Source organism: Povalibacter sp. (assembly GCF_036735925.1).
GTDB lineage: Bacteria > Pseudomonadota > Gammaproteobacteria > Steroidobacterales > Steroidobacteraceae > Steroidobacter.
In genome coordinates, this window is the sequence record NZ_DAINNK010000011.1 from 1 (window position 1) to 55,437 (window position 55,437).

Here is a 55,437-nt window from a genome sequence, read left to right on the forward strand (position 1 = left end):
GCATGTCGACTTCCTATCGGCGCCATATCGATGATCTCTCCCTCGATCAGTTCGACCCGCGCGTCGTGCGCGAGCAGGCCCACCTCCGCCATGCGGTAGTACTCCTCCACCGTCAGGCGATGCGGCCGCGGCCAGGTGTCCGTGTTGGCGTTCATGTCCGTCATGGTGGGTCGAATGCTTGCGTCGATGGGGCGGATATTTGCGCAAATCGCCGCAATTGGCGAATGCGAAGATGGGCCCCCGCCTGCGCGGGGGTGACAGAGAAAAAAAGAGACCTTTTCCTACCCCGTCGGAATCGTCAGCAGCGGCAGCGCGCGATCGGGGCCCTGATCGGTCAGCGTGAACAGCAGCATGATGATGGCGAAGCCGCCCTTCGAACGCAGGTCGCGATCGTCGATCCAGAACCACGTACCGCGATAGCGGACGCTGACGTAGGCGTCCTGCGGTTCTTCGACCGAGCTGTGGATCCGGAACGTGCCGGTCGCGCCGGGGGCCGCGGTCGACAATCCGAAAGTGGCCCGTCCTTCGCTCAGGTCTGTGGCGGGAACTTCGACGCGTTGTCCGAGCGATGACATCACGTGCAGCAGCGAACGCGTATGCACGGCGATCTCGCGATCGTTCGAGGCGATGTCGCCGTACACCAGCGTGAACTCCGTCGCGTCCTGCGCCAGTCCCAGCAGCGAACGCAGTTCGCGGATCTGTGCGAGCGTGTCCGTCGACGTACCGGGCGCGCGCAGCACGACGATAGTGGACTTTTCATTGCCCGGACCCTTGCGCAGCCGCAGGCCGACCGAGCCGGAGATCTGGATCTGCCGCAGCAGCTCCGCCACACGCAGGAAGCGCGGATCGGCCTCCTGGTCGCGATCCCGGCTCGCGTTCTTCAGTCCGTTGATGGCGCCGACGCCCAGCGTCAGGATCACGTCCGCCGCCCAGCCCGACTGGATGGAATAGAACATCGCGTCCGGCGGAATCGGCATGATCAGGCCGCTCATGAACTTGGTGCCCGTCATGGGCACGTACGTGATCGTCGGCCGGTCGGTGAAGCGGCCCGAACCGCCGAGGGTGGCGCTGTTGCCTTGCACGGCATTCCCGGACGACACCTGTCCGCCGACCGTCATGCCGGTCTCCAGGGTGTAGCCGCTCACGATCTGGCCGACGTCGACGAACACCGGCGGATCGAGATAGCGCAGCTTCACGATGTTCAGCAGGTTCTGCCGCTTCCACGATTCGGTGATGGATTCGCTGTAGTCGAGCCGGTCGCGCGGCACGGTGCCCGGGCCTACCGACACGCAGCCCGCGAAGGCCCCGCAGAGCGCGGCGGCGGCGATGCAGATCGCAATGCGCATGGATGCACGCTGATCGAATGGCGGGCCGGCATTGTCGCGACACCAGCGGCTGCAGCGCGATAAGCACAAGGGGCAGACCGCTTCGGGTGCGCCGCGGCTAAGCTCGATGCACAAGAACCAGAAGGTTTCCACGGGGGACACGGGGAACACGGGGACAAGAAATGCTTCTTCTTTTCCGTCCCGTGCTCCCCGTGTCCCCCGTGGAAACTCCTCTCCTCCGGAGGATCTGATGCGAATACGTCGGCTGACTGCCGTAGCGATGCTGGCGACTGTCGCACTGCCGGGCTGCATGTTCGGCAAGCTGCGCGAACAGCAACAGCAGATCGATGCGCTGTGCGTGGTTTCCGGCACGGTCAGCGGCGATCCGGCCAATCGCAATCCGCGCGTGATCCTGCTGCTGCAGCCGACGCCGACCGGTTCGCCGGCGTGGCGGCTCGCCGATCATTTCGTGTCCGAAGGCGACGGCCGCTGGCTGATGGTGGCCCAGCCCGGCGACTATGCACTCGCCGCGTTCGAGGACCGCAGTCGCGATCTCGTCTATCAGCCGGGCGAACCGGTGCTCAATGTCGCCGACGACTCGCGCGTGCACTGCGCAGCAGGCAGCCGCATCGCGGATCGCGATCTGCGTATCCCTGCGCAAGGCGGGCGCGCCTACATTCGCGAAGTCGACATCGCCGCGCTGCGCACGCACACGCCCGAGGAACAGCTCGGCATCAGCCTGGCGGCGCGAACTGCCGCCGGCACCGTCACGACCCTCGACGATCCGCGCTTCTCCGCGGAACACGTCAAGTCGGGCATGTGGACCCCGTACGATTTCCTGCTCGACGCCGGGCCGGGCGTGTACTTCCTCGAACCCTACGATGCGAAGCGCATTCCGGTGCTGTTCGTGCACGGCATTTCCGGTTCGCCGCTGAACTTCCGCTACCTGATCGAACACCTGGACCGCACGCGCTTCCAGCCCTGGGTTTACTACTATCCGTCGGGCGCGCGCCTCGGCAAGGTCGCCGATCATCTGGCGCAGACGATGCTCGAACTGGAAGTGCGCCATCGTGTGCCGCAGCTCATCGTCGTGGCGCACAGCATGGGCGGGCTCGTGTCGCGCGGCTACCTGCTGCGGCGAAGCGAGGACGGCACGAAGATCCCGCTCTTCATCACCGTGTCGACGCCCTGGGGCGGGCACGACGCGGCGCAGATGGGCGTCGAATACGCGCCGACCGTCGTGCGTTCCTGGTACGACATGGCGCCCGGCAGCGACTACCTGACCTCGCTCTTTTTCTCAGCGCCCGGCGTGCGACAAGCATTGCCCGTGCCGCACCATCTGCTGTTCTCGTTCCGCAAGAGCGGCATGGGCGATTCCGGCGATGGCGTCGTGACAGTTGCCAGCGAACTGCGCAGCGAGGCGCAGGACGATGCCGTCGACATCCGCGGCTTCGATGCCACCCACACGGGAATCCTCGAAGATCCCGCGGCCGTGGCGCTGGTGAACCGGCTGCTCGGCGACGTTCGCTGAACGCGTTACTTGACGATCGTCAGCGTATCGACGTCGATCTCCGGGCTGGTGAGAAAGTCCTTCTCGATTTCGCCGCGGATCTGCACCCGCGTCTTCTCGTCGACCGGCGTCGGCGGAAAATCCTTGGCGTCGATCTCGACGCGGATCTCCGATGTGCCGTCCGAGAAGAGGTACTTCTCCTTGCCGACCTGCTTGATCAGATAACCCTCGAGCGTCACCGCTGCATCGTCCACGGGATTCTTGAGCACGTCGGCAATGCTGCGGTACTGCGTGGTCGACGAAGGACCGGTGTACTGCGCGACTGCGGCCGAAGCGGCCAGCGTCGTTGCGATCAGGAAGGACAGGCGGCGAAGCATGATCGTTCTCCCGTTCGAGCGGCGGTCAAACGATTCTAGAGAGGGCGTTGTCGCGCTGTCCGTAGGGGAAGAACGCATGCAGGATGGAAGAGGAACAATGGCCGCAAAAAGGCGCAAAAAATCGCAAGGTCAGAAAAGCAAAAATGTTCTTTGCGTTCTTTTGCGCCTTCTTGCGGCCATTCTCCGTTCTCATTTTCCCTGCAGCTTCTGCAGCTCCGCATCCGACCAGCCGCCGCCGAGCGCGCGATACAGGTCGATGTAGGACTGCAGCTGCGAGAGCTTCGAGCGCGCCAGGTCGATCTGCGACGAGAACAGCTGTCGCTCGGCATCCAGCACTTCGATGTAGCTGATGACGCCGGCGCGATAGCGCATGCGTTGCAGGCGCAGGGTTTCGGCGGCGGCGCCGGTGCGCACTTCGTTCTGGGCGATCAGTTCACGTACCTGGTCCGTCGCGACGAGCGAATCGGCGACTTCGCGCAAGGCCTGCAGCACGCCGCCGCGATAGGCGAGCTCGGCCTGGCGCTGCACTGCGCGCGCCGCCTCCACGTTGGCGGTGCCGCCGCCGGACTGGAAGATCGGCATGCTCGCTTCGGGTCCGATGGCGAGCACTTCGGTGGCCGGATCGTCGCCGTCGAAGAGATGCGCGAGTTGCGGACTCACCAGGCCGAAGAACGACGTGAGTCCGATGCTCAGATACGGGAACCGGTTGGCTTCCGCGACGCCGATCTGCGCCGTGGCCGCCCGCAGGCTGTTTTCCAGCAGGCGTACGTCGGGCCGGCGTTCCAGCAGTTGTGCCGGCAGGCCGACGGGAATCTCCGGCGGCACGATGATGAAGGTGGGCGGCTGGCTGCGCGCGATCTCGTCCGGCGGATTGCCGAGCAGGTATTGCAGGAAGTTCTCGACCTGCGCGCGGTTCTGCAGCGCCAGCGGCAGTTGCGCGCGCGTCGTCGCGAGCTGGCCGATGGCCTGCTGTTCCTCGGCGCCGGAGGACACGCCGTTGCGCATCAGCGAGCGCACCAGCGCCAGCGATTCCTCCTGGCTGTGGATGGTGTCGCGGATGATCTGCACTTCCGCATCGAGTTCGCGTAGCTGGAACCACGTGGTCGCCACCGACGCGACCAGCGCACTCATGACGGCGCGCGCATTGTCTTCCGAGGCCATGAGCTGCGCGCGTGCCGCTTCGTTGGAGCGTCGCAGCTTGCCGAACAGATCGAGTTCCCAGGTGAGCGACAGGCCGCCGCTGTAGCTGGCGTCCTCCCGGCTCTGCGGATTGGGGCTGGTGGAGATGTTTGCGCCGAGCTGCGGTCCGAAGGCGGAGCGCGCCAGGTGCTGGCGCGCGCGGAATTCTTCGACGCGCGCCACCGCGCTCAGCAGATCGAGATTGGTGGTGAGCGCCTGCTGGATCACGGCAACGAGTTCGGGGTCGCCGAACATCTGTGCCCAGGCGGTGTCGGCCACGGATTTTTCCGTTTGCACCGCGGCGATGCCGCGATAGTCGGCAGGCGGTGTTACGGATTCGGGGCGTTCGTAGTCGGGGCCGATGGCGCAGGCGGAGAGCAGCAATGCGGTCGTCAGCACAAGAAGCCCCCACCCTAACCCTCCCCCGCAAGCGGAGGAGGGGATCGGAACGGAGGCAGGCAATTTCTTCCCCTCCTCCGCTTGCGGGGGAGGGCAGGGAGGGGGTCTTCTCCGGAGCTTCATGCCGCACCTTCCGGTGCCGGTGCTGGTTGCGGCGGTCCGCCGCCGAGCTTCTCCGACAGCCCCTGGATCAACACATAAAACGCCGGCACCGCCAGCGTCGTGAGCAGCGTCGCCAGGATCATGCCGCCGAACACCGCAATGCCCACCGAATGCTTCGACGACGCGCCAGCACCCGACGCCAGCACCAGCGGCACCACACCGAGAATGAACGCGAACGAGGTCATGAGGATCGGTCGCAGGCGCAGCCGCGCCGCTTCGAGTGCCGATTCGATCAGCGGCTTGCCGGCCTCGCGATTCAGCTTCGCAAACTCGACGATCAGGATCGCATTCTTCGCCGACAGGCCGATGAGCGTGACCAGTCCGATCTGGCCGTACACATTGAACGCCACGCCGGTGAGCTTGAGTGCCAGCAGCGCGCCAAGGAATCCGAACGGCGTCGCCATCAGCACCGCGAACGGCACGGTCCAGCTTTCATACAGCGCGGCGAGGAACAGGAACACCACGACCAGCGACAGTCCCATCACCAGCGTCGCGGTGTTGCCGGCCAGTTTTTCCTGCAGGCTCTGACCGGTCCATTCGATCGCGTAATCGGCGGGCAGCGTCGCCGCGGCAATGCGTTCGACGGCGGCCATCGCCTGGCCGGAACTCGCGCCCGTCGCCGGTGCGCCGCTCAGCGCAGCGGTGCGATACAGGTTGTAACGCTGCAGGAAGCGCGAGCCGGTGGACGGCGTGTAGGACGTCACGGCATCGAGCGGCACCATGTCGCCCTGCGCGTTGCGTACGAACAGTTGCGCGATGTCGCGCACTTCGCGGCGGAACTCGGTGTCGGCCTGGATCGTGACCTTGTAGTTGCGGCCGAAGGCCGTGAACTCGTTCACCTGATAACCGCCCATGAACGTCTGGAAGGTCGTGAACACATCGCTGACCGGCACGCCGAGCTTCTTGACCTTTTCGCGATCGACGGCGAGCTGATAGTTCGGTGTATTGGCCGAGAACGTCGTGGTGATGCGGCCGATCGCCGGATCCTGCGAGAGTGCGCCGATGAGCTGCTGCGCGGTCTGCGCCAGTTCCTGCGCCGTCTGGTTGCCGCGTGCTTCGAGCATCGCCGAGAAACCGGACACCGCGCCGAAGCCCGGCAGCGCCGGCGGATTGAAGGCGAAGACGAAGGCTTCCGGAATGTGCTGCGTCTTCTGCGACAGCGCGCCGAGAATCGCCGGCGCGCTGACATTCTTCGCGGTGCGTTCATCCCACGGCTTGAGCTTGACGATCACCAGCGCGCAGTTCGATGCCGCAGTGCCCGAGATCATGTCGAGGCCGGCGACGGCGGCGACCGCATCGACACCGGGTTGCGCCCGCGCAATCGCTTCGATGTCGGAGAGCACGCGCAGCGTGCGCTGCTGCGCGGCGGCGTCCGGCAGGATCACCTGCATGAACACCGCGCCCTTGTCCTCGTCGGGCACGAATCCCGTCGGCGTGATCTGCAGCATGCCGGCGACACCCAGGACCACCACGACCAGCAGCGTCACTGCAATCGACACGCGGCGCGCGCCCAGACGCGCCGCGCGCCCATAGCCGTGATTGAGGCGGTCGAAGCGATGATTGAAACCATGGAAGAAGCGGCGCAGCGGACCGCGCGGCGGCGCATCGCCCGCGTGTTCGGGCTGCGGCTTCAGCAGCATCGCGCACAGCGCCGGCGTCAGCGTCAGCGCTACCACGGCCGAGAACAGCGTCGACACCGCAACCGTCAGCGCGAACTGCTTGTACAGCAGCCCGGTCACGCCGGGAATGAAGGCCATCGGCACGAACACGGCCGACAGCACCAGCGCAATGGCGATCACCGGTCCCTGCACTTCGTCCATCGCTTTGCGCGTCGCGTCGCGCGGCGACAGCTTGTGCGCGTGCATGTTCTGTTCGACGGCCTCGACCACGACGATGGCATCGTCGACCACGATGCCGATGGCCAGCACCAGGCCGAACAGCGATAGCGTATTGATCGAGAAGCCGAGCAACTGATATGCGGCGAAGGTCGCGACCAGCGACACCGGCACGGCCAGCATCGGAATCAATGTCGCGCGCCAGCTCTGCAGGAACAGGTACACGACGATCAGCACCAGGATCAGTGCCTCGATGAACGTGTGCACGACTTCGTTGATGGAGGCGGTCACGAAGTCCGAGCTGTCGTACATGATCCGGTAGTCGAGTCCGGCGGGGAACGCCAGCTTCAGCGTCGCCAGCTGCTCCTTGATCAGCTTCGCCGTTTCCATCGCATTCGCGCCGGGCGCGAGCGAGATGGCCATCATCGCCGCCGGCATGCCTTCGTAGCGCGTGCGGTAGTTGTAGTCCCTGCCGCCGAGTTCGACACGGCCGACGTCGCGCACGCGGATGAAGGAACCGTCCGGCCGCGAGCCGACGATGATGTCGGCGAATTCCTCAGGGTCCACCAGCCGGCCGCGCACGCGCAGCGAATACTGGAAACTCTGGTTCGCATCCGCCGGCGGCTGGCCGACCTGGCCGGCCGGCGCCTGGACGTTCTGTTCCTGGATGGCGCGCGCCACGTCGCTGGCGGTGAGACGCAGGCTGGCGAGCCGGTCGGGACGCAGCCAGATGCGCATGCCGTATTCGGAGCCGAACACCTGCACGTCGCCGATGCCTTTCACGCGCTTCAGCGGATCGACGATGTAGACATAGGCGTAGTTGTTGACGAACAGCGAATCGAGCGTGTCGTCGGTGGCGTGCAGCGCGAGGAACATCAGCGTGTCGGGCGACTGTTTGCGCACCGTGACGCCGGCGTTGTTGACCTCCGAGGGCAGGGTGGCGGTGGCCTGCGAGACGCGGTTCTGCACTTCCACCGCGGCGATGTCCGGATCGCGTTCCAGCGCGAACGTCACCGTGAGCGAGGCGCTGCCATCGTCGCCGCTCACGCCGTTGATGTAGAGCATGTCGGTGACGCCGTTGATCTGGCGATCGAGCGGCGCAGTGACCGAGGCTTCGACCACATCGGAACTCGCGCCCACATACGCGGCGCGCACCTGCACCGTCGGCAGCGCGATCTCCGGGAACTCGCCCACCGGCAGCGAGAACAGCGACAGCGTTCCCACCAGCAGCAGGAACAGCGAGATGACGATGGCGAAGACGGGACGATCGATGAAGAAGCGCGCCATGGACCGGTTCCGTCAGGTCACGTGGCGGCGGGCGGCGCGTTCAGTTCCGCGGCCGTGATCAGCGTGACTTTCAGCGGTGCGCCGGGCCGCGCCTTGAGGATGCCTTCGACCACGACGCGATCGCCCGCCTTGAGGCCGTCGGTGATGACCCACTGATTGCCGAGCCGCGGACCCAGCTGGATGGCGCGCATTTCGGCCTTGTCGTCTGCGCCCACGACGATGACGAAGTAGCGGCCGAGCTGCTGCTGCACGGCGCGATCCGGCAGGACGATGGAGTCGTGCAGGTCGTCCGCCATGATGCGGATGCGCGCGAACAGGCCGGGGATCAGGTAGTGCTTCGGGTTGGGAAACTCCGCGCGCAGCGCGAACGTGCCGGTGGTCGCATCCAGCGCGCTCGCGATGTACGTGATCTTGCCGGACTCGGGATAGATCGTGCCGTCGCTGAGCTGCAGGCGCACCGTGCGCATGGACGAATCCGGATTCGGTTCGCCGTTGAAGCGCCGTTGATAGTCCAGCAGCTCGGACTCGCTCACATTGAAGTACACCCAGGCGGGATCGTCGCGGTACAGCGAGACGAGTTCCGTGACGCCCGCGGTGATCAATGCGCCCTCGAACACCTTGGCGTCGCCGACCCGTCCGGTGAACGGCGCCCTTACGGTTGAGAAATCCACGCCGAGCTGCGCCTGCTCGATCGAGGCGCGCGAAGCATTGACCTGCGCCTGCGCCTGCTTGGCCGCGGCCACGGCCGAGTCATAGACCTGGCGGCTGATGGCGTTCTCGGCCAGCAGCGGCGCATAGCGGTCGACATCCTGCTGCGCCTTGGCGAGATTGGCTTCGGCGGAGGCGAGCTGCGCCTGCGCATTCGCCAGCTGCGCGCGGTATTCGCGCGGATCGATGGAGAACAGCGGCTCGTTTTCCTGCACCAGCGAGCCGTCCTGGAAATGTTTCCTGATGAGCACGCCGCCGACCCGTGCGCGCAGGTCGACTTCCTGCGAGCCGCGGACTTCGCCGACCTTGTCTACGTAGAGCTGTGCTTCGGCGGGCGCGACCGCGATCGCCTTGACCTCGACGGCCTGCATCTGCTGTCCCGGATCCTGCTTGCTGCAGGCGCCGACGCAGCCGACGGCCGCCATGACCCATCCCCACGCAATAGCGCGCACGCCAGAGTGTCCCATGCGGCCATTGTGCTTGAGCGTCCGGCGGATGCCGATACCGTAGTTGCCGACAATGAGGCGCCCGGCTTGTGCGACGAGCAGTGCCCGGTCCCGCTCGCGGTCGACTATCCTGCGACCGTCCCATCCGCCGCGGTCTCGCCCATGCGCCAACTCATCAGCTCCGGCTCCACCTTCGAGCGCGACATCGGTTATTCGCGCGCCGTCGTCGACGACGGCTGGGTGTTCGTTTCGGGCACGACCGGCTTCGATTACACGACCATGACGATCCGGGACGGCATCGTCGAGCAGACGGAGCAATGCCTGAAGAACATCGAGCAGGCGCTGGCGCAGGCAGGGTCGACGCTCGCCGACGTGGTGCGCGTGATTTACGTCGTGCCGGTGGCGAGCGAGTTCGAGCAGTGCTGGCCGGTGCTGCGCCGGTACTTCGGCGAGGTGCGTCCGGCGGCGATGATGATTGCGGCGGGTCTCGCCGATCCGCGCATGAAGATCGAAATCCAGGTGACGGCGAAGAAGCGCGGCGCGGCGGGGGCTGCGCCGCCGGGGTCGTAGCTGTCTCTCTCGATCTCTGGCTGTGGGGCCGGCTTTAGCCGGCCTTTTCGGAGTCAGGCTGAAGCCTGACCTACAGGGAGAAGGGAAGAGGCATAATCGCCCGCGCCCCGACAACTCATGCGTCGCCGCACGGCGAACACAGGCGCAACGGTCATGGGAGTCTCCGTGGATCAGCCGGCATCGGCAGTGCGTGCGCAGACGCTCCACGTCGGGCTGTCGTTCGCCGTGTTCCTGGCGGCGTTCTACGTCGCCTACCGCTACGGCATGTCGTTCAGCCAGGCGTCGGCATCGCCGTTCTGGTTCCCCGATTCCGTGCTGCTGTGTGCCCTGCTGATGACGCCGCCGCGCCAATGGGGCTGGTACGTGATGGCGGCGCTGCCGATCCGCGTGTTTTCGGAAGTCGCGCACGACATTCCCCTGTGGTTCCTGCTGGCGACCTTCGTCATCGATTCGGCCAAATGCGTGCTGGCCGCCGTGCTGCTGCGGCGTTTCGTCGGCACGCCGCTGCGGCTCGACTCGGTGCCGCGCTTCGCCTGGTTCGTGCTCCATGCCGTGCTGCTCGTTCCGGCGCTCGGCGCAGTCGCGGGTGCCGGCGCGCGGCATCTGCTCGGCGACCCGTTCTGGATTTCGTGGGACCAGTGGTTCATGGGCAATGCGCTCGCGCATCTGATCGTCACGCCCGCGATCTGTTACTGGGTCTTCGGTTCGGATCTGCGAACGCTGCTGCTCGACACGCGGCGTCTCATCGAAGCCGGCCTGCTGCTGACGGGTCTTCTCATTACTTCGTACGTTGCGGCGAACACCGGCGAAGGCTCGATCGAACTGCAGCAGACGCGCTTCTATCTGCCGATCCCGTTCCTGGTGTGGGCCGCGTTGCGCTTCGGGATGTTCGGCGCTTCCGGTTCCATCACGGTGCTCGCGGTGATGATGATCCAGGCGGCGCTCGCCTACCGCGGTCCGTTCGCGGACCTGTCGCCGACCGATACGGCTCATGCGCTGCAGAACTATCTGCTGCTGCGCGCCGCACCGCTGTATCTCGTCGCCGTGGTCGTCGAACAGCGCTGGCACACGGAACGTTCGTTGCGCGAGAGCGAGGAACGCTTCCGCTCCATCGCGAATGCCGCGCCGGTGATGATCTGGCAGGTCGACGCGGGTCAACGCAACGAATTCAGCAACGAGGGCTGGCTGGCCTTCAGCGGCCGTTCGCCCGACGACTCGCGTCACGAACGCTGGGGCGAGCGCGTGCATCCGGACGATCGGCCGCGCCTGCGCGAACTCTTCGATACTTCATTCCGGCTGCGTCAGCGCTTCGATGCCGAGTACCGGCACCGCCGCCACGACGGCGAGTATCGCTGGGTGCATACGACGGGCGTGCCGCGCTACGCGCCGGACGGCGAATTTCTCGGCTTCATCGGTGCAGTCACGGACGTCACGGATCGCCGTCGCGCCGCGGAGGCGACGCGTGCGCTCGCCCACGCGCAGCGCCTCGCCGTCATGGGCGAACTGACGGCGATGATCGCGCACGAGATCCGCCAGCCGCTGAGCGCGATCCTGCTGAGCGCCGATGCGGCGCGCAATCTGCTGCAGCGGCCCGATCCGCCCATCGACGAGCTGATCGGGATCATGGGCTCGATCCGCCAGTACGATCTGCGCGCCGACGACACGATCCGTTCCATCCGCGCCTTCGTGCGCAACCAGCCGATGCAGCGCAGCGCGCTGGACGTCAATACCGCGGTGCGCGAGGTGTGCCGGTTGCTGGCGGGCGATCTCGAACGTCGCCGCGTGCGCCTGCACGAGGAACTCGCCGCCGACCTGCCGCCGGTGCTGGGCGATGCCACCCAGTTGCAGCAGGTGCTGGTCAACCTGATCGTGAACGCCATGGACGCGGAGACCGACGTGCCCGAGGCGGACCGGCAGGTGACCGTGAGCACGCGCCGCCACGAGACGCTGGGTGTCGAAGTGTCCGTGCGCGACTGCGGCTGCGGCATTCCCGCCGAGCGCATGCCGCTGCTGTTCGAATCGTTCTTCACCACCAACCAGCGCGGCATGGGGCTCGGCCTGTCGATCGCCCGCACCATCATTGCCGCGCACGACGGGCGCATCTGGGCGGCGAACAATGCCGATGCAGGCGCGACGTTCTCCTTCACCGTGCCGGTCGCCGGTGCGGAAGAGGACGCGACTGCGGAAATTACCTAGCGCCCGCCACCGCCGATCCGACAACCATCGCGCCATGAGCAAACAACCTCGGACCGATACACCCGCGTCGCGGACTTCGCTGCCCGTCATCCTGATCTCGATCGCCGCGATCGGCGGCGGCGTGGGATTCGCCGCGGCCGCGTGGCTGCAGAAAGATTCCCAACCCGCTGTCGCGGCGCCGGCCGTGGTCGCGAAGCCGGACGCCATCCTCGGCGATGGCGTCACGGGACCGCAGGACATGGCCTGGATTCCCGGCGGCGAGTTCCTGATGGGCAGCGATCACCGGCTCGCCCAGCGCAACGAACGGCCGACGCACCGGGTGCGCGTGAACGGTTTCTGGATGGATCGCACGCACGTCACCAACGCGCAGTTCCGCGAGTTCGTCGCAGCCACGAACTACGTGACGACCGCGGAACGCAAACCGCGCTGGGAGGATCTCAAGGTGCAGCTGCCGCCGGATACGCCGCAACCGCCGGACGAGGCGATGGTGGCGGGCGCGATGGTGTTCGTCGGCACCGATGCGCCGGTCGACTACGGCAACGTGGCGCAGTGGTGGCGCTACGTTCCCGGCGCGAACTGGCAGCATCCGCGCGGCCCCGACAGCAACATCGACGGCAAGGACGATCATCCCGTCGTGCAGGTCAGCTACGAAGACGTCCTCGCGTACGCGAAGTGGGCCGGCAAGCGTCTGCCGACCGAGGCCGAGTGGGAGTTCGCGGCGCGCGGCGGACTCGAACAGGCCACCTACACCTGGGGCGAGGAATTCAAGCCGAACGGCGAATCGATGGCGAACATCTGGGACGTGTCGCGCCAGGGCCGCTTTCCGGTGGTGAATCCGAAAGCCGGCGGCGCGACCGGCACGATGCGCGTCGGCACGTTCCCGCCGAACGGCTACGGCCTCGTCGACATGACGGGCAATGCGTGGCAGTGGGCCTCCGACTGGTATCGCGCCGATTTCTTCGATCGCGAACTGCAGCAGTACGGCAGCAACGTGATCGACAATCCCACCGGCCCGAGCGATTCCTGGGATCCCGACGATTCGCTCGGCATTCCCGGCGCGCCGCGCCGCGTGATCCGCGGCGGTTCGTTCCTGTGCAACGTCGACTACTGCCTGAGCTACCGGCCGAGCGCGCGCCGCGGCAACGATCCGATGAATCCGATGAGCCATGTCGGCTTCCGGCTGGTGAAGGATGCGCCGGCGCCGGCGGACGCGCGAACGGCGCAACGCGACTGAGTTCGTCGTTCTTCCCTCCTCCGCGCAGCGGGGGAGGGTCAGGGAGGGGGCTCTGCATCGATGCGAAGATCGAACTGCAGTGCGGAGCCTAGGCGATATTCCCCGTGTCTCTCAGCCGGTCGACGTTTACGCCTTCGGTGTGAACCTCGAGCAGTACCGGGCGATTGGCGGCCTTCAGCGCACTCAGCAGTTTCTTCAACGCGACCTTGCTTGCCGGCACGATGCAGCCATCGCTGCCTTTGGGACCCTCGCCATGGATGAGGAAGCCGTCGCGCTCGGTGACGCTGACGCCCGCGGCGGATGACAGATCGCTGTAGAGCATGGATGTCAGCGTCTGGTCGAGCCGCGCGCATTCCCCGAAGGTCTTGTACGGACCGATGTAGACGGCCAGGTAGTGCCCCGCCGGCAGTGGGCCGCCGCGGTTCGCTTCGTCGAAGGCGGCCGGAGCTTTTTTCTGCGAGTTCCAGTGTGCAACGTCCTTGCGCTGCAGCCCGGCGGAGCTGCCCCGTCCACCTCCGGAGCAAGCCTTCATCGAGAAGCTTTTTCCGGCCACGGTACCGTAGAGCATTTCGTCGGCGATGCTATAGCGCAGCATGGTGAGCCTCCTGTCGCTTCATCAGCGTCGTGCAGGACATCTGTCGTTGCAGCGCTCGACGTCGCACCGCGGGCGTCACGACACCGGAATGTCCTGATCGTGAAACCTCGGTAGGTGCTCAGAATGTGCCAGCTCGTGGCCGATCCGGAGAATGCTCATGCCCGCACTGTATCGATCGCTGCTCGTCCTGCTGCTTCTCGCGCTCGGCGCCTGCGCCAGCATGCCCGGTCGCGATCCCCTGCAGGTCACGGTCGCCGGCATCGAGCCGCTGCAGGGGCAGGGCATGGAATTGCGCATGACGGTGAAACTGCGCGTGCAGAATCCGAACGATGCCGCCATCACCTACAACGGCGTCTCGCTGGAAATGGACGTGCAGGGCAAGAGCTTCGCGAGCGGCGTGAGTCCCGAAGGCGGCACGGTGCCGCGGTTCGGCGAAACGGTGATCAGCGTGCCGGTCACGATCTCGGCCTTCCGGATGATCCGTCAGGCCATCGGGATCATGCAGGGCGATGGCACGCGCAAGATCCAGTACGAAATGAAGGGCAAGCTGAGCGGCTCGACGTTCGGCACCAACCGCTTCTCGACCAAGGGCGAATTCGACCTGCCGGCAGGAACGGCGCCGGCCGGCGCCGGCTGAGCCCGGATCCGCCTGAGCCCGGCGCCGCCTGAGCGTTGCGCGCTCGAACCGATTCGGTTCTGATGGGTCCCACGCATGAGCGGGGCCACACGAATCACCGGAGCGCGCTTGATCCATTCTCGATTTTCGCCGGGCATCGCCGCGAGCGTCGGCGCGCTGCTGCTGTGCTTTTCGCAGACGACCTTCGCGGCCTACGGCGCCGCCGCGCCCAAAGGCGTCGATCTGAGCGGCAACTGGCAGATCAATGCGGCCAGGAGCGACGACGCCGAAGCGCTGTTGCAGGAACGGCTCGACGAACTGCGCACGCAGCATGAACGCTGGATGCGCGACGCGCGCCGCACGGATCCGCTCGGTATTCCGCCGCTGGGCATGCCGCTGCCGCCGCCGGAAGACGACGCGCGGAAGGCGCCGCCGCCCGATCCGTCGCAGAAGCGCAAGCCGCGTCCCAACGACAACCTGCGCCGCATGCTCAATATTTCCGACACCCTGGTCATCACGCAGGCGGGCGCGACGATCGACATCCGCTCGCAGCTCGACACGCGACGTTTCGAGGCCGGCAGCCAGAGCCAGGTGTCGATGCCGCAGGGCGAACTCGCCGATTCGAGCATCGGCTGGGACGGTCAGTGGTTCGTGATCGATCGCAAGGCGCGCAAGGGCCCGCGCGTCACCGAGAGGTATCGCTGGCTGCCGAAAACCGACCAGCTCGAATCGGAGATCAAGTGGGGCGGCGACACGCTGCTGTCAGGCATCAAGGTGCATCGCATCTACGATCGCATGACGAGCGCGCCGCCGGCGCCTGACCCGGAGGCGGGGCCGGTGAGGTAGGGCGACAGGCGACAGGCTACGGGCTACAGGCTACAGGCTACGGGCTACAGGCTACAGGCTACAGGCGACAGCAAGAACCTGACGATTCATCTGGCCGTCGCCTGTCGCCCGTAGCCTGTCGCCGTTCTACGCGTTGCCGTACCCCATCACTGCCTTCGTCTCCAGAAACTCCTTGAATCCCTCGCGTCCCCACTCGCGTCCGTTGCCCGACTGCCGGTAGCCGCCGAACGGCGCGTTGACGTCGGTGGCGGCGCCGTTGAGGTGGACCATGCCGGTGCGCAGGCGATTGCCCACCCGCCGCGCGTTCTCGATATTCCCGGAGTACACGTAACCGGACAGCCCGTACACCGTGTCGTTGGCGATGCGGATCGCTTCTTCTTCAGTCTGGTACGGAATCATGCACAGCACCGGCCCGAAGATTTCTTCGCGCGCGATGGTCATGCCGTTGTTCACGTTCGCGAACACGGTGGGCTTGATGAAGTAGCCCTTGTCCAGGCCGTCGGGGCGGCCCGGTCCGCCGATGACGACGGTGGCGCCTTCCTCGATGCCCTTCTTCAGCAGGCCCTGGATTTTCTCGAACTGCGTGCGGTTGGAGACCGGGCCCATCGTGATGCCTTCGGCCTTCGGATCGCCGACGCGCGATTTCTCGGCGACGGCCTTCGCGATCTGCACGGCTTCGTCGTACAGCTTCGCCGGCACCAGCATGCGCGACGGCGCGTTACACGACTGGCCGGTGTTCGACATCATCGAGATGACGCCCGTCTTCACCGCCGCATTGAGATCCGCATCGTCGAGAATGATGTTGGCGGACTTGCCGCCGAGTTCCTGCGACACGCGCTTCACCGTATCGGCGGCGGCCTTGGCCACGAGCACGCCGGCGCGGGTCGAGCCGGTGAACGACACCATGTCGATGTCGGGATGACGCGAGATCGCCTCGCCCACGCCCGGGCCATCGCCGTCGACCAGGTTGAACACGCCCTTCGGCACGCCGGCTTCTTCCATGATTTCGGCGAAGACATGCGCGCTCAGCGGCGCGACTTCGCTCGGCTTCAGCACGACGGTGCAGCCCGTTGCCAGCGCGGGCGCGACCTTGCAGGCGATCTGGTTGATCGGCCAGTTCCAGGGCGTGATCAGCCCGCAGACGCCGATCGGTTCGCGACGGATGCGCGTGTTGCCGAGCTGTTCTTCGAACTCGAAGTCCTTGAGCACGGCCAGCGCGGTCGCGAAATGTCCCACGCCGCTGCCGGCCTGGGCATTCAATGCCAGCTTCATCGGCGCGCCCATCTCATCGGAAATGGCGGTCGCCATGCGCTGCATCTTCGATTGGAAAACTTTGACGATGCGTTCGAGGAGGGCGATGCGTTCCTCGCGCGTGGTTTGGGAAAAACTTTCGAAGGCGCGGCGCGCGGCGCGCACCGCTGCATCGACGTCGTCGGCCGTGCCGAGCAGGACCGTGCCGATCGGCTCCTCGGTGGCCGGGTTGATCACCTGGTGCTCGCGCCGTCCGGCGGGCGCGACCCACGCGCCATCGATGAAGAATTTTCTGAAGTCGTACATGGAAGGCCTCCGGACCGGCGCGGGCATGCGCGCCACTCGATGAAAGGGAGGCGCGATGATACGTCAGCGATGCGCGGCCCGAACTCGTCGCCCGGGACGAATTTTTTCAGCGTCGTACGTCGGTCTGCACGTCGGAAAGGAACAGCTCGATGTCGGCGGCGCCGAGCAGATTGAAGTCGCCGGGGACGGTGTGTTTCAGGCAGCCCGCCGCGGTGGCGAAATCGACCGTGGCCTGTGGCGTCATACCGCGGATCAGTCCGTGCAGGATGCCCGCGGCGAATGCATCGCCCGCGCCGATGCGATCGACGATGCCCTGCAGCGGATAGGGGCGCGTGGTGAACACTTCGTTCGCTGTGTGCAACGTACCGGCGAGCTGCTGCGAATCGACGCTGTGACGCGTGCGCTCGGTGTAGGCGATCCAGCGCAGCGAACGGAAGGTCTCGAACGCGACGGCCGCGGCCCTGCGGCGCTTTTCCATCGCGGACACATCGCCTGCATCGAAGCCCAGTATGAAGGCGAGATCGCGGTCGTCGCCGAAGATCAGGTCGGCGTGCCGGCACAGCTCGCCGAGAATCTCCGGTGCCTGCGGCGCGCGCGCCCCCCAGAGTTTCGCGCGGAAATTGCAGTCGAACGACACGTTCACGTTCATGGCGCGCGCCGCCTGCATGGCGCGCAGCGCAGCGTCCGCGCCGGCCGCACTCACGGCCGGGGTGATGCCGGATACGTGCAGCCACTGCGTGTCCTGCAGCAGCGCGTTCCAGTCGTGCGTGTCCGCCGGCGCGATGGCGAAGGCGGACTGCGCGCGGTCGTAGAGCACTTCCGCCGGACGTTGCCCCGCGCCGTGCGTCAGGAAATACAGGCCCAGGCGACCGTCGCCGAATTTCACGGCGGACGTGTCGACGCCGTGCCGGCGCAGTTCGCCGATGCAGGCCTGGCCCAGCGCATTGTCGGGCAGGCTCGTGGCCACGGCCGTGCGATGACCGAGCCGGCTCAGCGACACCGCGACATTGGCTTCCGCCCCGCCGACGTGCGCTTCGAGTCCGCCGGTCTGCAGCAGCAACTGCTTGCCGGGTGCCGACAGTCGCAGCAGAACTTCGCCGAAGCACAGGATGGATCTGGTCATGGTCGCGAAATTACCCTGAAATGCGGGTGGGACGATGCGGCGTAATTCGCCCGCACTGCAGCAAACCATGACCCGACCACTGCAACTTCATGAGGACCGGCTGTTTCCGGCCGACCCGTCGGCGCGTGCCATCGCACGCCGCCTGTATGGACTCGTGCGCGACCTGCCGATCCTCAGTCCGCACGGCCATACCGATCCGCAATGGTTCTCGCGCAATGAGGCCTTCCCGAACGCCACCGAACTGCTGCTCGCGCCGGATCACTACCTGTACCGGATGCTCTACAGCCAGGGCATCGCGCTGTCCGATCTGGGTGTGCCGAGCCGCGAAGGTCCGTCGCGGGCCGACCCGCGCGCGGCCTGGCGACTGTTCGCGAGCAATCAGCATCTGTTCCGCGGCACGCCGTCAGCGCTGTGGCTCGACTATGTGTTCGCCAAAGTGTTCGGCTTCGACCGGCGCCTCGATGCGTCGACCGCCGATCACTACTTCGATGCGATCGGCGCGAAGCTCGCCACGCCGGACTTCCGGCCGCGCGCGCTGTTCGAACGCTTCAACATCGAAGTCATTGCGACCACCGAATCGCCGGTCGACACGCTCGAACATCATCACGAAATCGCGCGCAGCGGCTGGCGCGGTCGCGTGATCACGGCCTATCGCCCGGATGCGGTGATCGATCCCGAACACGAGTCGTTTCGCCATGCGCTCGATCGCTTCGGCGAAATCACGGGCGAAGACACGTATTCGTGGAATGGCTATCTCGAGGCGCATCGCAGGCGTCGCGCGGATTTCGCGGCGGCCGGGGCCACGTCGACCGATCACGGCCACATCACGGCGGCGACGGCCGATCTGTCGACGAGCGAAGCCGAACGGCTGTTCATGCGCGTGACCACCGGCAATTTCAGCGCCGCCGACGCCGAGCTGTTCCGCGCGGCCATGCTGGTCGAGATGGCGCGCATGAGCCTCGACGATGGCCTCGTGATGCAGATCCATCCCGGCGCCTTCCGCAATCACAACCGCTGGGTGTTCGATACGTTCGGCCGGGACAAAGGCGCGGACGTGCCGCATCCCACCGAGTACGTGCGTGCGCTCAAGCCGCTGCTCGATCGCTACGGCAACGAGCCGCAGCTCACGGTCATCCTGTTCACGCTCGATGAAACCACTTACAGCCGCGAACTGGCGCCGCTCGCCGGCCACTACCCGGTGCTGAAACTCGGCCCGGCCTGGTGGTTCCATGACAGTCCCGAAGGCATGCTGCGCTTCCGCGAGTACACCACCGAAACCGCGGGCTTCTACAACACCGTCGGTTTCAACGACGACACGCGTGCCTTCCTGTCGATTCCCGCGCGTCACGATCTCGCGCGCCGCATGGATTGCGTGTGGTTGTCGCGCCTCGTCGCCGAACATCGCCTCGACGAGGACGACGCAGCCGAAGTCGTCGTCGATCTCGCCTATCGCCTGCCGAAGCGGGCCTACCGTCTCTAGCTTTCACCCCTGCTGTTCTTCCTGTAGGTCAGGCTTCAGCCTGACTCCCAAGAGGCCGGCTAAAGCCGGCCCCACAGGAAGAGCGACGACTTGTGAAGCCGGTCTCCCTTTCTGCGGACGCCGCGCATTCGGCCATTCCCGCAATTCGTTCCCGGGCAGCGCCAGTCCACAGTTTTTTCCGCGGATTCCCGCCATGCTGCACGTCCTTATGTGGACTCGCCGGCCTATGTCATTCATCCATTCCCCGAGGTGCGTGCACCTCGACGAGGTGGCGTGGGCATGACGGCGGTCGATTCGCTGCCGGGTTGCATCGCGACGCTCGATGCCCTGCCGCATGCCGCATTGCTGGTGAATGCGGCCGGATTCGAGCGGACCATCGTTCACGCCAATCCCGCCTTCGCCGCGCTGACCGGGCGGGACGCTGCGGCCTGCCGCGGACGCAGCCCGCTGTTCATGCTCGGCGAGCACAACGATGCGATCCGGGTGCAGCAGCTGCGCGAGGCGATCGCCGCTGCGAAAGCGCATGCAACCGAACTGCAGATCGAAGCCGGCGACGCGGCAACGCTGTCCGCGCGCATTTCGCTCCAGCCGTTCGCGACGACGCATCTGCTCGTCATCGTCGAGGATCTGTCGCGACTCGTGCGCCTGCGCGAATCGCTGCGCACCAGCGAAGCGCGGCTGCAGGTCGCGATGGACGGCAGCGCGCTGTCGATGTGGGAATGGAACGTCGAGCGCGACGAGGTCTACTACAACGATCAATGGCGTCACACGCTCGGCATCGATCCGGCCGAACTGTTGCAGCGTCGCGAGCTGCACGACCGGCTGCTGCTGCCGCTGGATCGCCTCGATGTGCTCGACCGCTTCGAGCAGCATTTCCGCGGTTCGATCGCGCACTTCGAGGGCGAATACGAACTCGCGCTGCCCTCGGGCAAGCGCAAGTGGTTCAGCGCCCGCGCCGACGTCGTGCAGCGCGATGCCAAGGGCAATGCGCTGCGCATGATCGGCGTGCTGCAGGACATCTCGCCGCGGCGCGTCGACGCCGATCGCGCGGACGAAGTCCAGGAGCGCTGGGAACGCGCGGTGCGCGGTACGTCGGACGGCCTGTACGACTGGAACCTGCACACGGGCCATGTCTGGTACGCCGATCGTTTCCGCGAAATCGTCGGCTACGGCGAGGAGGATTTTCCGGACACGTTCAGTGCCTTCCAGAACGTGCTGCATCCGGACGATCGCGCGCTGGTGCTGCACAAGATCCGCCGGCATCTGGAGAACCAGTCGCCGCTCGACGTGCGCTGTCGCGTCGTGACCCGCAGCGGCACGGCGCTGTGGTGTCGCATGCGCGGCCAGGCGGCGCGCGATGCGGCGGGCCGGCCGCTGCGGCTGTCGGGATCGATCAGCGACGTCACGGCGCAGATCGAAGCCGAGGCGGCACTCGGTCGCAGCCAGAATTTCTACGGCACGATTCTCGACTCGCTGCCGCTGTACGTCGCCTACGTCGATCACGACGAGAAACTCGTCTACGCGAACCGCCCCTTCCAGCAGTTCTTCCGTCGTTCGCTCGCCTCGACGCGCGGCCATGCCGTGCGCGACGTCATCGGCGAGCGCCGTTACGACGCGGTCGGCGCGAGATTTCGCGAAGCCCTGACCGGACGCACCGTCGAGGCCCATGGCCAGCTGCGCGGCAAGAACGGCCAGCCCGTCGACATGGAAGGCATCTTCCTGCCGCATTTCGACGAGGCGGGGCAGGTGCTCGGCTGCTTCGTGGCGGCGCGCGACGTCACCGAGAAAAAGCAGCTCGAAGCGGAACTGCGCCAGAGCCAGAAGATGGAGGCCGTCGGCCGCCTGACCGGCGGCATCGCGCACGACTTCAACAACCTGCTCGCCGTCATCATCGGCAACATGCAGCTGCTGGCGCGCGGCCTGCGCGAACAGCCGCGCCTGCTGCGGCAGGCGGAGACGTCGATGAAGGCGGCCATACGCGGCGCGGATCTGACCCGCCGGCTGCTCGCCTTCGCGCGTCAGCAGGTGCTCGAACCGCGCGTCGTCGATCTCGGCACGCTGATCGGCGGCATGTACGAACTGCTGCGCCGCTCGATGACCGGCGACATCGAAATCCGTCTCGTCACGGCGCCCACGGTGTGGCCGGTGAAGATCGATCCCGGCCAGCTCGAGAACGCGGTGCTGAATCTGGTCATCAATGCGCGCGACGCCATGCCCGGCGGCGGCGCGATCATCATCCGGACGCACAACGAAACGGTGACCGGCGCGGCCATCGAGGCCGGCGGCGCCCGCGAAATGAAGGTGAAGCCGGGCGACTACGCGGTGCTCGAAGTGGTCGACACCGGCACCGGCATGGCGCCCGATACGCTGAAGCGCGCCTTCGAGCCGTTTTTCACCACCAAGGACGTCGGCAAGGGCAGCGGCCTGGGCCTGCCGATGGTGTACGGCTTCGTGCGCCAGTCCGGCGGCGAACTGCGCGTCGACAGCACGGTGGGCAAGGGCACGACGGTGCAACTGTACCTGCCCCGCGCCCCCGGCCAGAGCGTTGCGGCGCCGCGGGAGGCCGCCCCGGCCGGCGAACTGTCGCCGGGATGGGAAACGATTCTCGTTGTCGAAGATAACCCTGAAGTCCGGACGACGGCGGTCGATATCCTGAGTAGCCTCGGCTACCGTGTCCTGGAGGCCGGCAACGGCTACCAGGCGCTGGACAGGTTCATGCAACACACCGACATCGCGCTGGTGTTCTCCGACGTCATGCTGCCCGGGGGATTGCCGGGGCCGCTGCTGGTGGAGAAATTGCGTGAACGGCGTCCCGATCTGAAGGTGCTGATGACGTCGGCCTTCAGCGAGAGTTCGATTCTGAGCCGGCAGATGCTCGATGGATCCCTGCAGCTGCTGACGAAGCCGTATCGCGTCGAGGACCTCGCGCGCTACGTGCGCGCCATACTCGATGAGAAAGAGGAGAAGAGTAGTGCCCCGGCATGAACGCAATCTGTTGCTGGCCGTCGATGACGAAGTCGATTTCCTCGACCTGATCGAGCAGGTCGGCGCCGGCGTCGGTTGCGATGTGATCACGGCGAGCACCGAGGAAGGGTTCCGCGAGCAGCTCGCATCGCGCCAGCCCGCCCTGATCCTGCTCGATCTGCAGATGCCCGGCATGGACGGCGTCGAGGCGCTGCGCTATCTCGGCCGCATCGGCACGACGGCCGGCATCCTGCTGGCGAGCGGCATGGATCAGCGCGTGCTGGTCAGCGCACGCCAGCTCGGCGACCAGCTTGGCCTCAAGATGCTCGGCACGCTGCAGAAGCCGGCGATGATCGAAGAGATCGAATCGCTGCTGTCGCGGCATCTCGAACCGACCGAACGCATCACCGTCGCGGACCTGCAGCGCGCGATCGAAGAACACGAACTCGTCGTGCACTACCAGCCGAAAGTGGTGCGCACGAACAATGACTGGCAGGTGAAAACCGCCGAAGCGCTGGTGCGCTGGCGGCATCCGACGCTGGGCCTGCTGCCGCCGGGCGAATTCCTGCCGCTGGCGGAGCGTTCGGGCCTGATCGTCGGCGTTACCGATTTCGTGCTGACGGATGCGATCCGCCAGATCGGCCACTGGCGCACGCGCGGACTGGAACTCGGCGCCGCCGTGAATCTCTCGCCGCGCCTGGTGCAGGATCTGGAATTCCCCGACCGTCTCGGCCTCTTGCTGCGCGAATTCGACGCGACCGCCGAACAGCTCACGCTCGAAGTCACCGAAGCCGCCTCGCTCGACGATCCGGATCTGGTGATGGACATCTTCACGCGCCTGCGCGTGCGCGGCGTCGGCCTGTCGCTCGACGACTTCGGCATCGGCACCTCGTCGCTGACCCAGCTCTACAAGATGCCGTTCAGCGAAGTGAAGATCGACCGCCTGCTGATTTCCGAAATCCCCACCGGCCGCGCCGCCGCGACGGTCGTACGCGCCATCATCGACCTCGCCCACAACCTCTCGCTCAGCGTCTGTGCCGAAGGCGTCGAAACCTCACCGGTCTTCGAAATGCTCGACCAGGCCGGCTGCGATGCGCTGCAGGGCGAATTCATTGCACCGGCGATGCCGGCGAGCGAAATGGAATCGTTCATCAACGTGTGGAATGGGGGGGAGCAGACGTTGGTGCCGGTGGTGAGGAAGAAGTAGGCGGGCTACAGGCTACAGGCGACAGGCTACAGGCTACAGGCTACAGGCGACAGGCCAGAATGCATGGCGTCCGCGGCTTGGTCTGCCTGTCGCCTGTAGCCCGTAGCCTGTCTCCGGTCAGATCACCCTCCGCAATTTGTCCTTCCCGCTGCTTTCCTTCGCCCTGCGCAACAGGTGCAGCGGCGCGGACAACACGATCCGCGTTCCCTGACCCGGTTCTTCGAAGCTGATCGTGCCGCCGAGCATGCGGGCGCGGTATTCCATGATCTTCAGGCCCATGCCGGGGCGCCCCTGGGCGAGGCCGGCGGACAGGCCGATGCCGTTGTCGGCGATGGACAGCTGCAGCTTGCGGCCCGTGGCGCGCAGGTCGATGGCAACGGTGGTGGCGCGGGCGTAGCGCGCGGCGTTGGTCGTGGCTTCCTGCGCGATGCGATACAGATGCGTCGCGGCGCCTTCTTCGAGCTCCGGCAGTTTCTGCGCGCCGCTGGTGAAACTGCATTCGAGGCTGTACAGGTCGGTGCAGCGCACGGCGAGATGCTTCAGCGCCTCCGGCAGGCCGCCGCGTTCGAGATTCACCGGCGCGAGACCGCGTGCCAGCGAGCGCGTGCTCTGGATCGCATGCGCCAGCAGGTCGCTGATCTTGGTGACCTGCGACGAATACTGCTGCGCCTCGCGCGCGAGCTGCATTTCCAGGCCCTTGAGCAGCAGCGACAGGCCGGTCAGTTCCTGGCCGAGACCGTCGTGCAGGTCGCTGCCGAGGCGGCGCTGCTCGCGGTTCGAGATCTCCAGAATTTCCTGTTCGAGCGCCTTCTGGTTGGTGATCTCGCGCACCGTGCAGACCAGCCCGACCACGGTGTTGTGGTCGCGCAGCGGCACCTGCGTGAACGTGAACCAGCGCACCGCGCCGTCGGGCGTGATCCACGCGCGCTCCTGGTCGGTCAGCGTGCGGCCGGTGCGGAAAATGCTCTCGGCCTGCGTTTCGATCTCGACGATGGTTTCCTCGGGCCACACTTCCGACAGGCGCCGGCCGATCACCGCTTCGCGCTTCTTGCGCAGCGTGTCGAGCAGCGCGCGATTGACGACGGTCAGCCGGCTCTGCGTGTCCACGGCGTAGACGATTTCCGGCAGGCTGTCGATGAGCGTGCCGAGCAGCAGCCGCTGTTCTTCCAGGGCCACTTCGGCCTGACGCCGTTCGCGACGTTCGCGCGCCTCGGTCAGTGCGCGGTTCACGACGGCCGGCAGTCGCTGCAGGCGGTCCTTCAACACGTAGTCGGTGGCGCCGCTCTTCAGGGCTTCGATCGCGCGTTCCTCGCCGAGCGAGCCGGAGACGAAAATGAACGGCACATCGGGTCGCCATTCCAGCACCAGCTTCAGGGCGGCCAGCCCGTCGAATCCCGGCAGCGTGTAATCGGCCAGGATCAGGTCGGGCGGCTTCGCGTCGTCCCGCAGGGCATCGAGAAACGCCTGCTTCGATGCGACATGCGTCCAGTCGACCTGGACGCCGTTGCGCGCCAGTTCCAGCTGGATCAGTTCGGCGTCGTTGGCATTGTCCTCGAGCAGGACGAAGCGCAGGGTGGCGGGGAGTTCCTTTTTCATGCGTGGCGCTGCTGTTCCGCAGTCTTGCGGGGCAGGACACCCGCTGATCGGCAAAGCTAGCACTATGCGAAGACCGTGGAAAATGGGGATTGCTCCCGGCTGGCGCAATGACGGGCCAGGGGCGTACAAAACGGGGCTGGAAGAATCGCGATTCACCGCGCGGCGGCTTTGGTTGCCGTACACAGCACAGGCAGGGCGCCCATGACGGACCAGACGAGAGTAGCCATTGTCGACGACCATCCCTTCGTGCGCGAAGGGCTCAAGCAGCTGCTGGCCGGCCAGCCGGACTTCGAACTGATCGCCGAGGCATCGTCGGCGGGCGAAGCGCGCACGTCCATCGATGGCAGCGAACCCGACGTCGCCGTGGTGGACCTCGCGCTCGGCGCCGATGACGGCGTCGAACTGGTGAAGTGGATCCGCGAGAACCATCCCGACGTGCGCGTGCTGGTGCTGTCGATGCAGGAAGAGGCGCTCTACGCCGAACGGCTGCTGCGGCTGGGCGTCAGCGGTTATGTCATGAAGAACGTCGCAGGGACCGATTTCCTGGGCGCGCTGCGCAAGGTGGCGCGGGGCCAGAAGCACGTCAGCAGTGCGATGGGCGAACGCCTGCTGAGCCAGGTGGCCCGCGGAAGGGTGCCGGGCGCGGACGAAGATCCCGTCTCGGCCCTCACCGACCGCGAGCTGGAGGTGTTCAAGCTGATCGGCGCGGGCATCAGCACCCGCGAGATTTCCCAGCAGCTCAACCTGTCGATGAAGACCGTCGACGCCCATCGCAGGCACATGCGGGAAAAGCTCAATCTGCGCTCGACCGGCGAACTGATCCGCTATGCCACGCAGTGGGTGGCGAATCGCGGTGAATAGCTGAAACTTGACGAAGAGCCACGGAAATCCCGTGGTTACTGGCGAATAAACAAGAAAATCTTTCCGAAGCTGCCCGCCTCCCATTTTCGAGAACCCTTCGTGCTTTTTCGCAAAGACGGTCGTGCCACCCCAGACATTAGGGGATTGGCTGATATCCCCTAATCCTCCGCTGCAACACCATTTGCGCCGGTCGAATGCAGCCTAAGTGGCTGTGCCGGCTTGGGTTGATTACATCAGGGGTCCTGCTGCGATGGCGCGGCACGGGCGCCTGCGTTCGTTGGATTCCGGTCGAGATGACGGTGACGGCAAGCGTCTCAGCAGCTACGGGAAAGACACGCACCGACGGTCCGGGCGACGCCCTGCTGCGGCTGCGGGATGCCGCCCGCGCCATGCGCCCGGTGCTGACGCCGCTGTCGGCGCTGGTGGTCGTGGTGGATTGCGATCTGATCACGCACTTCGCGAGCCGCGGCACCGGCGGGTTCACGGCCGAAGGCATGGAAGGCAGGCACGTCACGGAGTACCTGCCGGAGCACGTGCGCGAACGGGCGCTCGGTGCGATGCATCGCTGCCTGGCGACGGGCAACGACGATGCCTACTGCGGCGAGGCGGAGACCGACGGCGAGATGCGCTACTACGACGTGCGCATCAGCGCCCTGCGCAGCGACGACGCCCTGATCGGCCTGACGCTGAACGCCACGGAGCGCACCGAACAGGTGAAGGCCGCGCGGGCCATTGCCACGCAGGCCCGCATGATCGAGTCGATGCTCGAAGGTGTGGCGGTGATCGACGAGCACGGTGTCGTGGGTCTGACCAACCCGGCGTTCGATGCCATGTTCGGTTACGGCCGCGACGAACTGCGCGGCCGCGAAATGAATTCGCTCGCCGGCTGGCCGGTGGGCCAGCGCGAACGCTGGCAGATGCTGGCGCTGGCGGGGACGGGGTCGATGGCGGTGGAGTTCGACGCGAAACGGCGCGACGGCCGGCACTTCTCGGCCGCAGGCGTGCTGTCGGGCTTCGAGATTGCCGGGCGCAATCACAGCCTGCTGGTCGTGCAGGACGTGACCGAGCGCAAGCTGCTGGAGCGCGCGATGCTGGAAGCGGCGAACCGCGAGCAGTACCGCATCGGCAACGATCTGCACGATGGTCTCGGACAGGAACTGACGGGTGTCGCGCTGATGATGCGCGGTCTCGCCGGCCGGGTCGCGACGGAATATCCACCGATCCTGCCCGAGATCGAAGGCATCACGCGGCTGGTGAACAACGCCATCGAGAGCACGCGCGCACTGGCGCGCGGACTGTCGCCGGTGAACCTGGAACGCGGTGGATTGCAGGACGCGCTGGAAGGGCTCGCGATGCACGCGAGCGAACTTTACGGCGTGCCCACCGTCTTTACTCATCGTCTGGGCGCCAACCGGACGCTGAATGCGGAGCTGGCGAACCACCTGTACCGCATCGCCCAGGAGGCGGTGCGCAATGCGGTCCGCCACGGACAGGCGCGGTCAATACGACTGCACCTGAACACGGTGCGCGCTAAGGTGAAACTGGCGATCACCGACGACGGCGTCGGCATGCCGGCAGGCGCAATGGATGCGACCGGCATGGGTCTGAAGATCATGTGTTATCGCGCGCGCATTCTCGGCGGCGATGTGAGTTTCGAAGCCGCGGAACCGCGCGGCACGCGGGTGGTCTGTGAATGCCCGCTCGAGGTCGGCAACGTCCGCGTCCGCAGGATTCCAGGCGCGCGGGTCCGGGGCTGACCACCTTTGTAATGAGTTGAGCGATTCGGTTTTCTCGGCTGCGACGCAGCATTGCCTGCTGCCGCGCTTTTGAAGGAGTGATTGCAATGAGTCTTGGGCCTACCCTGTTGAAGAGTGTCCACAAGCCGCTGACCAGCGTGCCGAAGGATCGCAAGCGTCGCGTCCTGATCGTGGACGATCATCCCATCGTGCGTCAGGGACTGCGTCGCCTGATCGAGGCGGAGTCGGATCTCGAAGTGTGCGGCGAGAGCGAAACCGCGCGCGAAGCGAAATCGCTGATCCGCGAACTCGAACCCGATGCCGTCATCGTCGACGTGTCGCTGAAGCAGGGCGACGGCCTGGAACTCGTCAAGGATGCGCGCGCGCACTACCCGGCGCTGCCGCTGCTGGTGCTGTCGATGCACGACGAGGCGATCTATGCCGAGCGCATGCTCTCGGCCGGCGCCAACGGCTACATCATGAAGCAGGCCGCTTCCGACCAGTTCCTGGTCGCGCTGCGTCGCGTGCTCGAAGGCGGCATCTACGTCTCCGAAGCCGTCGGCAACAGCATGATCGAGAAGTTCGCCTCGGGCGGCGCCTACATCTCGGCCAACCCGATCGACAGTCTCACCAATCGCGAACTGCAGGTGCTGCACATGATCGGCAAGGGCCTGTCGACCCGACAGACCGCCGAAGCCCTGAACCTGAGTGTGAAAACGGTCGAATCGCATCGCCAGCGCATCAAGCGCAAGCTGTCGCTGCGGACCTCCGCACAGCTTATGCAATATGCCGTGAACTGGTACGCAGGCAGGGAGCCCGGTCCGAAGGCATGATCCCGCGAGGATCGGCACTCACGGGATCGCGTGAACTTTCTGCCCACATTGTCTGAGCCGAATGTCATTGCAGGGATCATCGCGACTGCCCTGATCGTCGCCGTACCCGCCGCCTGGGCCGTCTGGTTCCTGCGGCGGCGGGTACAGAATCTGCGCCAGGACCTGGTCTTCACCTCCGCCGCGCAGCGGCGCGACAACGCCATCGTCGAAGCGTCCGGCGAAGGCGTGCTGGAAATCGACAGCGCCGACCGGGTCCGCTACGCCAATCCGGCCGCGGCCCGCCTGCTCGGCTACGAAAGCAGCGACGAACTGATCGGCCTCAACTTCCGCACGCTGATCAACGATTCCGAAGAACGCGCCAGCCGCGTCATCCGCCGCGGCGCCACCACCGATCTCATGACCGGCATGGGCGCGGTGCTCAAGCGCAAGGACGGCAAGCGCCGTCCGGTCGAATACCGCGTCGTTCCCATCACGCCCCATCGCGGGCCTGGCGGCATGGTGCTGGCCTTTCGCGACGTCAGCGAGCGCGTGCGGCTGGACGCCCTGCTGAGCGACATGCAGACCACCGCACTGGTCGGCGGCTGGGAATACGACCTCGTCACCGAACGCATCTTCTGGACCGACGCCGTCTACGCCATCCACGACCTGGTCGCCGGCACGCTGCTGACGCTGGAGATGTGCCAGTCGTTTTTCGCCGAACCGTACCGCGCCCAGCTGCAGACCGCGCTCGAACAGGCGCGCGTGAGCGGCGTCACTTCGACCCTGCAGCTGCCGCTGACCAGCGCCCGCGGCCGGCACATCTGGGTGCGTCTCATCATCAAGGCCGACCGGCGCGGCGGCGAGACCGTGCGCCTGCACGGCGTCATCCAGGACGTCACCGATCGCGTCATCGCCGAGCAGCAGGTGGCGGAAACCCGCGATTTCTACGAACTCACGCTCAACGCCATTCCGACGCTGGTGCTGTACGTCGACCGCAACCAGGTCGTCACCTACGTCAACAAGGCGGTCGAAGAGTTCGCCGGCCTCACGCGTGCCGACTGTGTCGGCCGCGCACTCAGCGCGTTCTATTCGCCGGAAGAGTTCGCCCTCATCGCCGGTCACGTCGACTCGGCGCTGCGCGGCGCCGCCGGCGCGCTCAAGCACAGCACCACGCGCAGCGGACGCACGCGCGACTGGCAGATCCATTTCGTTCCCGAGTTGGAACCGCGCACCGATGGCGCATCCGGCGCGGTGCGCGGCTTCTTCGTCATCGGTTACGACCTCACCGAGATCAAGCGTCTGGAAGCGCGCCTGCTGCAGGCGCAGAAGATGGAAGCGATCGGCCAGCTGACCGGCGGCATCGCGCACGACTTCAACAATCTGCTCGGTGTCGTGCTCGGCAACCTGCAGCTGCTCGAACGCGGCGTCGACGACAATCCGAATCTCGCCCGCAAGGTGCACACCGCGATGCGTGCCGCCATGCGCGGCGCCGATCTCACGCGCCGTCTGCTGGCGCTGGCACGACGCCAGATGCTCGATCCGAACGTGGTCGATCTGAATCGCCAGCTCACCGGCCTCGCCGATCTCATGCAGCGCACGCTGGGCGAATCGATCGAGGTGCGCATGGTGCAGGCGCACGATCTGTGGCACACGCGCGTCGACGCGGGCCAGTTCGAGAACGCCATCCTCAATCTCGCCATCAATGCGCGCGATGCGATGGTCGGCGGCGGACGGCTCACGGTGCGCACGCAGAACGTGCGGCTCGATGCCGACTTCACGCGCGAGCATCCGCAGGTCGAGCCGGGCGAATACGTGTCGGTGAGCGTGACGGACAACGGTGTCGGCATCGAACCGGAAGTGCTGACGCGCGTGTTCGAGCCGTTCTTCACCACCAAGGAATCGGGTCGCGGCAGCGGCCTGGGGCTTGCGATGGTGCACGGTTTCGCCGAGCAGGCCGGCGGCGTCGCCACGATCAGCAGCGAAGTCGGCAAGGGCACGACCGTGCAGCTGCTGTTGCCGCGCTGTCGCGAAGAGAATTCCGTGCGCGAGGACACCATCGTCACGCGCTTCGCGCCGAAGGGCCACGAAACCATCCTCGTCGTCGAGGACGACGCCGACCTGCGCGAAACCGTCGTCACCGCGCTGACGCAGTTCGGCTATCGCGCGCTCGCGGCGGCGAATGCGGAACGCGCGCTGCAGATCCTGAACGGCACGGACCATGTCGATCTGCTGTTCACCGACATCATGATGCCCGGCGGCACGCTGGGACCGGAGCTGGCGCGCCGCGCGCGCGAACTGCGGCCCGGCATCGAAGTCCTGTTCACGACCGGCTATGCCGACAGCGCCGTGCTGAGCGGCGGCATCTCCGCCGCGGACGTGCTGCACAAACCCTACAGAAACGAAGAACTGGCCTTGCGCGTGCGCCATGTGCTGGACCGGGAGGCGCGCGTTGCCTGAACTTGCCAACAGACTGCTCGTCATCGACGACCAGCCCGATCTGTGCGAATTCATTTCCGAAGCGGCTTCGGCGATGGGATTCGAAGCGCTCGCGGTGACCGAACCGGATGCGTTCCGGCGCGCCGTGCAGGAATTCCAGCCGTCCGTGGTCGTGCTCGACCTGCAGATGCCCGGCGCCGACGGCATCGAACTGCTGCGCTATCTCGGCGAGCGCGGCAGCAAGGCGCACGTGCTCGTGGCGAGCGGCATGGATCAACGCGTGCTCGCGACGGCGCAGCAGCTCGGTCGCGCCCAGGGCCTGGCGATGCTCGGTGCGTTGCAGAAGCCGATCATGCTCGCCGATCTCGAAGCGACGCTGCGCCGCTGCCTGCAGGCGGAAACGCCCGTCACGATTGCCGCGTTGACGGCAGCGCTCGATCAGCGCCAGATCGCCGTGCACTACCAGCCCAAGGCCACGCGCGTCGCGCCGGGTCGCTGGATCGTCGAAGGCGTCGAAGCGCTGGCGCGCTGGGAGCATCCGACGCTCGGCTTCGTCTCGCCGGCGCGCTTCATTCCGCTCGCCGAACGTCATGGCCTGATCCGTCGACTCACCGAGCAGGTGCTGGAAATATCGCTGGCGCAGAGCCGCGCCTGGTCCACGGCGGGATTGCAGTTGTCGGTGGCGGTCAACCTGTCGCCGCAACTGCTCAATGATCTGGCCTTCCCTGACCACGTGGCGCGCATGGCTGCGCAGATCGGCGCCGATTCGCGCCGCATCATTTTCGAAGTGACCGAAAGCGCCGCGATGTTCGATCCCGGCACGACCATGGACGTGCTGACGCGCATGCGCGTGAAGAACTTCGGCCTGTCCATCGACGACTTCGGTACCGGCTATTCCTCGCTGAAGCAGCTGTACCTGATGCCCTTCAGCGAACTGAAGATCGACACCTCGTTCGTGCGCGACATCTTCGCCCACGAAGACGCCCGCACCATGGTGGAAACCATGATCCTGCTGGCCCACAAACTCCGCCTCACCGCCTGCGCCGAAGGCGTCGAAACGCCGGAAGTGCTGGCATTCCTCGACTCCGTCGGCTGCGACCGCGCCCAGGGCTACTACATCGGCCGGCCGATGCCGGGCGAGGATTTGCAGGAGCGGGTGAGGGTGTGGAATGAGAGTCAAGGGAACTGAAAGAGGCTACAGGCTACAGGCGACAGGCCAGAGAACGGATTGTCACCTATACCGACCGTCCGGGGATCGGCGGCGCCAATGTGATTCTGGTCTGTCGCCTGTCGCCTGTAGCCTGTAGCCAGTAGTAGCTCTCCTTCCAACCTTCCCCCCGCCCCCCGCATCCAATCTCCCGACCACGCTGTATCCGGCAATCGGTGGAGACGACAATTTCGCTGGTGAATGCTGATCGCTCCATGATTTCCGATGCGACGCTGGTCGAGGCTGCGCGTCGCGGCGACATGCGTGCATTCGAACGCCTGTATCGCCTGCATTCGGGGCGGGTCATGGGTCTGTGCCTGCGCATGGCGCGTCGGCGCGACGTGGCCGAAGATTGCGTGCAGCAGACCTTCATCCGGGCGTGGCGCAATCTCGCGGCCTTCGAGGGGCGCAGCGCCTTCGGCACCTGGCTGCACCGCATCGCCGTGAACGAGGTGCTCACCTACGCCCGTAATCACGGGACCCGCACGGAGGCGAACGACGCCGACATCGATGTCGATGCGGCGGTGGATGTCGCCCGTGATGGCAGCGGCGACGTCGATGCCGGCGAGGTGATGGATGTGGAGCGCGCGCTGGCGGGATTGCCCGAAGGCGCGCGGAACGTGATGGTGTTGCAGGCGATCTACGGTTACAGCCATGAGGAAGTCGCGGACATGCTCGGGATCGCGGTCGGAACCTGCAAGGCGCAGCTGCATCGCGGTCGTCACCTGTTGCGCGAACGGATGGGATTGCAGGAGCTGGAGTCATGAACTCTCGTCGTGATCCTCTCGATGTCGCACTCGAGGCCTTGCCGCGCGAGGTCGCGCCGACGCGCGATCTGTGGGCGGGCATCGAGGCGGAAATCGCCGGCCCGTCGCCCGTCGTCCGTCGCCCGTCGTCCGCTTTGTGGATGCGCCTGGCCGCCGGCGTCGTGCTGGTGATCGCCTCGTCGCTGACGACCTACGTGATCACGCGCCAGATCGTGCAGGAGAACGTGCTGCAGGCCCAGCGTGCGACTGAAATGCATCAGCCGGTCGTGCCGGCGATGCCGGCGAGCTTTGCGCAGCAGGCGCTGGGTGCGGAATACCTGCAGGCGCGCGCGGCGCTGGACGCAGAGTTCCAGCGCCAGGTCGCGACGCTGCCGCCGGTGACGCGTGCGAAGCTCGAACGCAATCTGGCGGACCTGCGTCGTGCGGCGAGCGAGATCTCGGCCACGCTCGCCGAGCATCCCAGCCATCCGCTGCTGCAGGAACTGCTGCTGTCCACGTATCAAAGCGAACTGGCGCTGCTCGGCAGCGTCACCGACATGAACGTACCGGTCCTGACGTCATCCCCGAGCGAGACGCGTCTATGAAGTCGACGAGAAGAATCCTCAGCGTGATCGCCGCGCTGCTCACGCTCAGCGCAATAGCGCAGGCCGATACGGTGGAGCGCACCGTGCCGGCGGATGCCCGCGGCGAAGTGGAGATCGTGAACGTGGCCGGCGAGGTCCAGGTGCGTGGCTGGGACCGCGCGGAAGTGCAGGTGCATGCCGACCTCGGCGACGGCACCGAGCGGCTCGATGTCGGCAGCAGCAAGGGCCGCACGTCCATCAACGTCATCGTGCGCAGCGGGCGCAGCAGCTCCGGTTCCGATCTCATCGTCGAAGTGCCGCGCGACAGCACGCTCATCGTCAAGACCGTGAGCGCCGACCAGACGATCGCCGATGTGCGCGGCGCGCAGCGCCTGCAGGCCGTCAGCGGTTCCATCAGCACGCAGGCGTGGCAGGAGGAAGTCCGCATCAAGACCATCAGCGGCGAAGTCACGGTCGCCGGCCGCAAGACCCCGGGCCGCATGGCCGTGAACACGGTCAGCGGCGACGTGAATCTCGACAACCTCGCCGGCGAGCTGACGCTCGAAACCGTCACCGGCGACATGGACGTGCGCATGGCGACGCTCGCCCGCGGCCGCATCCAGACCACCAACGGCGAACTGCGTCTGCACGCCGCACTCGCCGCCGACGCCACGCTCGAAGCCGAAGCCATCAACGGCGATCTGTCGTTCCTGCTGCAGTCCCCGGTGAATGCGGAGTTCGACATCGAAACCTTCAATGGCGAAATCGACAACTGCTTCGGCCCGAAGTCGGTCCGCACCCGCGAATTCGCCCCGGGCAATGCCCTGCGATTCAAGGAAGGCAACGGCAGCGCCCGCGTGCGCGTGAAGACGCTCAATGGCGGCGTGGAGATCTGCAGGTAAGAGGAAGAGGGTTCACACGGAGAGCACGGAGAACACGGAGCCAGAGATCAAGAAAGAAGAATTTCCACGGGGGAGGAAGGGGAACACGGGGAGCACGGGGACAGAAAACTTCTTTCTCTCAAGACCCCGTGTTCCCCGTGTCCCCCGTGGAAATTCTTCTTTTTCCTTGTTCTGAACTCCGTGCTCTCCGTGATCTCCGTGTGAAACCTCTTCCTCTGTGCCTGCCCGGACAGTTACGATCGGGCAGGCAATGTCCGAGCCCACGAAAACAAACGACGCTGCAACGTCTGCGGCCGTCTGGCGCATCCTGCTCGTCGATGACGAGCCCACGCAGCGACTGATCGTGGCGCGCCTGCTGAAGCGGGCCGGGTACGAAGTCGAGACGGCCGGCAACGGCGTGGAGGCCGTCGCCAAGCTCGGCTCGGGCGATTTCCAGTTGATGATCACCGACTGGGAAATGCCGGAAATGGATGGCATCGCGCTGTGCCGCGCGCTGCGCAAGTCCGAGACTCAGAGTTATACCTACACGATCCTGCTCACGGCCCGCGATTCCATCGAGAACGTGGTGGCAGGACTGCAGGCCGGCGCCGACGACTATCTGACCAAGCCCGTGATCGAGCCCGAGCTGATCGCGCGGCTCAACACCGGCAAGCGCATCGTGACGCTGGAGCGTTCGCTGCGTGCCGCGAACGAAGAGAACCGGCGCATCTCCATCACCGATCCGCTGACCGGTGCGTACAACCGTCGCTACCTGATGGAACAGCTGCCGCGCGAGATCGATCGCTCCGCGCGCTACGGGCGCGAACTCTCCGTGGTCATGTGCGACGTCGACCACTTCAAGCGCATCAACGACACGCACGGCCATCTCGCGGGCGACGAAGTGCTGCGCTGGTTCGTCGCCAAGCTGCAGAAGCACGTGCGCTCGGCCGACTGGGTCGCGCGCTACGGCGGCGAGGAATTCGTCGTGGTGCTGCCGGAGACGAACGTCCGCAACGCCGCCTCCGCTGCGGAGAACCTGCGGCAGTACATCGCCTCGGAGCGTTGCCTGCTGCCCTCGGGCGAGACGGTCGAAGTCACTGCGAGCTTCGGCGTCAGCGGCTGGCAGGCCGTTGCCCAGCAGGGCGCCACGCTCGATGCGCTCATCGCGCGCTGCGACGCCGGCATCTATGCCAGCAAGGCGAATGGCAGGAACCGGGTGACGGTCGAGGCGATGGATTAGCGCTGCCTCTGCCTGTGGGGCCGGCTTCAGCCGGCCTCTCTAAGGAGTCAGGCTGAAGCCTGACCTACAGCCTGACCTGCAGCCTGACCTACAGGATCACCCCGCCTTCTGCACCGCCCCGTCCACCTGCGCATGCAGGAACTGCGCAGCGCGCTGGAATTCGAGATCCACGCCGAGCACGAGGTCCCTGAGCCGCGGCTGATCCAGGCCGGGACCGTTCGTCTCGAGTTCGGCCGACAGTGCACGCAGCGTCTCGGCATAGATGTTGGCGCTCGCGCCCTTGAGCTTGTGCGCGGCGCGCGCCAGCGCGGGCCGATCGAGGCTCGCGAGTGCCGCATGGATTTCCTTCAGCACCTGCTCGCCGCTCGCAATGAACGTGCTCGCCAGTTCATGCGCGAACTCCCAGTCGCCGGCCGTCAGTTCGTGCAGCCGGGCGAGTTCGACGGGCACGTTCTCGACGGAGGCCGGTGCGACGCTCGCGGGCGCGGTCTCCGCCGCGGAGCCCAGGCCGTAACGATCCAGCGTCTCGTGCAGCCGCGCGATCTCCAGCGGCTTGGTGAGGAAGTCGTTCATCCCCGCTTCGAGACAGCGTTCGAGCTGGCCTGACATCGCATTCGCGGTGAGGGCGACGATCGGCGTCGTGCGCGCCGACTGTCCGCGCTCGAGTTCGCGGATGCGGCGCGTCGCGGTGAGACCGTCCATGACCGGCATCTGCAGATCCATCAGCACGATGTCGAAGCGGCCTTCCTGCCAGGCCTTGACGCCTTCGGCGCCGTTGTCGGCCACGCGCACCTTGCAGCCCATGCGCTCCAGGAAGCGCACCGCGACCTTCTGGTTGACCGCGTTGTCCTCCACCAGCAGCACGTTGCCGTGATAGCGCCGGCCGCTTTCCGAGCCGGAGAGCGAGCCGCGTGTGACGATCGGCTGGCTCTGCAGATGCCATTCCTTCGCATCGCGCGACAGCACCTTGTCGAGACATTCGAACAGCTCGCGCGCGCGGATCGGTTTGGTGAGGTAGCCGGCGAAACCCAGCGACGCGAAGCGCTGCATGTCGCCGTGGCGGTCGAGCGACGTCAGCACGATCACGCGCGCCTGCGACAGTTCCGGATCCTTGTTGATGCGCTGGCCGAGCGCGGCGCCGTCCATGTCCTGCATGCGGTTGTCGACGATCACGACTTCGAACGGATGGCCGTCGTTGAGCGCGATGCGCATGAGCCGCAGCGCTTCCTCGCCGCTGCCGGCGAGGCTGGCTTCGTAGCCCGCGTGCAGCAGCTGGCCGCCCAGCACGCGGCGATTGGTTTCCTGATCGTCGACCACGAGGATGCGTCGGCCGAGCCGCGTGAGATCGAGCGGCACCGTCATCGTCTGCTGCGCGGCGGGCTCCATCGGCAGGACGAACCAGAACACCGAGCCCGCGCCCGGTTCGCTCTCGACGCCGACCTCGCCGCCCATCATCTCCACCAGGCGTCGCACGATCGACAGGCCGAGGCCGGTGCCGCCGAAGTGTCGCGTGGTGGAGGAGTCGGCCTGCACGAACGGCTGGAACAGCGACTTGAGTTTTTCCGGCGCGATACCGATGCCGGTGTCGCGCACTTCGAACTGCACCAGCGCCTTGCCGTCGCGCCGCCCGGCGAGACTGACTTCGATGACGATCTCGCCCGTCGGCGTGAACTTGACGGCATTGCCGACCAGGTTGATCAGGCACTGGCGCAGCCGCTGCGGATCGCCGATGAGGCGCGCCGGCACCTGCGGATGCACGTGCACGACGAGTTCCAGATTGCGCGCCGCGGCCTGGAAGGCCATGACGCCGCCGACGTCCTCGACGTTGGCGCGCAGATCCATTTCGAGCGCTTCGATGTCGAGCTTGCCGGCCTCGATCTTGGAGAAGTCGAGAATGTCGTTGATGACGATCAGCAGCGAATCGGCGCTGCCGCGGATGGTTCCGGCGTAGTCGCGCTGCGTGCGGTCGAGCGCGGTTTCCAGCAGCAGGCCGGTCATGCCGATGATGCCGTTCATCGGCGTGCGGATCTCGTGGCTGACGTTGGCCAGGAATTCGCTCTTGGCGCGGTTGGCCGCTTCGGCCGCCTGCGTGGCGCGCAGCAGTTCCTCGCGCGCTTCGCGCGCGTCGGTCACGTCCTGCAGCGAACCGGAGACGCGCAGGGCGCGACCGCCGTCATCGCGCTCCGCCGTGCCGCGGGCGCGGAACCAGCGGTACGCGCCATCGCACATGCGCAGGCGGATTTCCATGTCGTAGGGCTGGTCGTGTTCCATGTGCGCGAGCGTCGCGGCCGTGGCGGTCGCGACATCGTCGGGATGCAGCCGGTCGCGCAGGAAATTGACGTCGGTCGGCAGATCGTTTTCCGGATAGCCGAGCAGCCGCGCGAGCCGCGGCGACGACCAGGCCGTGCCATCGGCATCGGCTTCCCACAGGCCGTCCTGCGTACCGGCGATGGCGCGCTCGAAACGCGCCTGGGCCTGCCGCAGGGCATCCTCCGCCAGCTTCTGTTCGTGGATGTCCTGGATCGATCCCGACATGCTCACCGCGTTGCCCTGCGCATCGCGTTCGACGCTGCCGCGGGTGCGGATCCAGCGATATTCGCCGGCGGCCGTGCGCAAGCGATGTTCGAATACGAAGGGCGTGCCGTCGGCCGCGTGGCGCTCCAGCGCCTTGCGGCTCACGGCGACGTCGTCGGGGTGCTCGATGCGGTTCTGGAACTCTTCGAGAGTCGTGGGCAGCCCGCCATCGGGATAGCCGAGCAGCGCGTGGTAGCTGGACGACGCCCAGACGCTGCCGCTGCCGAGCACCGATTCCCAGTGGCCTTCGGAACTCGACAGCGAGGCGCGCTCCAGCCGGCGTTCGGCGTCGCGCAGCAGGCGCGCCTGCTGTTCGAGGGTCTGCGCTGCTTCCACTTCGCGCGTGACGTCCCACGACGCGCCGAGCAGGCTCGCGGGCTGGCCCTTTTCATCGAAGATGAGCTTGGCGTAGTTCTGCACGTGCACCATGCGCCCGGACGACGGCAGCGCGCGATAGCGATACGACACGCGGTCGGTGCCGGCGGCCATGCTCTCCTGGATCGCATTGACGGTGCTTTCGCGATCGTCGGGATGGATCGCTTCGAGCAATGCGCCCACCGTCATGGCGGCAGGATCGTCGGGCCGCATCGCGTGGATGGGATTCTCGACCCACATGAATTCGCGCTTGTGCAGGTCGAGCTGCCAGGAGCTGATGTTGGCGACCTGCGTGGCGATGCTCAGCCGGTCGAGCAGCGTGCGCTCGTGTTCGGCCTGTTCCTTGAGCTGCTGTGCCGCCTCGACTTCCTTGGTGACGTCCCAGGTGACGCCGAGCAGGCGCGTCACGCGGTCGGCCTCGTTGCGGATCAGGCGCGCATTCGCCTGTGCGTGGATGATGCGGCCGTCCGCCGCCACCGCGCGATAGCGGTACGAGAGACGGTCGCCGTGGCTGCGGAACGCCTGCTTCAGCGCCGCCAGGAAGACGCCGCGATCGTCCGGATGCAGCACGCGGCCGAACGCCTCGAGCGAATCGTCCTCGGGCATCGGCACGCCTTCGAGCGTGTTTTCGCGCCACAGGAAGCGCTGCTGCTCCAGGTCGATTTCCCAGGAACTGATGCCGGCGGCCTGGGTCGCGATGTTGAGCCGGTCGAGCAGCGTGCGTTCCTGTTCGGCCTGACGTTGCAGCAGATCGTTGGTCTGGACCTCGTTGGTGATGTCCGTGGTCGAACCGAGCAGGCGCATCGCCTGGCCATCGGCGTCGCGCACGATGCGCACGTGCGACTGCATGTATCGCACCAGCCCATCGGGGCGCATCAGGCGATAGCGATAGGAATAGCTCGGCAGCTTCTCCGCGATGGCGCGCCGGCCCGCGTCCCGCATCTCTTCGAGATCCTGCGGATGCATCATGCGGCTCAGCGCGTCGCCGTAGTCTTCCAGCGGCACGTCGGCCAGGCCGAAGGCCGCGATGCGGTTTTCCGCCCAGATGAATTTCTCCGTGCGCGGATCGATTTCCCACGGCGAGAAGCCGGCGGTCTCGATGGAGGCGTTGAACCGTTCGATCACCCGTTGCAGATGATCCGCATGCTCCTGCAACTGTCGCGCGCGCAGTGTTTCGTCCGTGACATCGCGCGCGACGCCGAGCAGGCGCGTCGGGCCCGCGCCGTGCGCATCGCGAAGGGCGCGCACGTGCGTTTCCATGTGACGTTCGGCACCGTCGCCGCAGGTGATGCGATAGTGCACGCAGTACACGCCGCCTTGCGGATCGCGCGCCGCCGACTCGATCGTCTCGAACACCGCGGTGCGATCCGCTTCGTGCACGCGCAGCAGCAGATCGCGCGGATGCGGCGTCGGCGGAATGCGGAACAGCGACCACAGGTGTTCGTCGGCGGACAGCGCACTGCGGTCGACATCCATCGCCCAGGTGGCGAACCCCGCGGTCTGCGACGACAGCCGGAGCCGTTCGAGCAGTTCAGCGTGTCCCTGCGGCCCCGGACGCAGGACCGGCGGGTGCGTCGTACGGCGCAGCCGGACCGGGGCGAAGCGTGCCAGCAGAAAGCCGCCGAGGGCGCCTGCGATGACCGACAGCAGGACCATCACGGCGCGATGCTCCGGCGGGCCGCTGCACAGGCGTGTCGCGCACCCCTGCTAGAATCGGCCGCGCGCACGCGTCCTCGCACGCAGGGCGCGAAAACCCACTGCGGGCACGAGGTTGAACGATGCGGATACTCAAGATCGCCGGCTATACCGTTGCGGCGCTGCTGGCGCTGATCGTCGTGGCGGTTGTCCTGGTCGTCGTGTTCGTCGATCCGAACGACTATCGCGACGACATCGCGGCGATCGTCGAACGCGAAACCGGCCGCCAGCTCACCCTCAGCGGCGATCTGAAGCTGTCGGTCTTTCCGTGGCTGGCCCTGCAAACCGGCGCGGCCTCGCTGAGCGAGGCGCCGGGCTTCGGCGACGAACCCTTCGTCTCGATCGAACGTGCGCGTCTGAGTGCGCGCCTGTGGCCGTTGCTGCGCGGCCGGCTGGAAATCGGCACCGTGGAACTGCATGGCGCGCGTATCCGCCTCATCACCGACGAGCGCGGCCGCGAGAACTGGGCCGATCTGCGCGAGCGCACCGCCTCGCAGCCCGAGACCGCCGAATCCTCGTCGACCTCGTTCCAGACGCTGGCCGGCATCGAGATCAGGGAGTCGTCCATCGCCATGGAAAACCGGCAGACACAGACGCGACGCGTCGTGCGCGACTTCAACCTGGAGTCGGGGCGCTTTCAATCCGGCGAGCCCTTCCCGCTGCAGCTCGGCTTCGTGCTGGAGGAGGGCAATGCGTTGTCCTTCAAGGTGCATGTCGAATCCACGGCAACGGCGGACCTGGGCGGCAACCGGCATCGCCTCGACGACCCGGAGATCGAAGTCACGGTGTCGGGCCAGGGTTATCCCCCCGAGGGCATTCCGGTCCAGGTCCGGGCCAGATCGGTATCTCTCGATATCGGTCAGGAGCTGTATCAACTTGACGGCCTGATGCTGAAAACGACCTGGAAGGGTGATGGATTTCCGGCCGCGGGCGTCCCCGTGCAGGTGCAGGCGTCGCAGGTCGTCGCCAATCTTGCGACGCAGGTCGCAGATCTGCCGGAACTGCAGGTCGAACTCGCCGGGGCCCGCATCACCGGCGCGCTGCATGGCGAGGAAATCCTGGACAGTCCGCGCCTGGGCGGACCGTTGCGGCTGGCGCCGGTGTCGCTGCGCGAATGGCTGCCGAAGCTGGGAGTCGCCGTGCCGACGACCACCGATCCGGCCGTGCTGGGTTCGCTCAGTTTTGCGAGCACCGTTGCCGTGAGCGGCGACACCGCCATGCTGAACGACGTCGAACTGAAGCTCGACGACACGACGGCCAAGGGGTCGCTCGGTCTCGCCAGCATCGAGAACGAGGCGCTGCGTTTCGACCTCGATGTCGATCGCATCGATGTGGATCGTTATCTGGAGCCGGCACCGGCGGAAGCGGCGGCGAAAACGAAGGAGGCGAAGGAAAAGAGTCCGCCCGCCGAGATCCCCGTCGACACCCTGCGCAATCTCAACGCGCGCGGCGAGCTGCGCATCGGCGAAGCGATCTTCGCCGGCGTGAAATTCACGAAGCTGCGGCTCGGCGTGAATGCGCGCGACGGCAAGGTGCGCCTGAATCCTTCCGGGGCCTCGATGTACGGCGGCACGTATCGCGGCGACATCGGCATCGACGCGGCCGGCGACGTGGCGCGCATCAGCCTCGACGAACAGGTGAACGGCATCCAGTTCGCGCCGCTGTTCAAGGATCTGTTCGACAGCCAGCGTTTCTCCGGTCGCGGCACCGCCACGATCAAGGCGACAGGCAGCGGTCGCAATACGGACGACCTGCTGCGCACGCTCGACGGCAACGTGTCGTTCAACGTCGCCGACGGCGCGCTCGAAGGCACGGATCTGTGGTACGAGATCCGCCGCGCCCGCGCCGTACTCAGGCAGCAGGCGGTACCGGAACGCGCCGGCCCGGCCCGCACGACGTTCGATACGCTGCAGGGCAGCGGCGTCCTGAAGAACGGCGTGCTGACGAACGACGATCTCGCCATCGCCTCGCAGTACCTGCGCATCGGCGGCAAGGGCACCATCGATGTGCCGAAGAGCACGCTCGACTACAAGCTCATCGCCACGGTGCTGAAGATTCCGCGCGAAGGTGCCGATCCCGCGCAGTTGCAGGACCTGGTCGATGCGGAAATTCCCATCACGGTGACCGGCACTTTCGACGATCCGAAGGTCCGTCCGGATCTCGAAGGCTATGCGAAAGGTCGCGTGAAGGAAGAACTGAAGAAGCAGGAAGACAAACTCAAGGAAAAACTCGGCGACAAGTTGAAGGATCTCTTCAACCGATAGCTGCCGGAGTTACGCGTGACGCAGCGAAGCGCATCTTCTCTTTTCCCTCCCCCGTGTCGACGGGGGAGGGCAGGGTGGGGGCTCTTCTTCACGCTGTGCTGCAGCGCTGCGACATGCCACGCCTTCGACATCGAATCCTCCCGCGCCAGCTACAGCGACAAACGCTATGAATACGAAATGGTGGCCGTCCTCGATGCGCCCATCGATCGCGTCGAGCGCATCCTGCGCGACTACGAAGGCTATCGTCAGCTCGATTCGCGCATTCTCGAGGCCCGCGTGACCGAACGTCCGGCGGACTACGTGGCGATGCTCGAAACCGTGCTGCACGTCTGCTTCGGTCCGTTCTGTCGCGACGTGAAGCGGCTCGAACGCGTCGAAGAACTGCCGCTCGGACTCGAAGCGAAGGCCGATCCGGCGCACAGCGACGTGAAGTTCGGCGAGACCAAGGTGTACCTGTCGGTGGTGGACGAGCGCACGCGAGTCAGTTACCGCACCACCATCGTGCCGGATTTCTGGGTGCCGCCGTTTCCGGGACGGCGCTGGATGCTGCGGACGCTCGAAGAGAGCACGAAGAACATTTTCCGCGGCGTCGAACAGCGCGCGCAGGCAACGACACCCCAATGAGCGCCGCCATCCGCGAACTCGCGCCGGCCTTGCTCGACTGGTTCGACCGCGCCGGCCGCAAGCATCTGCCGTGGCAGCAGGACCGCACGCCGTATCGCGTGTGGGTTTCGGAAGTGATGCTGCAGCAGACGCAGGTCGCCACCGTCATCCCCTACTACCAGCGCTTCATGGCGCGCTTTCCCGACGTGCACGCGCTCGCTGCAGCGCCGACGGACGAAGTGCTGCATCTGTGGACCGGCCTCGGCTACTACGCCCGCGCACGCAACCTGCAGAAGGCGGCGCAGGCCGTCGCGGCGAATCACGCCGGCGTGTTCCCGGAATCGATCGACGCCGTGCAGGCGCTGCCGGGCATCGGCCGCTCGACCGCCGGCGCCATCCTGGCGCTGTCGCGCGACCAGCGGCATCCGATCCTCGACGGCAACGTGAAGCGCGTACTCGCGCGCTACTTCGGCATCGACGGCTTTCCGGGCGAGACGGGCGTCGAGCGTGAACTGTGGCGGCTCGCCGATCTGTGCACGCCCGCGCAGCGCGTCGCGGATTACACGCAGGCGATCATGGATCTCGGCGCCACGGTCTGCGTGCGCTCGCGGCCGCTGTGTACTGTGTGTCCGTTGAGCGAGCACTGCATCGCGCGCATCGAACATCGGCAGACGAGCCTGCCGACACCGAAGCCGAAGAAGGCCCGTCCGCAACGCAGCGCCTTCGCGGTGATCGCCATGAACGATGCCGGTGCCGTGCTGCTGGAACGTCGTCCGCCGACGGGCCTCTGGGGCGGTCTGTGGACTTTTCCGCAGTTCGAGGATCGTGACGCTGCGATGAGCTGGATGAGCACTGCCGGTCACCCGGCCAGCCGCCAGTTGCCTGACTATCGTCACTCCTTCACCCACTACGACCTGACGCTGCAGCCGTTGCTGATCCGCGTCGCCGGCACACCGGCTGCGATTGCAGAGGCCGACACCCGTTTGTGGTACGACCCGCGCCAACCGGCGCGCATCGGCCTTGCCAAGCCCGCGGTCGAACTGATTGCGATGCTGTCGTCGGACTAGATCCGTCGCTGTGGGTCAGGCTTCAGCCTGACTCCGCAGTCCCCCTCCCTGACCCTCCCCCGCTTCGCGGAGGAGGGGACGAGACCAGTAACAACGGCCATGACCAAGAACGAAATCCTCCGCTTCCAGCCGCCCGTCGCCGAACTGCTCGGCCGCGAAGTCATCGACGTCGACACCGAGAACGGCGCTGCCACCCTGCACTTCCTCGCCCGACCCGATTTCGCCAACCGTCACGGCACCGTGCAGGGCGGCCTCATCGCCGCCATGCTCGACTCCGCGACGGCGCTGGCGCTCTACGCCGTGCTGCCCGTCGAACAGACCGCCGTGACGACGAACCTCAACGTCTCCTTCCTCAAGCCTGCCTGCATCGGTCCGTTCGTCGCAGTCAGCAAACTGCTCTCGCGCGATCATCGCTACGGCGAAACCTCCGCCGAACTGCGCGACCCCGACGGCGTCGTCGTGGCCACGGCGGTGGCGAAGCTGCGGATCGTCAGGCGCAGAATGACGACAGACGAATAGCCGCAAGGCGCAAAGACCACAGGGCCAGAATGAAATGTACCGGGGCGGATCTGTCTTGCGATCCTTGTGCTTTTTTTGCGGCCATTCCTCCTGTCGCCCTGGACGGCTAGACTCTTCTGCATGGCCAGAACAGTGAAATGCGTATTACTCGGCACCGACGCCGAGGGACTCGACAAGCCGCCGTATCCGGGCGAACTCGGACAGCGGATCTACGAGAACGTGTCGAAGGAGGCGTGGCAGCGCTGGGTGCGGCATCAGACGATGCTGCTCAACGAATACCGGCTGTCGCCGATCGAGCCGAAGGCGCGCAAGTTCCTGGTGGCGGAGATGGAGAAGTTCTTCTTCGGCGGCGGCTCGGACGCGCCGCAGGAGTTTGTGCCGGAAGAGAAGTGAGCCTCTGACTTCTTCCTGTAGGTCAGGCTTCAGCCTGACTCCGAAGAAGCCGGCTGAAGCCGGCCCCACAGGAAGAGAAGAGCAGCGACAGGCGTCAGCCCGACGCCGCCTGATTCATCCCTTCGTTCATCAGCCCGCGCAGCACTTCCGACGTGCGCTCGAATTCCTGCGCGATGCGTTCCACATCCTGGCTCCACGCGCCGCCGGAGCCGGTCTTCGCGCGGGTTTCCAGATTGCGCGCGAGTTCGGCCAGTTCTTCGACGTGCAGATTGGCGCTGGCACCCTTCAGCTTGTGCGCGGCGCAAGCCAGCGCCTGCAGCTCGCCCGTGCGGGCCGCGCTGCGCAGCTCCTGCAAGGTTTCTTCGGCGCCGAGCAGGAACGTCGTGATCAGGTCGGTGGCGAATTCCGTGTCGCCATCGGCAACTTCCATGATCCGTTGGCGCACCGACGTTCTCGTCGAGGCAGCAACCGGCGTCGTCAGCAGCTGCTCTGCATCCGGTTGCGATGTCAGGAAGCGATCCAGCGCATCCTGCAGGCGATTGATGTCGAGCGGCTTGGTGAGATAGTCGTCCATGCCGGCGGCGAGACAGCGTTCGAGCTGGCCCATCATCACATTCGCCGTGAGCGCGATGATCGGCACGCGCGGGCCGTCGCCTTCCTTTTCGCGGATCAGTCTCGTGGCTTCCAGTCCGTCCATCACGGGCATCTGCATGTCCATGAGAATGAGCGACCAGCGCTCGCTGTCGCAGGCCTCGACGGCGCGCAGACCGTTGTCCACCACGACGACCTCGCAGCCGAGGCGTTCGAGGAAGCGACGCGCCACGCGCTGATTGATCGCATTGTCTTCGACCAGCAGCACGCGACCCGAATAGCAGCGTTTCATTTCGCCGGCGATGAGCGTATTGCGCGTGATGATGGGCTGGCTGCGCAGGTGCCAGTCCTGGGCATCGTGCGCGAGCGCCTTGTTCAGCGCTTCGACCAGCTCGCGCGTGCGCACGGGCTTGGTGAGATAGGCGGCGAAGCCGATGTTGGCGAAGCGCTGGATGTCGCCGGAGCGATCCAGCGACGTGAGCAGGATCAGACGCGCCGGCGGAATCGAACGGTCCTGCACGATGCGTTCACCCAGCATCGCGCCGTCCATGTCCGGCATCTGGTAGTCGAGCACGATCACATCGAACGGTGCGCTGCCCGCGCTGTGCAGCAGCGTCAATGCGTCTTCGGCGGAGGCAGCGACGTCGACTTCATAGCCGGCGTGCATCATCTGCGTCGCCAGCACGCGGCGATTGGTGGCGTTGTCGTCGACCAGCAGCACGCGCCGTCCGCTCAGCTGCTGCGACTCGCGCGGTTCTTCGCTCTCCAGCGCCGGTTCCATCGGCAGCGTGAACCAGAAGGCCGAGCCCTTGCCGACTTCGCTCTGCGCGCCGACCTGGCCGCCCATGAGTTCGACCAGCTTGTGGACGATGGAGAGCCCGAGTCCCGTGCCGCCGAAGCGGCGTGTCGTCGAGGAGTCGGCCTGCGTGAACGGCTGGAACAGTTTCGCCAGCGATTCCGGCGGAATGCCGATGCCGGTGTCGCGCACTTCGAAATGCACCAGCGCACGGCCGTTCTGGCGGCCGAGCGAACACACTTCGACCACGACTTCACCGCTCTGGGTGAACTTGATGGCGTTGCCGACGAGATTGAGCAGGCACTGTCGCAGACGCTGCGGATCGCCGACCACGTGCTGCGGCACTTCGGGCCGCACGTTGACGACGAGTTCGAGGCCCTTGGCCGCGGCCTGGAACGCCATGATCGAGCCGACCTCGTCGACGTTGGCCATGAGGTCGGTGTCGATGCGTTCGATGTCGAGCTTGCCGGCTTCGATCTTCGAGAAATCCAGGATGTCGTTGAGGATGGTCAGCAGCGAATCGGCGCTGGCGCGGATCGTCTCGGCATATTCGCGCTGTACGCGGTCGAGGCCGGTGTCGAGCAGCAGCCCCGTCATGCCGATCACGCCGTTCATCGGCGTGCGGATCTCGTGACTCATCGTGGCGAGGAACGTGCTCTTGGCGCGACTGGCGGCCTCGGCTTCTTCGCTGGCGCGCACCAGCGCCTCGCGCGCGGCGCGCGACTCGGTGATGTCGTGCATCGATCCGGACAGCAGCGTCGGCCGGCCTGATTCGTCGCGCTGTGCGGTGGCGCGGCTGCGCAACCACATCCAGTGGCCGTTCTTGCAGCGCAGGCGGTATTCGATGTCGAACGGCTCGTTGCGACGGAAATGATTCTCCGTCGTCTGCTGCAGGCGCGGCAGATCCTCCGGATGCACCATCCGGTACAGCGAGGTGATGCTGGCTTCCTGTTCGCCGGGCACGTAACCCGTCATCGCGAAGAAGCGCGGCGAGACCCAGGCATGTCCCGAACGGGTGTCGATCTCGAACAGCACGTCCTGCGTTCCCGACACCGCACGCGAGAAGCGTTCCTGCACCTCGCGCAACTGCTGCGCCTGGCGTTCGATCTCGTGCAGCGCTTCCGCCTCGCGCGTCACTTCCCAGTCGACACCCAGCAGGCCGATCACCTTGCCGTTGCGATGACGCAGGACGCGTGCATGCATCTGCAGGTGCTGCACGCTGCCGTCGGCGGTGACGACCCGATAGCGGTGCTGGAGGCGATCGTCGCCGCCCGGCGGCGACTTGAGCATCTGCGTGAATGCGCGGGTGTAGGCCTCGAGATCGTCGCGATGCACGAAGTTCTTCGCATAGTCGGCGCCCATGAGGCGCGTGACACCGCCGAGCCGGCGCACGAACGGGCTGTCTTCGGCAACCATGACGACGTCGGTGCGTACGTCCCAGTGCCACATCGAGATGCCGGCCGCCTGGTTCGCCATCGCCAGCCGGTCGGCAGCGATGCGACGATCGTTCTCCGCCGTTTCGGCGCGTTGCAGGGCGGCGCGCAGTTCTTCGGTCTCCACGCGCGAGCGCGCCGCTTCGGCGAGCGCCAGCGCCTCGGCGCGCGACTTGCGCATGTGGGCGCTGCCATAGAGGCTCGTCACCAGGATCGCAAACAGCGTCACCGAGTGATGTTCGAGATAGATCCACCAGTGCGCATCGTAGGTGGAGACGATCGGTGCGATCAGCAGCAGGATCGCGCTGATGCCCGCGACCGCCATGATGTGCCAGGTGCGGTTCGACGACAGGCACAGCGTGACGGCGAGCAGATAGCCCATGCCGACCACCGGGTCCATCGTGTTGGTGAGATCGAACGCGAATACCAGCGCGCACAGCGCCAGCATCCAGCCCAGCAGGTTGTGCCGGCGCGTTGCGTCGTTCGCGAGGCCATCCTGGATCACCTTGCGGCGCTCGTCTTCGGGCAGCCGGATCAGCCCGCGCAGGTACACGCGCAGACAGAACATGCCGAAGATCAGCAACGCCACCAGGATGAGACCGGCGGCGCTCACCGAAAGATAGGACTGACCGAACAGCCGGCCGATGGCGGCGCGTTCGCGTTCCAGCGGCAGATCCAGCACCAGTGCGCCGCCGTTGCGGTCGCTGGTCGCGTAGTACAGGTGCGGCTGGCTGGCGACGTCGACGAAGTGGATCTGCGGATGCTGCGGGTTCGCGCGCAGCTTCCCGAGGACGGTGGCGAAATCGCCTTCCGCCATCCCGCCATCGGTCAGCGCCCCTGGAAAATGCCGCGAGGCAAAGGAGCGCTCGCTGTGCGTCAGCGACGCAGCGTTCTGCGGATCGACCAGCAGCGCTTCGGAAATCGCGAACGCCTTGGCGATGGCGACGTCGGCGCCGATGCGCTGCGCAACGACCTTCTTCTGCAGCAGCAGCGGCGTAGCGGCGATGGAGAGGAACAGCACCAGCACCAGGATCGCCACGATGGACGCCTGGCCGGCCAATACTTCGAGAACCCCTCTCGATTTCATCAAACGCTCCGCGGGCCGCTCATTCTCCCTAAGAACGGCCCAAGCCCTGAAAACTGGATCGGCGATCCCCCTCTGTCGTCGGTGTTGTGAGCGGGAGTTGCCTTTTTCCACGTCCGCGTGGACGCGCTGTCATCGTTCCGATGGAGCTTATGTAAGGGAGCCCGGGCGGGCGGTGCAACGGCCGCACGGTCGAACCGTGACGCACTTTTGCGCGGTTCGATGATCCTGTGATCCGGGTCACAGCGCCCGGACGACGCTCAGGCGATCTGCGTGATGGTGACGATGGCGCGGTTCGAGGCCAGCGACTCGACGCCGAGTGCGCCGACGGCGAGGGTGCCGCTGACGATCGTGATGGCGAGCAGCAGGCAGACGGCGCTCTGGACGAAACCGCGATCGATGTGACGAGTGAACATGGCAGGGCTCCTTGGATCTGTGGTGGCGTCCACCGCGTGGACTTGCCTTAGGTATTGCAGGGAGCGTGCCAACGCGAATGCACAGCCGATTGACGCGGAAAAGCCTTGAATTCCGCGTGATTCCTGCGCTGGCGCAGGGAGACGTGTCCGGATCGTGTGTCCGCGGAGTGTCCGCGTACGCCGGCGACAGTGTCCGGTGTCCGGCGTTACTGCAGGAACGCGGTCAGTTCGTCGAACAGTTCGTCCGGGCATTGTTCCGGCATCCAGTGTCCGCCCGGCAATGCCCTGCCTGTGACGTCGTCGGCTTTGGTTTTCCATGTGTCGAGCACGTCGAACAGCCTGTGCATTGCGCCCTGCATTCCCCACAGCACCCGCAAGGGACAGTCGATACGCCGCTCCGCGTCGGCGGCATCATGGACGAGATCGATCGTGGCGCCGGCCCGGTAGTCCTCGCACATGGCATGCAGCGTGGCCGGGTCGCTCGCGCATCGAAGGTACTCGGCGAATACGCGCTCGCTGATGACGGACGGCACGAGACCGCGAAAGACGCCGCGAAGAAACGTCTCCATGCTGTTGCCGAGCAGCGTCTCCGGCAGCGGCGCCGGTTGCGGCAACAGCAGCCAGTGAAAGTAGGCGAGGCCGAGTGCCTTGCTCATGTTGTCGTACAGCGTGCGTGTCGGCACGATGTCGAGCAGCACGATCTTCGACAGCGACCGCGGGTGATCCAGTGCCATGCGATGCGCGACGCGTGCGCCGCGATCGTGTCCGACCAGAAAGAACCGCTCGTGTCCCAGCGCACGCATCACCGCGACTTGATCGCGCGCCATCGAGCGCTTCGAGTAGCCTTCGTGATCGATGCCGTCCGCGGGCTTGCTGCTGTCGCCGTAGCCGCGCAGGTCGGTGACGATGACCGTGAAGCGCTGGGCCAGGCGCGGCGCCAGCAACCGCCAGATGAGTAAAGACTGCGGCCATCCGTGCAGCAGGAGCACCGGCGGTCCATCGCCCGATCGCACGCCGTGAATGACGGCTTCGCCCGTATCGATCCGTACGGGCTCGAACCCGGGGAAGAACGGCAGTGCGCGACTCATGCCGGCGATTCTACGCCGCGCGCTGCGACCGTCGTCTATTGCAGTCGGGTGGGCTCTAGCAGCTGCACGCTGAATTTGTTTTCTGCATCCATCCAGATACGCGTTGCCGCCAGACGCGCCGAAGCGGCGAGTGCGGAAAAGCTCTCCAGCGTGTACTTGTGGCAGAACTCGGTGCGCAGATGTTCGCCCTGGGCGAATCTGATCGGCGTACTGGCGACGGTCACCGTCTGATCGCGCGTGCTGACGAGATGCATCTCGATCCGGCTCTGCGCTTCGTTCCACACGGCCTCGTGCCGGAATCCGCGCAGGTCGAAATCGGTGCCCAGTTCGCGGTTGATGTGCCGCAGCGAGTTCAGGTTGAACTGTGCGGTGACGCCAGCGCGATCGTTGTAGGCGGTCCGCAGGATGTCCGGATCCTTCTTCAGATCGATGCCGATGAGGACGGCGCCTTCTGCACCGACGATGGCACGCATGCGTTCCAGCACCTGGCGCGCCTGATCGCGACTGAAATTTCCCAGAGTGGAGCCCGGGAAGTAGACGACGCGTCGTTGCGCCGCCTGCGCGGGTTTCGGCAGGTCGAAGGGCTGGGTGAAGTCGGCACACACCGGATAGATGCGTACGGCGGGATAGTCGCGGCCGAGCGTGTTGGCCGCCTCGATCAGATGCTCGCGGGCAATGTCCACCGGCACGTAGGCGACCGGTGCCACGAGCTGATCCAGCAGCAGGCGCGTCTTCAGGCTCGTGCCGCTGCCGAATTCGATGAGCGCGGCCTGCGGACCGATGATCTGCGCCATCTCCGCGGCATGCGCCTGCATGATGGCCAGTTCGGTGCGCGTGAGGTAGTACTCGGGCAGTTCGCAGATGCTGTCGAACAGCGTCGAGCCGTATTCGTCGTAGAACCACACCGGCGACAGTTCTTTCGGCGTGCGGCGCAGGCCTTCGAGCACGGGAGCACTCAGCTCGTCGACACGGGAGGCGGCAACGACATTCGGACGCTTCGACATCATGGACTCCTGACTTGCTTCCCTCCTCCGCTTGCGGGGGAGGGCAGGGAGGGGACTCTCAGAGATCGCGCGCCAGCCGCAGTCCCATGAACTGCCAACGCGCCTGCGGGTAGAAGAAGTTCCGGTAGCTCGCACGTACATGATCTGCCGGCGTCACGCAGGAGCCGCCGCGCAGCACGAACTGATTGCACATGAACTTGCCGTTGTATTCGCCTAGCGCGCCGGCGGCGGGCCGATAGCCGGGATAGGCGAGGTAGGACGAAGCGGTCCATTCCCACACGTCGCCGAATAGCTGGCGGACGCGCTCGCCGTTGCCGGCAGCTTGCGGATGCAGCGGCGCTGCTGCGAGATCGCGCGCAAGGAGATTGCCTTCGATCCTCGTTCGCGCCGCCGCCAGCTCCCACTCGGCCTCGGTGGGCAGCCGCGCGCCGCTCCAGCGGGCGAAAGCGTCGGCCTCGAAATAACTCAGGTGGCAGACCGGCGCGGCCGGATCCAGCGATTGCATGCCGGCCAGCGTGAATTCTGCGTCGAGCGATTCATTCCAGTAGAACGGCCGCGTCCAGCCCTCGTTCGACACCGTGGACCAGCCATCGGACAACCAGAAATCCGCGCGGCGATAGCCGCCGTCGCGCACGAACTCGGCGTACTCGGCGTTGGTCACGAGCCGGTCGGCGAGCGCATACGCTTCCGTCAGCACACGGTGCCGCGGCATTTCGTTGTCGAAACAGAAATGCTTGCCGGTGGCGCCGATCTCCTCGATGCCGCCGTCGAACGTCACGAAGCGCAGCGGATCGACGGGATGCGACGGCACGCCGGGCGTCGCGGCGCGATAGGCCGGCAGCAGCGGATTGCGGGAAAACAGGTGCTTGATGTCGGTGAGCATCAGTTCCTGATGCTGCTGCTCGTGATTCAGTCCGAGCGTCGCCAGTTCGATGATGCGAAAGTTCTCCGGCTCGTCTTCGAGCAGGCGCTGCATGTGCTCATCGACATGCGCGCGATATCGCATCACCTCAGCGATCGTCGGACGCGTCAGCAGCCCGCGGTTCGGCCGCTCGTGCATCGGGCCGAGCGTCTGGTAGTACGAGTTGAAGAGGTAGTCGAACCGTTCGTCGAACGACGCGTAACGTCGCGCGTGCGGCTTCAGCAGGAATTTCTCGAAGAACCAGCTCGTGTGCGCGAGATGCCATTTCGCCGGACTCGCCTCCGGCATGCTCTGCACGACGTAGTCCTCGATCTGCAGCGGCTCGCAGATCGCCACCGACAGGGCGCGCACCTGCGAATAGCGCTGCGCCGGCGACAGCAGCGCATGCGCCGGATATCCGGTGGGGAGGGTCTTCGCGGTTGCCATTACTCGCTCCTTATATGTGTATGCGTAACCGGCAAGGGAAGAGCTGATCCAACGCCTGATGCGCGACGAAAGTTGCAGCGGGCCGATATCGCCATGTCCCCTCCGTTCGTCCCATAAAAACATGGACTTACGCCGTCTCTCGTGGCGTGCAGCATGTGCCGCCAGACGCTGGTCGTCTTGGACAATCCCGCGCAGACCCGACCCGGTTTGTCCTTGACGGCCCGTCGCCTCACCGCTCTAATACGCGCCCCTCCGGCCGTTCCGGTCCGAGACCCGGGCTCATGCCCGATCAGCCCTCCGTGGCCAGGTAGCTCAGTTGGTAGAGCAGCGGACTGAAAATCCGCGTGTCGTTGGTTCGATTCCGACCCTGGCCACCATTTCCCCGAGAAAACAAGGGTTTTTCGTGGTTCACCGCGCGGACTGTAACGCGTTGAACATGACACCATCGGACCAGTTTTCGATCACGAACCCAGATGTGGACGAGCAGCTAAACACCTCGCTAGACGGTCTCCACTCGCTCGTGGAGATCTGACATGGCATCCATTGATCAACGTTCGAACAAGCGTTCGAAGAAGACTTGGTGCGCACGCGTGCGAGTAGGCGGGATCAAGGATCAGACCGATTCTTTGACACCAAAGCGGAAGCCGAGACATGGGCCAAGCGCGTCGAGATGCAACGTGGCATACCGCCGCAAGAGCGGTTGAAAGAGCGTGGCGAAGAACGCCATGCGCCTCGACCTTTCCTTGATCAACGTGTTTGTTCAAGCCGCCGGGCGCTTTCCGGGATCCGGCCAGCCATCCGGCCATTACAGGGGCCGAGATAGTTACAATTCATTGATTCTGCATCTACTATTCCGGCCACAAATCCGGCCACCGATGGCCCGGTTGAGGGAGTTCTTTGAGGCCCACTGCTGCCGAGCCGTTCATGCCCGCGGAAGGCACCGACGTGCTGGAGAACCTCGCGTTCGATCTGGCGCGCGAAGCCAGTGAACTTTCCGGACAGCTTCATCCCACCGTTCGAATGTCGGTGGCCGAGCTGGTTCGGTCGATGAACTGCTACTACTCGAACTTGATCGAAGGTCACAACACGCACCCTCGGGATATCGATCGTGCGCTGGCAGCGGACTATTCGGCCGACCCTCATCGGCGGGATTTGCAGCTCGAAGCGCGCGCTCACATCGAGGTGCAGCGAATGATCGATGCACGCGCAGATTTTCCCAGGCCGCCGGCTTCACGAGCGTTCATCGAGTGGACGCACCGAGAGTTCTGCTCGCGGCTGCCAGAGAGTCTGCTCACGGTCGAGAATCCGGATACGCATGAGCGGTTGCAGGTCGTCCCGGGTGAGTTGCGCAGGCGAGGAGTGGCGGTGGGACGGCACGTGCCGCCACCGGGCGAAGACTTGCCGGCTTTCCTGGATCGTTTCGAACATGCCTATTCCTCGGAACGACTCACGAAACCGCGACAAGCCATCGCCGCCGCTGCGGCTCACCACCGACTTCTGTGGGTCCATCCGTTTCTCGACGGTAATGGTCGCGTCACGCGCTTGATGTCGCATGCGATGCTGCTCGATCTCGGTGTGGGCTCGGCTCTATGGTCGATCTCCAGGGGTCTTGCGCGTCGCTCAGCCGACTACAAGCGTCTGTTGATGGCAGCGGATGAACCACGCAAAGGCGATCTCGACGGCCGGGGTGCTTTGTCGCAAAGCGCGCTGATCGACTTCTGCGCCTTCTTTCTCGAGTGCTGTCTCGATCAGGTTCGCTACATGCGCGAGCTGCTCGAACCCTCGGAGCTGCAACGCCGCATCGAGCTGTATGTGCGGGATGAAGAGGATGCAGAGCGTCTGCCGAGGCGTAGCTTTGCTCTGCTGCGAGAGGCTTTGCTCTCTGGAGATCTGGATCGAGGGCGTGTTCCCAGGCTCCTCGACGTGAGCGAGCGAACCGCCCGTCGTGTGATCTCCGCCCTTGTCGAAAAGAAGCTGCTCGTATCAGAGTCGCACAAGGCGCCGCTGCGTCTGGGATTTCCGATCGATGTGATCGAGCGGTGGTTTCCAAGACTGTATCCGGTGGCCTAGCAAGATGCTGAGCGACACGCGCAACGCGGACATTGCCTCAGCGGCGGCTGTCGAAAAACTCGCCGAACATGACATGCCCGGCCAGACGTCAGACTGGTGAAAGAAGACCGGAGCCGCGAAGGCCACCGAGTCAGCGGCGATGACCCGCGTAAACCTGCCTTTCGCTGGCACGCTTCAGCAGCAACTCCGCGACCATGTCGCGCGCCTGGTCGCGGGTGAGGCCGGGCGGCAGTTCGAACACTTCGCTGGGATCGAACGGATTGGCGATCAGGGTCGGCGGGGCTTCTTCAGTAGACTCATCAACGGCCACAGGATCGGGCACCGGCGCCCAGTTCGAGACGGGTCGCTCGACGATGCGCTGCGGCGGCGCCAGTTCCGCGAGCGAGACGATGGCGATCAACG

At 65.9% G+C, this 55,437-nt stretch carries 40 protein-coding genes and 1 tRNA gene; 25 read left to right on the forward strand and 16 right to left on the reverse strand.

Annotated features, from left to right (window positions below; all coding sequences use genetic code 11):
* Positions 1–281: 281 nt before the first annotated feature.
* The gene (locus V7D81_RS05465) at positions 282–1,346 is read right to left on the reverse strand and encodes a hypothetical protein (RefSeq protein ID WP_324315091.1); all 1,065 of its coding nucleotides are present in this window, start codon (positions 1,344–1,346) and stop codon (positions 282–284) included.
* A gap of 229 nt (positions 1,347–1,575) precedes the next feature.
* Between V7D81_RS05465 and V7D81_RS05470 the strand changes: the two genes are divergently transcribed.
* Entirely contained in the window at positions 1,576–2,856 is a 1,281-nt protein-coding gene (locus V7D81_RS05470) for an alpha/beta fold hydrolase (RefSeq protein WP_324315092.1), read from the forward strand.
* A gap of 5 nt (positions 2,857–2,861) precedes the next feature.
* Here the strand turns inward: V7D81_RS05470 and V7D81_RS05475 are convergent, their stop codons facing one another.
* The 4 genes from V7D81_RS05475 to V7D81_RS05490 all read right to left on the reverse strand — a co-directional run bounded on the left by V7D81_RS05475 (position 2,862) and on the right by V7D81_RS05490 (position 9,399).
* On the reverse strand, positions 2,862–3,212 hold the full coding sequence (locus V7D81_RS05475; protein WP_324315094.1) for a NirD/YgiW/YdeI family stress tolerance protein: 351 nt from the start codon (positions 3,210–3,212) through the stop codon (positions 2,862–2,864).
* A gap of 189 nt (positions 3,213–3,401) precedes the next feature.
* A complete protein-coding gene (locus V7D81_RS05480; RefSeq protein WP_324315096.1) occupies positions 3,402–4,790 on the reverse strand; it encodes an efflux transporter outer membrane subunit in 1,389 nt (462 codons plus the stop codon).
* Positions 4,791–4,909: 119 nt separating this feature from the next.
* Positions 4,910–8,074: an efflux RND transporter permease subunit gene (locus tag V7D81_RS05485; RefSeq protein WP_324315098.1), complete on the reverse strand. Its 3,165-nt coding sequence runs from the start codon at positions 8,072–8,074 to the stop codon at positions 4,910–4,912.
* Positions 8,075–8,091: 17 nt separating this feature from the next.
* On the reverse strand, positions 8,092–9,399 hold the full coding sequence (locus V7D81_RS05490) for an efflux RND transporter periplasmic adaptor subunit (protein WP_324315099.1): 1,308 nt from the start codon (positions 9,397–9,399) through the stop codon (positions 8,092–8,094).
* On the opposite strand from V7D81_RS05490, the gene V7D81_RS05495 reads away from it, so the two are divergent.
* The 3 genes from V7D81_RS05495 (at position 9,391) to V7D81_RS05505 (ending at position 13,228) form a co-directional block, all read left to right on the forward strand.
* Positions 9,391–9,798, forward strand: a complete 408-nt coding sequence (locus tag V7D81_RS05495) for a RidA family protein (protein ID WP_324315101.1) — start codon at positions 9,391–9,393, stop codon at positions 9,796–9,798. The two genes, V7D81_RS05490 and V7D81_RS05495, sit on opposite strands and share 9 nt — an antisense overlap.
* A 165-nt stretch (positions 9,799–9,963) precedes the next feature.
* Positions 9,964–11,994: an MASE1 domain-containing protein gene (locus tag V7D81_RS05500; protein WP_324315103.1), complete on the forward strand. Its 2,031-nt coding sequence runs from the start codon at positions 9,964–9,966 to the stop codon at positions 11,992–11,994.
* 34 nt (positions 11,995–12,028) lie between these two features.
* The gene (locus tag V7D81_RS05505; RefSeq protein WP_324315104.1) at positions 12,029–13,228 is read left to right on the forward strand and encodes a formylglycine-generating enzyme family protein; all 1,200 of its coding nucleotides are present in this window, start codon (positions 12,029–12,031) and stop codon (positions 13,226–13,228) included.
* An 88-nt stretch (positions 13,229–13,316) separates the two neighbouring features.
* Here V7D81_RS05505 and V7D81_RS05510 read toward each other — a convergent pair whose 3' ends face one another.
* Entirely contained in the window at positions 13,317–13,823 is a 507-nt protein-coding gene (locus V7D81_RS05510; RefSeq protein ID WP_324315106.1) for a hypothetical protein, read from the reverse strand.
* Between the two features lie 151 nt (positions 13,824–13,974).
* On the opposite strand from V7D81_RS05510, the gene V7D81_RS05515 reads away from it, so the two are divergent.
* Positions 13,975–14,460 (forward strand): LEA type 2 family protein, encoded by a 486-nt coding sequence (locus V7D81_RS05515; RefSeq protein WP_442958333.1) that lies wholly within the window; start codon positions 13,975–13,977, stop codon positions 14,458–14,460.
* A gap of 108 nt (positions 14,461–14,568) precedes the next feature.
* On the forward strand, positions 14,569–15,285 hold the full coding sequence (locus tag V7D81_RS05520; RefSeq protein ID WP_324315108.1) for a hypothetical protein: 717 nt from the start codon (positions 14,569–14,571) through the stop codon (positions 15,283–15,285).
* A gap of 126 nt (positions 15,286–15,411) precedes the next feature.
* On the opposite strand, the gene V7D81_RS05525 is transcribed toward V7D81_RS05520, so the two are convergent.
* The gene (locus tag V7D81_RS05525; protein ID WP_324315109.1) at positions 15,412–16,842 is read right to left on the reverse strand and encodes an aldehyde dehydrogenase family protein; all 1,431 of its coding nucleotides are present in this window, start codon (positions 16,840–16,842) and stop codon (positions 15,412–15,414) included.
* Between the two features lie 106 nt (positions 16,843–16,948).
* Positions 16,949–17,965: a sugar kinase gene (locus V7D81_RS05530; protein ID WP_324315110.1), complete on the reverse strand. Its 1,017-nt coding sequence runs from the start codon at positions 17,963–17,965 to the stop codon at positions 16,949–16,951.
* A 67-nt stretch (positions 17,966–18,032) separates the two neighbouring features.
* Between V7D81_RS05530 and uxaC the strand changes: the two genes are divergently transcribed.
* From uxaC to V7D81_RS05545, 3 genes are all read left to right on the forward strand, one after another.
* Positions 18,033–19,445, forward strand: a complete 1,413-nt coding sequence (gene uxaC, locus V7D81_RS05535) for a glucuronate isomerase (RefSeq protein ID WP_324315112.1) — start codon at positions 18,033–18,035, stop codon at positions 19,443–19,445.
* Between the two features lie 279 nt (positions 19,446–19,724).
* On the forward strand, positions 19,725–22,430 hold the full coding sequence (locus V7D81_RS05540; RefSeq protein WP_324315114.1) for a hybrid sensor histidine kinase/response regulator: 2,706 nt from the start codon (positions 19,725–19,727) through the stop codon (positions 22,428–22,430).
* Positions 22,417–23,616 (forward strand): EAL domain-containing response regulator, encoded by a 1,200-nt coding sequence (locus V7D81_RS05545; RefSeq protein WP_324315115.1) that lies wholly within the window; start codon positions 22,417–22,419, stop codon positions 23,614–23,616. Before V7D81_RS05540 ends, V7D81_RS05545 begins: the two co-directional genes overlap by 14 nt.
* Positions 23,617–23,733: 117 nt before the next feature.
* Here V7D81_RS05545 and V7D81_RS05550 read toward each other — a convergent pair whose 3' ends face one another.
* Positions 23,734–25,212 carry a hybrid sensor histidine kinase/response regulator gene (locus tag V7D81_RS05550; RefSeq protein ID WP_324315116.1) on the reverse strand — a complete coding sequence of 493 codons (1,479 nt, stop codon included), beginning with the start codon at positions 25,210–25,212 and terminating at the stop codon, positions 23,734–23,736.
* A gap of 201 nt (positions 25,213–25,413) precedes the next feature.
* Between V7D81_RS05550 and V7D81_RS05555 the strand changes: the two genes are divergently transcribed.
* From V7D81_RS05555 to V7D81_RS05595, 9 genes are all read left to right on the forward strand, one after another.
* The gene (locus tag V7D81_RS05555) at positions 25,414–26,073 is read left to right on the forward strand and encodes a response regulator transcription factor (RefSeq protein ID WP_324315118.1); all 660 of its coding nucleotides are present in this window, start codon (positions 25,414–25,416) and stop codon (positions 26,071–26,073) included.
* A 299-nt stretch (positions 26,074–26,372) separates the two neighbouring features.
* The gene (locus tag V7D81_RS05560; RefSeq protein ID WP_324315120.1) at positions 26,373–27,830 is read left to right on the forward strand and encodes a PAS domain-containing sensor histidine kinase; all 1,458 of its coding nucleotides are present in this window, start codon (positions 26,373–26,375) and stop codon (positions 27,828–27,830) included.
* Between the two features lie 86 nt (positions 27,831–27,916).
* Positions 27,917–28,642 carry a response regulator transcription factor gene (locus tag V7D81_RS05565; RefSeq protein WP_324315122.1) on the forward strand — a complete coding sequence of 242 codons (726 nt, stop codon included), beginning with the start codon at positions 27,917–27,919 and terminating at the stop codon, positions 28,640–28,642.
* 48 nt (positions 28,643–28,690) lie between these two features.
* A complete protein-coding gene (locus tag V7D81_RS05570; protein WP_324315124.1) occupies positions 28,691–31,078 on the forward strand; it encodes a PAS domain S-box protein in 2,388 nt (795 codons plus the stop codon).
* Positions 31,071–32,246: an EAL domain-containing response regulator gene (locus V7D81_RS05575; protein ID WP_324315125.1), complete on the forward strand. Its 1,176-nt coding sequence runs from the start codon at positions 31,071–31,073 to the stop codon at positions 32,244–32,246. The genes V7D81_RS05570 and V7D81_RS05575 overlap by 8 nt, the downstream gene beginning before the upstream one ends.
* Before the next feature lie 194 nt (positions 32,247–32,440).
* On the forward strand, positions 32,441–33,031 hold the full coding sequence (locus V7D81_RS05580) for an RNA polymerase sigma factor (protein ID WP_324315127.1): 591 nt from the start codon (positions 32,441–32,443) through the stop codon (positions 33,029–33,031).
* Positions 33,028–33,615: a hypothetical protein gene (locus tag V7D81_RS05585; RefSeq protein ID WP_324315128.1), complete on the forward strand. Its 588-nt coding sequence runs from the start codon at positions 33,028–33,030 to the stop codon at positions 33,613–33,615. The genes V7D81_RS05580 and V7D81_RS05585 overlap by 4 nt, the downstream gene beginning before the upstream one ends.
* Positions 33,612–34,496 (forward strand): DUF4097 family beta strand repeat-containing protein, encoded by an 885-nt coding sequence (locus V7D81_RS05590; protein WP_324315129.1) that lies wholly within the window; start codon positions 33,612–33,614, stop codon positions 34,494–34,496. Before V7D81_RS05585 ends, V7D81_RS05590 begins: the two co-directional genes overlap by 4 nt.
* Before the next feature lie 250 nt (positions 34,497–34,746).
* The gene (locus V7D81_RS05595) at positions 34,747–35,715 is read left to right on the forward strand and encodes a diguanylate cyclase (protein ID WP_324315131.1); all 969 of its coding nucleotides are present in this window, start codon (positions 34,747–34,749) and stop codon (positions 35,713–35,715) included.
* A 96-nt stretch (positions 35,716–35,811) separates the two neighbouring features.
* On the opposite strand, the gene V7D81_RS05600 is transcribed toward V7D81_RS05595, so the two are convergent.
* The gene (locus V7D81_RS05600; RefSeq protein ID WP_324315133.1) at positions 35,812–40,320 is read right to left on the reverse strand and encodes a PAS domain-containing hybrid sensor histidine kinase/response regulator; all 4,509 of its coding nucleotides are present in this window, start codon (positions 40,318–40,320) and stop codon (positions 35,812–35,814) included.
* A gap of 122 nt (positions 40,321–40,442) precedes the next feature.
* Between V7D81_RS05600 and V7D81_RS05605 the strand changes: the two genes are divergently transcribed.
* From V7D81_RS05605 to V7D81_RS05625, 5 genes are all read left to right on the forward strand, one after another.
* On the forward strand, positions 40,443–42,623 hold the full coding sequence (locus V7D81_RS05605) for an AsmA family protein (RefSeq protein ID WP_324315134.1): 2,181 nt from the start codon (positions 40,443–40,445) through the stop codon (positions 42,621–42,623).
* Positions 42,624–42,800: 177 nt separating this feature from the next.
* On the forward strand, positions 42,801–43,247 hold the full coding sequence (locus tag V7D81_RS05610) for a hypothetical protein (RefSeq protein WP_324315135.1): 447 nt from the start codon (positions 42,801–42,803) through the stop codon (positions 43,245–43,247).
* The gene (gene mutY, locus V7D81_RS05615) at positions 43,244–44,293 is read left to right on the forward strand and encodes an A/G-specific adenine glycosylase (protein WP_324315137.1); all 1,050 of its coding nucleotides are present in this window, start codon (positions 43,244–43,246) and stop codon (positions 44,291–44,293) included. The genes V7D81_RS05610 and mutY overlap by 4 nt, the downstream gene beginning before the upstream one ends.
* A gap of 99 nt (positions 44,294–44,392) precedes the next feature.
* Positions 44,393–44,812 carry a PaaI family thioesterase gene (locus V7D81_RS05620; protein ID WP_324315138.1) on the forward strand — a complete coding sequence of 140 codons (420 nt, stop codon included), beginning with the start codon at positions 44,393–44,395 and terminating at the stop codon, positions 44,810–44,812.
* 120 nt (positions 44,813–44,932) lie between these two features.
* On the forward strand, positions 44,933–45,205 hold the full coding sequence (locus V7D81_RS05625) for an oxidative damage protection protein (RefSeq protein WP_324315140.1): 273 nt from the start codon (positions 44,933–44,935) through the stop codon (positions 45,203–45,205).
* 94 nt (positions 45,206–45,299) lie between these two features.
* Here V7D81_RS05625 and V7D81_RS05630 read toward each other — a convergent pair whose 3' ends face one another.
* The 5 genes from V7D81_RS05630 to egtB form a co-directional block, all read right to left on the reverse strand.
* A complete protein-coding gene (locus V7D81_RS05630; RefSeq protein ID WP_324315142.1) occupies positions 45,300–49,112 on the reverse strand; it encodes a hybrid sensor histidine kinase/response regulator in 3,813 nt (1,270 codons plus the stop codon).
* 257 nt (positions 49,113–49,369) lie between these two features.
* Positions 49,370–49,525 (reverse strand): hypothetical protein, encoded by a 156-nt coding sequence (locus V7D81_RS05635; RefSeq protein ID WP_324315144.1) that lies wholly within the window; start codon positions 49,523–49,525, stop codon positions 49,370–49,372.
* 206 nt (positions 49,526–49,731) lie between these two features.
* Positions 49,732–50,613, reverse strand: a complete 882-nt coding sequence (locus V7D81_RS05640; RefSeq protein ID WP_324315146.1) for an alpha/beta fold hydrolase — start codon at positions 50,611–50,613, stop codon at positions 49,732–49,734.
* A 35-nt stretch (positions 50,614–50,648) separates the two neighbouring features.
* The gene (gene egtD / locus V7D81_RS05645) at positions 50,649–51,617 is read right to left on the reverse strand and encodes an L-histidine N(alpha)-methyltransferase (RefSeq protein WP_324315148.1); all 969 of its coding nucleotides are present in this window, start codon (positions 51,615–51,617) and stop codon (positions 50,649–50,651) included.
* Between the two features lie 58 nt (positions 51,618–51,675).
* A complete protein-coding gene (gene egtB / locus V7D81_RS05650; protein WP_324315150.1) occupies positions 51,676–52,965 on the reverse strand; it encodes an ergothioneine biosynthesis protein EgtB in 1,290 nt (429 codons plus the stop codon).
* A 301-nt stretch (positions 52,966–53,266) separates the two neighbouring features.
* Between egtB and V7D81_RS05655 the strand changes: the two genes are divergently transcribed.
* Positions 53,267–53,342, forward strand: a tRNA-Phe gene (locus tag V7D81_RS05655).
* A gap of 547 nt (positions 53,343–53,889) precedes the next feature.
* Entirely contained in the window at positions 53,890–55,035 is a 1,146-nt protein-coding gene (locus V7D81_RS05660) for a Fic family protein (protein ID WP_324315152.1), read from the forward strand.
* Positions 55,036–55,165: 130 nt separating this feature from the next.
* On the opposite strand, the gene V7D81_RS05665 is transcribed toward V7D81_RS05660, so the two are convergent.
* Positions 55,166–55,437 (reverse strand): hypothetical protein (locus V7D81_RS05665; RefSeq protein ID WP_324315153.1); only part of this gene is annotated, 272 nt, incomplete at its 5' end.

Coding starts and splice junctions, on each gene's coding strand:
- V7D81_RS05485 (WP_324315098.1), bottom strand. CDS start 8,074: ATGGCGCGCTTCTTCATCGATCGTCCCGTCTTCGCCATCGTCATCTCG.
- V7D81_RS05505 (WP_324315104.1), top strand. CDS start 12,029: ATGAGCAAACAACCTCGGACCGATACACCCGCGTCGCGGACTTCGCTG.
- V7D81_RS05585 (WP_324315128.1), top strand. CDS start 33,028: ATGAACTCTCGTCGTGATCCTCTCGATGTCGCACTCGAGGCCTTGCCG.
- V7D81_RS05525 (WP_324315109.1), bottom strand. CDS start 16,842: ATGTACGACTTCAGAAAATTCTTCATCGATGGCGCGTGGGTCGCGCCC.
- egtD (WP_324315148.1), bottom strand. CDS start 51,617: ATGTCGAAGCGTCCGAATGTCGTTGCCGCCTCCCGTGTCGACGAGCTG.
- V7D81_RS05550 (WP_324315116.1), bottom strand. CDS start 25,212: ATGAAAAAGGAACTCCCCGCCACCCTGCGCTTCGTCCTGCTCGAGGAC.
- V7D81_RS05635 (WP_324315144.1), bottom strand. CDS start 49,525: ATGTTCACTCGTCACATCGATCGCGGTTTCGTCCAGAGCGCCGTCTGC.
- uxaC (WP_324315112.1), top strand. CDS start 18,033: ATGACCCGACCACTGCAACTTCATGAGGACCGGCTGTTTCCGGCCGAC.
- mutY (WP_324315137.1), top strand. CDS start 43,244: ATGAGCGCCGCCATCCGCGAACTCGCGCCGGCCTTGCTCGACTGGTTC.
- V7D81_RS05540 (WP_324315114.1), top strand. CDS start 19,725: ATGACGGCGGTCGATTCGCTGCCGGGTTGCATCGCGACGCTCGATGCC.
- V7D81_RS05600 (WP_324315133.1), bottom strand. CDS start 40,320: ATGGTCCTGCTGTCGGTCATCGCAGGCGCCCTCGGCGGCTTTCTGCTG.
- V7D81_RS05640 (WP_324315146.1), bottom strand. CDS start 50,613: ATGAGTCGCGCACTGCCGTTCTTCCCCGGGTTCGAGCCCGTACGGATC.
- V7D81_RS05595 (WP_324315131.1), top strand. CDS start 34,747: ATGTCCGAGCCCACGAAAACAAACGACGCTGCAACGTCTGCGGCCGTC.
- V7D81_RS05475 (WP_324315094.1), bottom strand. CDS start 3,212: ATGCTTCGCCGCCTGTCCTTCCTGATCGCAACGACGCTGGCCGCTTCG.
- V7D81_RS05530 (WP_324315110.1), bottom strand. CDS start 17,965: ATGACCAGATCCATCCTGTGCTTCGGCGAAGTTCTGCTGCGACTGTCG.
- V7D81_RS05660 (WP_324315152.1), top strand. CDS start 53,890: ATGCCCGCGGAAGGCACCGACGTGCTGGAGAACCTCGCGTTCGATCTG.
- V7D81_RS05605 (WP_324315134.1), top strand. CDS start 40,443: ATGCGGATACTCAAGATCGCCGGCTATACCGTTGCGGCGCTGCTGGCG.
- V7D81_RS05465 (WP_324315091.1), bottom strand. CDS start 1,346: ATGCGCATTGCGATCTGCATCGCCGCCGCCGCGCTCTGCGGGGCCTTC.
- V7D81_RS05555 (WP_324315118.1), top strand. CDS start 25,414: ATGACGGACCAGACGAGAGTAGCCATTGTCGACGACCATCCCTTCGTG.
- egtB (WP_324315150.1), bottom strand. CDS start 52,965: ATGGCAACCGCGAAGACCCTCCCCACCGGATATCCGGCGCATGCGCTG.
- V7D81_RS05625 (WP_324315140.1), top strand. CDS start 44,933: ATGGCCAGAACAGTGAAATGCGTATTACTCGGCACCGACGCCGAGGGA.
- V7D81_RS05620 (WP_324315138.1), top strand. CDS start 44,393: ATGACCAAGAACGAAATCCTCCGCTTCCAGCCGCCCGTCGCCGAACTG.
- V7D81_RS05610 (WP_324315135.1), top strand. CDS start 42,801: ATGGTGGCCGTCCTCGATGCGCCCATCGATCGCGTCGAGCGCATCCTG.
- V7D81_RS05590 (WP_324315129.1), top strand. CDS start 33,612: ATGAAGTCGACGAGAAGAATCCTCAGCGTGATCGCCGCGCTGCTCACG.
- V7D81_RS05515 (WP_442958333.1), top strand. CDS start 13,975: ATGCTCATGCCCGCACTGTATCGATCGCTGCTCGTCCTGCTGCTTCTC.
- V7D81_RS05510 (WP_324315106.1), bottom strand. CDS start 13,823: ATGCTGCGCTATAGCATCGCCGACGAAATGCTCTACGGTACCGTGGCC.
- V7D81_RS05630 (WP_324315142.1), bottom strand. CDS start 49,112: ATGAAATCGAGAGGGGTTCTCGAAGTATTGGCCGGCCAGGCGTCCATC.
- V7D81_RS05470 (WP_324315092.1), top strand. CDS start 1,576: ATGCGAATACGTCGGCTGACTGCCGTAGCGATGCTGGCGACTGTCGCA.
- V7D81_RS05565 (WP_324315122.1), top strand. CDS start 27,917: ATGAGTCTTGGGCCTACCCTGTTGAAGAGTGTCCACAAGCCGCTGACC.
- V7D81_RS05495 (WP_324315101.1), top strand. CDS start 9,391: ATGCGCCAACTCATCAGCTCCGGCTCCACCTTCGAGCGCGACATCGGT.